The sequence below is a fragment of the Streptomyces sp. NRRL F-5135 genome, from assembly GCF_000719775.1.
Lineage (GTDB): Bacteria > Actinomycetota > Actinomycetes > Streptomycetales > Streptomycetaceae > Streptomyces > Streptomyces hebeiensis.
In genome coordinates this window covers 1-57671 of record NZ_JOHR01000026.1, presented here as the reverse complement: position 1 = coordinate 57671, position 57671 = coordinate 1, and the positions used below count along the sequence as shown (strand labels likewise).

Here is a 57671-nt window from a genome sequence, read left to right as displayed (position 1 = left end):
CGTGGACGCGCATACGCGGCACGCGTGACATACATGACACGCGTGATGTACGTGACACGAGTACGTCGCATGGCGGCGGGCCCGGCCAGAGCGGCGGCGGCAGCGGCGGAACCTCCGACGACTCGGCCCGTCCCGGCACGGCTCGTACCGGTACGGCCCGCGTCGGCTCCGTCGGGGCGACGGCCGGACCGGCCGGTGCGACGAAGGCGGGGGGCTGACCGTGGGCGTGCTGGGTGAGGCCTGGACGTGGCTGTCGACCGGGGCCCACTGGACGGGCGACGGCGGGGTCTGGCACCGGCTCGGGGAGCACGCGTTCGTCAGCGGGGTCGCTCTCGCGCTGGCCTGTGCCGTGGCGCTGCCCGTGGGCCTGGGCCTCGGCCACCTCGGCAAGGGCGGCGCGCTGGCCGTCAACATCTCCAACGTGGGCCGGGCGGTCCCCGTGTTCGCCGTGCTCGCGCTGTTCATGGTCTCGCCGCTGCGCAACGCGGGCTCGGTGCCCACGGTCATCGCGCTGGTGCTCTTCGCCGTACCGCCCCTGCTGACCAACGCGTACGTGGGGATGCGGGAGGTGGACAGGGCGGTGGTGGAGGCCGCCCGGGGCATGGGCATGTCCGGCGGCCAGCTGTTCCTGCGCGTCGAACTGCCCCTCGCGTACCCGTTGGTCATGACCGGCCTGCGTTCGGCCTCCGTCCAGGTGGTGGCCACGGCCACGATCGCGGCGATGGCGGGGCAGGGCGGACTCGGCCGGATCATCACGGCCGGCTTCAACACGTACAACACTCCGCAGGTGGTCGCCGGCGCCCTGCTGGTGGCGCTGCTGGCGCTCCTGGTCGAAGGCGCGCTGGTGCTGCTGGACCGGCTGATCGATGGGAAAAGGTGATCCTCTTGAACGAGACCTCGCGACTCGCGACGCACACGACCTCAAGGCCCGCCAGGGCCGGCGAGGCATTCCACGCCCTCAAGGCGTCCGGGCCCGCGCGCCTCGCGGGGGCGGTCCTCGCGGCGGTGGCCCTGACCGGGTCCCTGGCCGCGTGCGGCGGCGACAGCCTGGAGCAGGGCAAGGACGGCGGCTCCGAGGCGGGCTCGGGATCCGCGGACGGGAAGAAGGGCTCGCTGGTCGTCGGGGCCGCCGCCTTCACCGAGTCCAAGGTGCTGGCGGAGCTGTACGCGCAGGTCCTGGGCGACGCCGGCTACGGCACCTCGGTCACCACCGTGGAGAACCGCGAGCTGTACGAACCCTCCCTGGAGAAGGGGGAGATCGACGTGGTGCCCGAATACGCCGCGACGCTCACGGAATTCCTCAATGCCAAGGTGAACGGGGCCAAGGCGGCGGAGACCAAGCCGCTGGCGTCCAGCGACGCGGCGGCGACCGTCGCGGAGTTGAAGAAGCTCGCCGAGCCGCGGGGGCTGAAGGTGCTGCCGCCCGGCAAGGCCGTCGACCAGAACGCATTCGCGGTCTCCAAGGAATTCGCGGAGAAGAACGACCTCAAGTCCCTTTCCGATCTTGGTAAGTCGAAGATCAAGGTCAAGATCGCGGCGGGCGACGAGTGCGAGGTGCGGCCGTTCTGCGCCCCGGGACTGAAGAAGACGTACGGCATCGACGTGGCGGGCATCGACCCGAAGGGCGTCGGCACCCCGCAGGCCAAGCAGGCGGTCAAGGACGGAGTGGACCAGCTGGTCCTGACCACCACCACGGACGGCACGCTCGACTCCTACGGCCTGGTGGTGCTGGAGGACGACAAGAAGCTCCAGAACGCGGACAACGTCCTCCCGGTCGTCCATGCCAAGGACGCCGGTTCCGACCCGGCGATAGCCACGGCCCTCGGGAAGCTCACGGACACTCTGACCACGGAAGATCTCGCCGCGTTGAACCTGAGGGTCGATGCCGAGCGGGCCAAACCGCAGGACGTCGCCAAGGAATACCTCGAGTCGAAGGGACTGGTCGGGAAGTAGTCCGGACTCCGGGCGGCCGGTAAGGCCCCCAAGGGCGAATAGGCGAGGTGGTGCCGCACCGCGAAGGCGGGGCGCGGGAGCGTATGGCGACGTGTATGGCAACGCGTATGACGACGCGTAAGGCGACGCGTGTGACGAGCCGGGAAAGATTGTCCGACCGGGCCCCCAATCCGCGTCCGAGCACGGTAAATTTCAGGCCATGCCACGTGGACGCCACCGCCATTCGCCACCCCTCCACAAGCTTCTGCCGCCGTCGGCGGTCGCCGGAGCCGCGGTTCTCTGCGCCGCCGGCGCCTGGTTCCTCTCGGAGCCCGTGGTCCTGCGCGGTCTGGTCGCGGCGACGGCCGTCGCCGCCGTCACCGGCGCCGTGCTGATGAGGAGCTGGGACCGGAGCGCCGGCCGCCGGGTCGCCGAACTGACGCGCGCGCGGGACAGCGACCAGTGGAAGACCGACGAGCGCGTGGCCGAGCTGGAGGCCGACGTCGAGGAGGCGCGCGAGCTGCGCGTGAAGCTGGAGGCCAAGCTGCGCTCCAAGCGCGTCGAACTGGCCGGGCTGCGCGGGGAGCACGCCGCGCTGCTGCGCCGGTACGCGACGGCGGAGACCGAACGCGCCTCGGCGCTGGAAGGCCGGCGCCGGCTGGCGCTGGAGGCGGCCGCCGAGCCCAAGGCCCTGCTGGCCGGCGCGGGGGGCACGCCCACGGCGGCGGTGTACGTCAGCGCCGCGCGGGCGCTGGACGAGCTCTCGCGCAACGGCGCGGCACAGCAGGCCAGACGGACCGTGGAGGCCGCCCGGCAGCGCGACCTCGCCGAGCGGGCGGCCGAGGCGGACGAACCGCAGGGGAAGCACGCGGCGGGTGCCGGGGGCGAGCAGCACAGCCGTCCGGCGCCCGCCCTCCCCACTCCCCGGGTGCCCGCCGCGTCCGCGATCGTCCCGTACTCCGCGACCCGCCCCGTCCGCCGCCCTGAGGGCGGTTTCGACTTCTTCGGCACGCAGGGCGCGCCGGCCGCGCGGGGCACCGGCGGTGACGAGGACACGCCGACGGGGCAGGCCCCGGACCCGGGCCCCGCTCCGGCCGTCGACGCGGACATGCCGGAGGGTACGGAGGCCATGGACGCGGCGGAGGCGGCGGACGCGGCGGACACGAGGGATGCCGCCGACGTGAAGGACGCCGCGGGAACCCCGGACGGCACGGACGCGCGGGCCGCCACGGACGCGCCGGACGAGGGCGGGGCCCGGACGCCGGCGGGTGCGAGCGCCGAACGGGAGAGCCTGGAGAGCGTCGAGCGCGAGGACCTCGCGGATGTCGTGGGCGAGGAGGTGCTCGCCGAGCGCCGCAAGAGCGAGGGGCGGGCCGTCGGCAAGGTCATCGATCTGACCGCGCACGACGAGACCGAGCAGTTCCCCCTGGGCGGACTGCGCGACAGGATCAGCTCCTGAGCGACGGCCGGTCACCAGCCGCCGGCCGACGGCTCGTGGAAGACCCGTGGAAGAACGGAGGAACGGAAGGAAGGGCGGAAGGGGGACAGGACCTACTTGGGGACAGGACCTACTTGTCGATGTCGCCGACCACGAAGAACAGCGAGCCCAGGATCGCGACCATGTCGGCGACCTGTGTCCCGGGCAGCAGCTCCGTCAGCGCCTGGATGTTGTTGAACGAGGCGGAGCGCAGCTTGAGCCGGTACGGCGTCTTCTCGCCCTTCGACACCAGGTAGTAGCCGTTGATGCCCAACGGGTTCTCGGTCCAGGCGTATGTGTGTCCCTCCGGCGCCTTGAGCACCTTCGGCAGCCGCTGGTTGACCGGCCCGGGCGGCAGCTCCGTGAGCCGGTCCAGACAGGCGTCGGCCAGGGCCAGCGCGTTGTGCGTCTGCTCCAGCAGGCATTCGAACCGCGCCAGGCAGTCGCCCTCCTCGCGCGTGACCACGGTGAGCGTGTCGCCCAGTTCGCCGTACGCGAGGTACGGCTCGTCGCGCCGCAGGTCGAAGTCCACGCCCGAGGCGCGCGCGATCGGCCCGGACACCCCGTACGCGTGCACCGTCCGAGGTGCCAGCACGCCGACGCCCCGGGTCCGGCCCCGGAAGATCTCGTTGCCGAGCACCAGCCGGTCGAACACGTCCATCCGCGAGCGGACCTGAGCGACCGCCCGCCGGGCCCGGTCGGTCCAGCCCGCAGGCAGATCCTCCTTGAGGCCGCCGACCCGGTTGAACATGTAGTGCATCCGGCCGCCGGAGACCTCCTCCATCACGTTCTGGAGCTCCTCGCGCTCCCGGAACGCGTAGAAGACCGGTGTGATACCGCCCAGTTCGAGGGGGTACGAGCCGAGGAACATCAGATGGTTGAGGACCCGGTTCAGCTCGGCGAGCAGCGTCCTGGCCCAGACGGCGCGCTCCGGCACCTCCATGCCGAGCATCCGCTCGACGGCCATCACCACACCCAGCTCGTTGGAGAACGCGGACAGCCAGTCGTGGCGGTTGGCGAGCATCACGATCTGCCGGTAGTCCCGGGCCTCGAAGAGCTTCTCGGCGCCCCGGTGCATATAGCCGACGACCGGCTCCGCCTCCCGGATCACCTCGCCGTCGAGCACGAGCCGCAGCCGGAGCACACCGTGGGTGGAAGGGTGCTGCGGGCCGATGTTGAGCACCATGTCGGTGCTCTCCGCGGCACCGCCGATGCCGACCGTCGTGCGGGTGGTCTCCGTCATGCCCCCAGTCTCTCAGAGGAGCCCGAGGCCATGGAGCGGTCCGCGGCCTGGGAGAGACCGGACGCTGCGGAGCGGTCCGAGGCGCCGGTCCCGGCCGGCCCTCCCGGGCCTGTGAGCGCCTCCGGCACCTCGATCCCCACCGGCTGTACGAGCCAGCCGAAGTCGCCGAGTCCGCCGCGCGCCGTCAGCTCCGCCGCCTGGCCGGCCGCCGCCAGCGCGCGTACGTACCCCGCCGGGTCGGTGGCCGCCAGCGCCAACGGGGGCCGCTCACCGCGCACACCCAGACCGTGCAGAGCCGCGCGCTGCCCGAGCAGCCGCCCGCCCGGCAGCGCGCAGGAGTCCAGCGCGACATGGGCGGTGAGATCACACGACCCGTCCGGCACGGGCGGCACCTCCCGGCCGCGCCGGAACCCGGTCAGAGTGGCGAACGGCGGCCTGGCCTCCCGTGCGTGCGCGTAGTCGACGGCGACCGCCAGCCCGCGTTCCAGTGTGCCCACGGCGTCCGCCCACGCCTCGTCCCTGGACCGGCCGATCTCCGCCCGGGTGCCGGGCCCGGCCGCCGGCCACCAGCGGGCGAGCCAGTCGGCGTCGGGCCCCTCGACCGGCTCGCCGGGCTCCTCGGTGCCGTCCGGCCGGACGAGGACGTACCGTACGACCCCGTCGGGGCCGGTCTCGGCGATGTCGAGGGGCACGTTGTCCAGCCACTCGTTGGCGAAGAGCAGCCCGCGTACCCCGGCCGGAGGGTGCGCACACCACTCGATGCGGGGGTCCAGGCCCGGGGGACGGGGGGCGCGCTCGACGGCGTACGGCCGGACCGTCAGCCCGTCCAGGCAGTCCCCTGCCGCCGCGAGGATCCCGGTCAGCAGCTCGCCGCGGCCCGCGCCGATGTCGACGACCGCGACCTCGTCCGTGTCCAGCCGGCGGGCGGTGGCAGCCAGCAGCCGGGCGACGGCGGTGGCGAAGAGGGGGGAGGCGTGCACGGAGGTACGGAAGTGACCGGCCGGGCCTTCGGGCCGCAGGTAGAAGCCCCCGGGACCGTACAGGGCCCGCTCCATGGCCGTACTCCACGGAACGGCCGTGCCGTCGTGGCTCGCACCGGGCCGTCGACTGTGGCCACCGCCGTCGTATCGGCCGGTGCGCCGACCGGGGCTTCCGCCGCGGTTTCCGGCGGGGGCGCTGCCGTGGCTTCCGCCGCGCCCCGGCCCGGGGCCGCCGCTATGCGCGGAGCCGTCGTCGTGCCCGGAGCCGTCGCCGTGCCCGGCGTCGTCCCCTTGCCCGGGGCCGTTCCGCTTTCCGCTGGGCCGGGGCGTCTCGTCCGTCACGTCGTCCACCACACGCCAAGTGTCCACCCTGGGGAGTAGGCTTCCGCCGTCCGGATCGACCCTCCGGTTGACCCGCCGGCCTTTTCCGCTTCCCTACTCTGGGTTACGTGCAGCGCTTCTACGACTTCCTCCGCCGTCACCCGACGGGCGTCGACAGCTTCTGGGCTGTGATGCTCTTCGGGTTCTCGATGCTGTGGACGGTCCAGGCGTTCTCCGGCGCCGCCTCCCGGCTGGTGGCCATCGGCCTTGTCGCGTTGCTGAGCCTGACCGTCGCGCTGCGCCGCCGCTGGCCCGAGCAGACGCTGCTGCTCGTCGCGGCGCTGGGCGTCGCGCAGCTGCTCCTGGACGTGCCCCTCAACCCGGCCGACTTCGCGATGCTCGTGGTGATCTACACCGTGCGGGCGGAGGGCGCGGCCCGGTGGGCCTCGCGGTTCGCGCTCGTCGGCGGCATCCTCGCCACCCCGCTCTCGCAGCTGCGCTGGCCCGTGAGGGGCGCCGGTGCGGCCGGGGCGGTCTTCTTCACCATCGTGCTGAGCGTGCCCTTCGTCCTGTCCTGGGTGCTGGGGGACTCGATGCGCCTGCGGCGCGCCTACTTCGACCAGCTGGAGGAGCGCGCCACCCGGCTGGAGAAGGAGCGCGAGGCCCAGGCGAAGGTGGCCGTCGCGGCCGAGCGGGCCAGGATCGCGCGCGAGCTGCACGACGTCGTCGCGCACAACGTCTCGGTGATGGTCGTCCAGGCGGACGGCGCGGCCTACGTCCTGGACGCGGCGCCCGACCAGGCGAAGGAGGCCCTGGAGACCATCTCCAGCACCGGCCGCCAGGCCCTCGCCGAGATGCGCCGGCTGCTGGGCGTGCTGCGGACCGGGGACGCCGAGGAGAGCGGGGAGTACGTGCCGCAGCCCGATGTCCAGCAGATCCAGGAGCTGGTCGAGAAGGTGCGCGAGGCCGGCCTCACGGTGGACTTCCGCGTCGAGGGGACCGCGCGGCAACTGCCCAGCGGGGTCGAGCTGACCGCGTACCGCATCGTCCAGGAGGCCCTCACCAACACCCGCAAACACGGCGGTCCGGAGGCCGGCGCGAGCGTGCGGCTGGTCTACTTCGACGACGGCCTCGGGCTGCTGATCGAGGACGACGGACGGGGCGCCGCGCACGAGCTGTACGAGGACGGCGGGGCCGACGGCCGAGGACACGGGCTGATCGGTATGCGCGAGCGGGTCGGTATGGTCGGCGGGACGCTGGACGCGGGGCCCCGGCCGGGCGGCGGCTTCCGGATCAGCGCGCTGCTGCCCCTGAAATCGGCGTGAGCCCCGAGCCCCGGTGTACCGAGCCTCGGCGTACCGAGGTGTACCGAGCCCCGGCGTACCGACGACCGACGGTCCGCCGACCGTACCGACCCGGCCGCCGCTCCCCGGCCACGAGGCCCGGGTCCCGGACCCCGGGTTCGGGAACCCGCCTCCCACTGGCCCCGCTTGACTGGACGAAGGAACCGTAGATGTCGATCCGTGTGATGCTCGTCGACGACCAGGTGCTCCTGCGCACCGGCTTCCGTATGGTGCTGGCCGCGCAGCCGGACATGGAGGTCGTCGCGGAGGCCGGGGACGGCGCCGAGGCGCTGGAGAGGCTCCGCACCACCGAGGTGGACGTCGTACTGATGGACGTACGGATGCCCAGGCTCGACGGTGTCGAGGCGACCCGGCGGATCTGTGCCCAGCCCGGGGCGCCGAAGGTGATCATCCTGACGACCTTCGACCTGGACGAGTACGCGTTTTCCGGGCTCAAGGCCGGGGCCGGCGGATTCATGCTGAAGGACGTGCCGCCGGGCGAGCTGCTGAACGCGATCCGCGCGGTGCACAGCGGGGACGCCGTCGTCGCGCCGTCCACGACCCGGCGGCTGCTGGACCGCTTCTCCCCGATGCTGCCGAGCAGCAGCGCCCAGCCGACGCATCCGGAGGTGGAGCGGCTGACGGCCCGGGAGCGCGAGGTGATGCTGCTGGTGGCGCAGGGGCTGTCGAACGGCGAGATAGCGGGGCGACTGGTGCTCTCCGAGGCGACCGTCAAGACGCACGTCGGCCGGATCCTCACCAAACTCGGCCTGCGCGACCGCGTGCAGGTGGTCGTCCTCGCGTACGAGACGGGGATGGTACGGGCCGGCGGCGGGGCGGTGAGCTGACCCGGTGCCGGGCCCGCCGCTGTGGGTCGCCGGTGCCGGGCCGCCGCTGCGGATCGACTTCGAGTGAACGAGTCCGGAGCGAACGAGCCCGGAGCGAACGGCCGACGACCGGGCGCGCCTCGCCGGTGCCGTGTCAGCGCAGCAGGCCCTCCAGGAAGTCGCTCCCCAGCCGGGAGACCGCCGTGACGTCCAGTTGGTGCAGCACGTAGCGGCCCCGGCGCTGGGTCGTCAGCAGGCCCGCCTTCTTCAGCACCGCCAGGTGGCGGGAGACCTCCGGTGCCGTGATGCCGTTCGCGTCCGCCAGTTCGCTCGTCGTGTACGGGGCGCGCGCGAGGTTGCGGCACAGGCGCATCCGCAGCGGGTGCGCGACCGCCTCCAGACGGCGTCCGACCACCTCGACCGGTGTGGACCCCGCCAACTCGGCCGTCGGCACCGGGTACTGCACGACCGGCTGCCAGCCCGGCGCGTGCAGCGCGTACAGATGCGGCCAGCCGAAGGCGGTGGGCAGGAACGTCAGGCCCGTGCCCGCCGCGCTCGTGCGCCCATGGCTCAGCTTGTCCACCACGATCCGACTGCGCGGGCCGTCCTCCTCCAGCGTCATCGCCGCGGACGCCGCCACGACCGCGTCCGCGAGGCCCTTGCGCCGCAACAGCTCCGTCTTGTGCCGGGCGTCCGCCGCCAGCTGGACCCGCACGCGCCGCCACGTCTCCCCGAAGAACGCGTCCTCGCAGTCCTCCAGCAGCCGCCGTATCCAGCGGCGGACGGCGGGCGGGTCGGCCAGCATCCGCCGGACGAACGCGGCCTGCCGCGGTCCCCGCGCCGTCGCCAGCTCCAGCGTCCGCTGCCGCGTGGCCGGATCGGAGAGCGGCGAGAGCACGCCCTCGTCGTAACTCTGGGCACAGGAGATCTCCAGCGCCGCCGTCACATATCTCTCCTCGTCCATCCGGTCGAGGTCGTCCAGCTCCTCCGCCAGCGTCTCCCGGGGCTCCGCCGGCAGCAGGATGTCGGAGCGCGTGGAGCGCCACAGGAAGTCCGCCTCGTGCAGCCGGTCGGCCAGCTCCGGCTTCAGCCCGGCGGACGTGGTCGTGAGCCAGCCGTGCAGCCGGGCGTGGTGGGCCGGCTCGGACAGCGCGTGCAGCGCCGCCCCCAGCTCGGCCAGCGGGGACGGGCAGAAGACGATCCGCTCCCGCGGCACTCCCGTGACATCGATCAGCACGCTCATGCGCCCATAGTGCCCGGCGCCACCGACAATCGCCCCGCCGATTGACGACACCGGTCACATGACGTACGCCGGGACGCCGCCCCTCAGCCGGCGGTCCGCGCCTCCTCCTTCTCGTTTCTCCGGTCCCGCTCCACCCGCTCCACGTACCGCACGAATTCCCCGGCCGCCGCCCTGACGTCCTCCGCCGTCCACTCCAGAGCCGGTTCCGTCACCGTCACCTCCGTGAAGGCGAGACCCTCCGGCGCCGGGAGCGGTGACGTCCAGACCCGGAACAGCGCCACCTTCGTCTCCTCGGCCTGCCGCACCGCCGCCTCGTTCAGCACCTCCGGGGTGTACGGCAGCCACACCTGGAACTGGTGCGTGTGCGGCGGCTCCGGGTGCACGCGGAACCACGGCGTGCCCGAGGCCGCGAGCCCCGCCGCGAGTTCCGCCGCGACCATCCGCGCGTGCGCCACGTACGCGGGCAGCCGGGGCAGCTTCCGCTCCAGCCCCGCCAGCGCGGACAGGGCCGCCGGGTACTGCTGGAAGACCTGGCCCCCGTACCGGTGGCGCCAGGCCCGCGCCTCCTCCACCAGTTCCCGGGGACCGGCGAGCGCCGCCCCGGACAGGCCGTTCAGCGATTTGTAGAAGGACACGTACACGCTGTCCGCGAGCCCCGCGATCTCGGCGAGCGGGCGCCCGAAGTGCGAGGCGCACTCCCAAAGGCGCGCGCCGTCGAAGTGCACCACCGCATCCCGCTCGCGCGCCGCCTCCACCACCGCGACCAGCTCGTCCCAGGTCGGCAGCACGAAGCCCGCGTCCCGCAGCGGCAGTTCCAGCATCAGCGTGCCGAAGGGCTCCGCCAGGTCCTGGACCTCCTCGGCGGTCGGCAGCCGGGGTCCGTTCGTGGCATGGACCGTGCGCAGCCCGCTGACGGCGGTCAAGGCGTCTCCCTCATGCACCTCCGGGTGCGCCAGCGGGTGCAGCGCCACGGTCCGCTCGCCCGTACGCCCCGCCCAGCAGCGCAGCGCCACCTGCTGGGCCATCGTCCCGGTGGGGAAGAAGGCGGCGGCGGGGAAACCGAGCAGTGCGGCCACCCGCCGTTCCAGTTCCGCGACGACCCCGTCGCCGTAGAGGTCGGTCCGCTCCTCCAGGTCGTACACGGCTCCCGCGTCCGTCGCCAGGGCGGCCAGCCGCTCGCCCAGCCGCTGGTCCATCGCGGGCCGCGTCAGCACCCGCTCGCAGGCGCGCCACGCGGCCAGCCGCCGGTGCCGGCGCCGGTCCTCGGACGAGAGCCGCGCGCCACCCTCGTGACCGCGCTCGTCGCCCGGCTCGTCTCGGTGTTCCTCACCGCGTTCGTCGCCGCGTTCCCTGCCCTGCCCGTCGCCGCGTTCCGTGCCGTGGACACCGCCACGTTTCCTGCCGTGCCCGTCGCCGTGCCCGCCGCCGTGGACGCCGTCGTGCTCGTCGCCGCAGTCGTGCGCGGGCTCCTGGCCGGTCCCGGTCGCGTGGTTCCCGTCGCGCTCGCTCATCCGCTCCATTCGGCGATGCTCTCGCGCGACGCGTATCGCGGTCATGTCATATTCCCGGCTCCGCGCACCGGCCGGCCGGAGAGCCCGCTCCCGTAGCATGTCGGTGTACGTACGTCCGGTACCCCTCGCGGACTGGAACGGAAGGCTGTCGCCGCGTGAATCCCTCAGCACCACCACCCCATGACCCCCGGGACCGGCCCGCCCGGCTCACGGTCGGTGTCGTCGGCGCGGGCCGGGTGGGCCCCGCCCTCGCCGCCTCCCTCCGGCTGGCCGGGCACCGCCCCGTCGCCGTGTCCGGCGTCTCGGACGCCTCCGTACGGCGGGCGGCCGCGCTGCTCCCCGACGTCCCGCTGGTCACCCCGGCCGACGTCCTGGACCGGGCCGAGCTGGTCCTCCTCACCGTGCCCGACGACGCGCTCCCCGGGCTCGTCGAGGGGCTCGCCGAGACCGGGGCCGTACGGCCGGGGCAGCTGATCGTCCACACTTCGGGGCGGTACGGGACGCGGGTCCTCGACCCCGCCCTGCGCGCCGGGGCGCTGCCGCTCGCCCTGCACCCCGTGATGACCTTCACCGGCACCTCGGTGGACGTCCAGCGGCTGGCCGGCTGCTCCTTCGGCGTCACCGCGCCCGAGGAACTGCGGCTGGCCGCCGAGGCCCTGGTCATCGAGATGGGCGGCGAGCCCGAGTGGATCGCCGAGGAGACCCGCCCGCTGTACCACGCGGCCCTCGCCCTGGGCGCCAACCACCTGGTCACGCTGGTGGCCCAGGCGATGGAACTGCTCGGCAAGGCCGGGGTCACCGCCCCCGACCGGATGCTCGGCCCGCTGCTGGGCGCCGCGCTGGACAACGCCCTGCGCTCAGGCGACGCCGCCCTCACCGGCCCGGTCGCGCGCGGTGACGCGGGTACGGTCGCGGCCCACGTCGCCGAGTTGCGCGAGCACGCGCCGGGGGCCGTCGCCGGCTACCTGGCGATGGCCCGTACGACCGCCGACCGGGCGCTCGCCCACGGCATGCTCAAGGCCGAACTGGCGGAGGACCTCCTCGACGTCCTCGCGGACGGCGAGCGGCGCGGAGACCCCGGTGCCCCCGGCCCCCGCCCCGGAGGCGGCCCCCGCCCCGGTGGCGGCAGCGGTGACGGTGGCCCGGGAGGCGTGCGATGAGCTTCGGATTCGCCCCCACGCGCGCGGACCTCGACCGTCTGCTGGCGGCCCGCGCCGCACTCGGTGACGGAGGCGCGGCCGGTGACGGCGCCACCGCCGACAGCGACGCACCCGCAGGCGGCGGCGCCACCGGCCCCGTCGCCGTCGTCATGACCATGGGCGCGCTGCACGAAGGGCACGCGAGCCTCGTACGGGCCGCCCGCGCCCGGGTCGGCGCGCACGGATTCGTCGTGGTCACGGTGTTCGTCAACCCGCTCCAGTTCGGGGCCGGAGAAGACCTCGACCGCTACCCCCGCACCCTCGACGCGGACCTGAAGACCGCCCGGGAAGCGGGCGCGGACGCCGTCTTCGCGCCGTCCGTGGACGAGGTCTATCCCGGCGGCTCGCCCCAGGTCACCATCTCCGCGGGCCCGCTGGGCGAGCGGCTCGAAGGAGTGTCGCGCCCCGGGCACTTCGACGGCATGCTCACCGTCGTCGCCAAGCTGCTGCACCTGAGCCGGGCCGATGTCGCCTTCTTCGGCCAGAAGGACGCCCAGCAGCTCGCGCTGGTCCGCCGGATGGTCCGCGATCTGAACTTCCCGGTCGAGATCGTCGGCGTACCGACGACCCGGGAGGACGACGGTCTCGCGCTCTCCAGCCGCAACCGCTACCTGTCGCCGCCGGAGCGCCGTACGGCCCTCGCCCTGTCCCGGGCGCTGTTCGCCGCGCGGGACCGGCTCGGCGCCCAGCACGCGCTGCGCGCCCGCGCCGCCTCCGCGCCCGCGGTCGCGTCCAGGCGTGCCGCCGCGCTCTCCGCCCTCGGGGAGTCCCGGCTGGCGGCCGACGTGCACGCGGTGGCGGCGAGCCGGGAACCGGTGGGTCCGTGCGGGGCCGATGCCGTACGGGAGGCCGCCCGGGCCGTCCTGGCGGAGGCGGCCGGCGCCAACCCGCCGCTCGGCCTCGAATACCTGGCTCTCGTCGACCCCACCGACTTCACCGAGGTCCCCGACGGCTACACGGGCGACGCGATCCTCGCCGTCGCCGCACGCGTCGGTGGCACTCGCCTGATCGACAACATCCCGCTGACGTTCGGAGCCTCCCAGTGACCGGAACGGCAGGAGCGGTGCCTCAGCCCACCGGCGGCGACAGCGGCCGTACGCACGACAGCAGTGGTCTCACGACCGGCGACAGCAGTGGCCGTACGACCGGCGGCAGCGGTCGCACCGCCGGCGACAGCGGCCGGATACGGCTGGCGGCGCCCACGCCCGGCTGGTCCATCGAGGCGGACGTCGTCGTGGTCGGCTCCGGCGTCGCCGGTCTCACCGCCGCCCTGCGCTGCACCGCCGCCGGCCTGCGGACGGTCGTCGTCACCAAGGCCCGCCTCGACGACGGTTCCACCCGCTGGGCCCAGGGCGGCATAGCGGCGGCCCTCGGGGAGGGCGACACGCCCGCGCAGCACCAGGAGGACACCCTGGTCGCGGGCGCCGGACTGTGCGACGAGGAGGCGGTACGCCTGCTCGTCACGGAGGGTCCGGCGGCCGTCCGGCGGCTGATCGCCAGCGGCGCCCGGTTCGACACCTCCGCCGCCGGTGAACTCCAGCTGACCCGCGAGGGCGGCCACCACCGCCGCCGTATCGCCCACGCGGGAGGCGACGCGACCGGCGCCGAGATCTCCCGCGCGCTGGTCGCGGCGGTCCGCGAGGCGGCGCTCCGGACGATCGAGAACGCGCTGGTCCTGGACCTCCTCACGGACGACCGCGGCCGTACCCGCGGCGTCACCCTGCACGTCATGGGCGAGGGGCAGCACGACGGCGTCGGCGCCGTCCACGCCCCCGCCGTCGTCCTCGCCACCGGGGGCATGGGCCAGGTCTTCTCCGCGACCACGAACCCGGCGGTCTCCACGGGCGACGGGGTGGCGCTGGCGCTGCGCGCGGGGGCGGAGGTCTCGGACCTGGAATTCGTCCAGTTCCATCCGACGGTGCTGTTCCTGGGAGCCGGGGCGGAGGGCCAGCAGCCGCTGGTCTCGGAGGCGGTACGGGGCGAGGGCGCCCACCTCGTGGACGCCGACGGCGTCCGGTTCATGGCCGGACAGCACGAACTCGCGGAACTGGCGCCTCGGGACGTCGTCGCCAAGGCGATCATGCGCCGGATGCGCGAGCGGGGCGCCGAGCACATGTACCTGGACGCGCGGCACTTCGGCGCACGCATGTGGGAGAGCCGCTTCCCGACGATCCTGGCCGCCTGCCGCGCCCACGGCATCGATCCGGTGACGCAGCCCATACCCGTGGCCCCGGCCGCCCACTACGCGTCCGGCGGTGTCCGTACGGATCTGAGCGGCCGGACCACCGTGCCGGGGCTCTACGCGTGCGGCGAGGTGGCCTGCACGGGCGTGCACGGCGCGAACCGGCTTGCCTCGAACTCCCTCCTGGAGGGGCTGGTCTTCGCCGAGCGCATCGCGACGGACATCGCCGACGCGGACGTCGCGCGCGGGGAAGAACGCGGGGAAGAAGAGGAAGAAGCGGCGCCACCGGAGGTGCGGCAAGACGGACCGACCCCGGTTCCGGTCGCGCCGAGCACCCCGGCCACGTCGAGCACCACCCCGGTCACACCGGTCACACCGGTCACGCCGAGCACTCCGATCACCTCGCCCCCGGCGCTCGAACTGCCGCTGATCCCGCCCGACGCCCGCGCCCGCATCCAGCGGATCATGTCGCGTGGCGCGGGCGTCCTGCGCTCGGCCCACAGTCTCCGGGAGGCGGCTCAGGCGCTGGCGGCCGTCCAGGCGGCCGCCGACGAGGCCGCGCGGGGCGAGGCGGCCCACGAAAGCACCAGAGGCAAGCCCGCCGTTCCCGGCGTCGACTCGTGGGAGACCACCAACCTTCTCTGTGTCGCGCGGGTGCTGGTCGCCGCCGCGGCGGAGCGTACGGAGACCCGTGGCTGCCACTGGCGCGAGGACCGGCCCGAGCGTGACGACGCCGACTGGCAGCGTCATCTCGTCGTCCGTCTGGCGCCGGGTACGGAGGTTGGGCAGCCCGCCGAGCCGGACGCCGGCCCCGGTCCCGGGCTCCGTCCCGCGCTCCGGCGCACGCGTACGGCCGCGTTCCCGCCCGTGCGCCCCGCCTTCGTCCCCGCCCTCCCCTTCGTCCCCGTAACCCCCCGCCCCGACGCCCCCAGGGAGCCGTAACCGTGAGCACGCCCGAAGACATCCCGCACGCGGAGCGCGTGGACGTACCGCTGATCCAGATCGGCGCCGCCGCCCCCGCCGCGGCCACGGGCGGCTGCGGCGACGGCTGTGGCTGCTCCGGCGGCGGGGAGGACGGCGAACTGGCGGGCCTCGGCCTGGAGTGCGGGCTCGACGACGCGCTCGCCCGGCTGCTCGTTGAAGGGGGACTGGACCCCGTCGTGGTCGAGGACATCGCGCACGTGGCCCTCCAGGAGGACCTGGCTGGTGACGTGGACGTCACAACCGTCGCGACCGTCCCCGAGGACGCCGTGGCGACCGGCGACTTCACGGCGCGGGAGAGCGGTACGGTCGCGGGCCTGCACATCGCCGAGGCCGTCGTGTCCCTCGTCTGCACCGAGGACTTCGAGGTCGAGCGCCACGTACGGGACGGCGACCGCGTCGAGGCAGGTCAGAAGCTGCTGAGCGTCACGGCCCGCACCCGCGACCTGCTCACGGCCGAGCGCAGCGCCCTCAACCTGCTCTGCCGGCTGTCCGGCATCGCGACCGCCACCCGCGCCTGGGCCGACGCCCTCGACGGCACGGGCGCGAAGGTCCGGGACACCCGCAAGACCACGCCGGGACTGCGCGCCCTGGAGAAGTACGCGGTGCGCTGCGGCGGCGGTGTGAACCACCGGATGTCGCTCTCCGACGCCGCCCTGGTCAAGGACAACCACGTGGTGGCGGCGGGCGGGATCGCCGAGGCGTTCAAGGCCGTACGCGACCGGTTCCCCGACGTGCCGATCGAGGTCGAGGCCGACACTCTCGGCCAGGTGCGCGAGGTGCTCGACGCGGGCGCCGACCTGATACTGCTGGACAACTTCACCCCGGCCGAGACGGCTCGGGCCGTGGCGCTGGTGGCGGGCCGCGCGACCCTGGAGTCGTCCGGCCGGCTCAGCCTCGCGAACGCGCGCGCGTACGCCGAGACGGGCGTCGACTACCTCGCGGTGGGCGCGCTGACGCACTCGTCCCCGATCCTGGACATCGGCCTGGACCTGCGCGAGGTCGACGCCTGATGCTGCTCACGATCGACGTCGGCAACACCCACACCGTGCTCGGTCTGTTCGACGGCGAGGACATCGTCGAACACTGGCGGATCTCCACCGACGCCCGCCGTACGGCCGACGAGCTCGCCGTGCTCCTCCAGGGGCTGATGGGCATGCACCCACTGCTCGGCGAGGAGCTGGGCGACGGCATCGGGGGCATCGCCATCTGCTCCACGGTCCCGACCGTCCTGCACGAACTGCGCGAGGTCACCCGCCGCTACTACGGCGACGTACCGGCCGTCCTCGTGGAACCCGGCATCAAGACCGGGGTGCCGATCCTGGTCGACAACCCCAAGGAGGTCGGCGCGGACCGCATCATCAACTCGGTCGCCGCGGTCGACCTGTACGGCGGGCCCGCGATCGTCGTGGACTTCGGTACGGCGACGACCTTCGACGCGGTGAGCGCGCGGGGGGAGTACGCGGGCGGCGTGATCGCCCCGGGCATCGAGATCTCGGTCGACGCGCTCGGCGTCAAGGGCGCCCAGCTCCGCAAGATCGAACTGGCCCGGCCGCGGAGCGTCATCGGCAAGAACACGGTCGAGGCGATGCAGTCGGGCATCCTGTACGGCTTCGCCGGCCAGGTCGACGGCGTGGTGACGCGCATGGCCCGCGAGCTGGCGGCCGACCCGGAGGACGTGACGGTGATCGCGACGGGGGGCCTGGCGCCGATGGTGCTGGGCGAGTCGTCGGTGATCGACGAGCACGAGCCGTGGCTGACGCTGATCGGTCTGCGGCTGGTGTACGAGCGGAACGTCTCCCGCGCGTAGCGCCTCCCGGCGAGGGGCCGTGGACCGCGGGAGCGCCCGCGCGCCCGCGCCCTGGGCCGGCGGCCAGGGCGGCCCCCGGACGCCGGTTCCGTCCCCGGCATCGGGACAGGTCCGGGGCCACCCCCGCCGGGACGGCAGTCGGCTCCGGGCGTCGGGCCTTCCGTGCGTCGGGTGGCGCCGGGCGACGGTGCCCCGCCGCCCCCGTCGGCCCGGGGCCGGCTGGTTCTCTCCCGCGTGCCGGAAAGGCCAGAGGCCCGGAGCAGGCTGCCGTCCCGCACGGGCCGCCGGGGCACGGTCCCGCCTCGCGCGAGGCCCGCCCGGCCGCCGCAGGCGAAACGCGCGGACTTATCCGTTAAGACCCTTTCGTTCCCTTGCCGCGTAATCTCGCCGCATGCCCACCCCTCACGGTTCCCTCGGCGGCATCACGTTCGGTGCCGATGAGTTGCGGGTGCTCCGCCGCGCCCTCGACGTCGCCCTTCACCCCGCCCCGCTCCCGAGCGAGGACGTGCGGGCCTGCCTGCGGCTGGCCGCGTCCGTGGACGAGGCGGTGCGGGAGGCCGGGCGGCTCAGGGCGTTTTTGGTGGCCGACCTCGCCCGCTACCGCCACGCGCTCCCCGGGTCGGTCGCGGGTTACCTGGAGTTGCTCGGGGACGCCCTGGACGCCGGTCACGTTCCGCTCCCCGACGATCTGGCCGCGCTGCGGGCCCTCGGGGGCAACGCCACGGCCGCGGCCCTCCTCGAACGCTGCATGAGGCTACGGGCGACCGGGCGCCGTCCCCCCGCGCCCCGCACCCGGCTGCTCGCCCTGCCCGGCGGGCGCGCCGACGCGGACGACGCTCCGCGCCAGCCGAGGCCGCGTGAGCCGGCCAAGCCGCAGAAGCCGGGGAAGCCGGGAAAGCCGTCCGAGCCGGGGAAGCCGTCCGAGCCGGGGAAGCCGTCCGAGCCGGGAAAGCCGTCCGAGCCGGAGAAACCGGCCGAGCCGCGGAAGCCGGGAAGGCCCGAGGCGCCTCCGCCGGGCGAACCGGGAGAGCCGAGCAGGCCACGCGAGCCGGGCAAGCCGGGCGAGCCGGAAAAGCCGTCACCTCCGCGCCCCGCCGCCCCCTCCCGGCCGATGCCCAAGCCGTCCGAGGTCTTCCCGCCCAAACGCCGCCCCGCGCCCCCGCGGGACCGGCTCGCCGACCGCTGTGCCGGCCCGGCCCGGGTGGCGGGCCGGGCCGGACGAGCCCCGGCCGCCTCGCTACTCTGGATCCCATGGACTACGTATCCGCGCTCCTGCCCCCCGTCGTGATGGCCGCCTTCTTCATCGGCCTCGTCAGGACGATCGTCAAGAGCCAGGGCGGCTCCAACAAGACCAAGGAAGACGCCGCGGTCGACGCCGCGTTCGCCCGCGCGGAGGCGGCCCGGAACGGCACCCCGGAGACCCCCCGCGCCTGACCCGCCCTCCGCCGGTCCGCCGGCCCCGTACGCCGCGCGCCCGTACCCGCGCGGCCGCTGGTCGCGGGTTACCCGCGGTGCGTGCGACGGGCCGGGCGATCCCGTAACGGGACGAATGGCACAACAGGACGCACGACGCCTTCTCGTCGCGCGTCCTTTTTGTTCCGTAAATAACCAGCCATCCAGTCATCTCCTACTATGGTGGGACTGTGCCCCGTCAATTGGGAGACCTGGAAGACGCCGTCATGACACGCGTCTGGCAATGGAACCGCCCGGTCACCGTCCGGGAAGTCCTCGAAGACCTTCAGAAGGAACGGTCCATCGCCTACACCACCGTCATGACGGTAATGGACAATCTCCATCAGAAGGGCTGGGTGCGCCGGGAAGTCGAGGGCCGCGCCTATCGATATACGGCGGTCTCCACCCGCGCCGCCTACGCGGCGGCACTCATGAACGAGGCGTGGTCGAAGAGCGACAACCCGGCGGCGGCTCTCGTCGCCTTCTTCGGCATGATGTCGCCGGAGCAGCGCGGCTCGCTCGCGGACGCCGTCCGTATCGTCCGCGCCGACCGCCCGGAAGGCGGTCCGGAAGGCGGGCCGGAACGCGGACGGGAAGGTGGCGCGGAAGCCCGTACGGAAGGCAGTACGGAAGGCAGTACGGAAAGTGACCGTACGGAAGATCTCCGTACGCAAGAGCCGCCGCCGCGAGATGTCGTTCGGGATGCCGTGCGCGATGCCGCCCGAGATGTCACCGAGGGCGCCGACGTCCCGCCGGAGGCGGGGCGATAGCGTCCAGTCATGTCCTCGAGCCCGTCCTCTCCCAATGCCGCGCGTAATGCCCTCACGATCAGGCGGGCCAGGACCCGGGATGTGCCCGCGGTCCGCCGTCTTGTGGACCCGTACGTACGGCGGGGCATCCTGCTCGACAAAGCGCCGGTGACTCTTTACGAGGACATCCAGGAGTTCTGGGTGGCGGAACGCGACGAGGACGCCCACGTCATCGGCTGTGGGGCCTTGCACGTGATGTGGGAAGACCTCGCCGAAGTGCGCACACTCGCCGTGGATCCCGTGGCCAGGGGCACCGGCGCCGGGCACGAACTCCTGGACAAGATGTTGGAGACGGCCCGCTGGCTGGGAGTGCGGCGCGTATTCTGCCTCACCTTCGAAGTGGAGTTCTTCACCAAGCACGGCTTCGTGGAGATCGGCGAGACTCCGGTCGACCGGGATGTCTACCGAGAGCTGCTGCGTTCCTATGACGAGGGTGTTGCGGAGTTCCTCGGTCTCGAACGGGTGAAGCCGAACACCTTGGGCAACAGCCGGATGCTTCTGCATCTGTGATCGCCGGAACCCACCGGAACCCGTCGGGAACCCTATGTCCGAATCGCGTACGTTTCCCGTCTCGGTGCCCGACTGAACCTCTGCCGGGGGTTTGTGTTTTCAGGAGAAAAGCGGTTTCCTTTCCGCGTACTGCATTTTCGATGAAAGGAAATCCGGTGGCACAGAAGGTTCAGGTCCTTCTTGTCGATGACCTCGACGGTGGCGAGGCGGACGAGACGGTGACGTTCGCGCTGGACGGCAAGACGTACGAGATTGACCTCACCACCGCCAATGCGGACAAGCTGCGCGGGCTCCTCGACCCGTACACGAAGGGCGGCCGGCGGACCGGTGGCCGTGCTTCCGGTGGCCGTGGCAAGGGCCGCGTCGCCACGGGCGGGAACAAGGACACCGCGGAAATCCGCAAGTGGGCGAAGGAGAACGGCTACAGCGTCAACGACCGTGGCCGCGTTCCCGCCGAGATCCGTGAGGCCTACGAGAAGGCCAACGGCTGAGTATTCGTACGCGGCGTATTTCCACGCAGCAGCCGGGCCCGGTGGCACTCGGTGGCCGCCGCGTCCAGGAGTCGTACGAGATCGGGGGCGTGACCACTCCTGCCCCCGTCGCCGGTGACGCTGCCGTGCCCGAACGGGGCGAGCGCGGGCAGCTCCGGCACCACCTCACGTCCAGGGCCGGGGGGCCGCAGCCACACGGCGCCCCCCGGACCGGCGACTCGCGGCCAATGGGGCGGTGCGGGGGCCGCCGTGCGGCCGTCCGTGCCCAGAGCGGTCAGCCCGAGGGCCAGGCCGCCCCACTCCAGCCAGTCCAGCAGCCCCGGCAGCTCCTCGGCGCTTCCAGGGGCCACCAGAAAGCCCATGCGCCTGCCGTGGAGCATCACGGGGCCGACGGCCGGGCCCATGCGTCGCAGGACGGCCGCGCCCGCGTCCGAGGGCATCTCCAGCACGTCGAAGCGGAACCCCGTCAGCAGCATGGCGGGCGGTCCGGGCACTGTCGGCCAGCCGAACTCGTTCTCGTACCAGAGCGCACGACCGTCTTCCCCCGGCGGATCGATCGGCGCGACGCGCGGCACGGGCCCCGGCGGCGCCGGCTGCGGCGGCCGGTTCTCGCGCGGCGGGACCGGGGCGCGGCGCGGGGAGGTCGGGCAGGGCGGCGGACCCGTGCGGGACGGCGGGACGGTGAAGGCCATGCACGGAGCAACTTCCCCGCGCCCCTCATGGTTACGTCGCGTTCCCCATCGGACGCGCAGCGTTGGAGATCCGGGGCGTACGAGCGTATTCGGGAACGCAAGGATGTTCGCCCGTAGCGGAGGGAACCGGGGCGTGCCGCATGGAGTGTCCGTGCTTGCGGGTAAGACATTCCTAGTGGGAAGGGGCGACACGCGGTGTCGGAGGGCTTCACGTTCGCCATCGGCGTACTGATGGTGCGGGTATCTGTCTGGCCTGCGGGAACATCGTCTCGCACCATCGGGTTGAAGCTGTTGTCCGGCGTTCGGGGCTGGAAGCCTGGGACGGGTAGTCGGCAGTTGGAATGAGCGGTCCCCGCTTGCGGGACTAAGCTGCGGAAGGACAGGGAGGGGACCGACCCCTTTACTGCCTGACCGCTCTGAGGAGCGATTAACGATGTTCGAGAGGTTCACCGACCGCGCGCGGCGGGTTGTCGTCCTGGCTCAGGAAGAAGCCCGGATGCTCAACCACAACTACATCGGCACCGAGCACATCCTCCTGGGCCTGATCCACGAGGGTGAGGGTGTCGCCGCTAAGGCCCTGGAGAGCCTCGGGATTTCGCTCGAGGCGGTCCGCCAGCAGGTGGAGGAGATCATCGGCCAGGGGCAGCAGGCCCCGTCCGGTCACATCCCCTTCACTCCCCGTGCCAAGAAGGTCCTGGAGCTGTCGCTCCGCGAGGCCCTTCAGCTGGGCCACAACTACATCGGCACGGAGCACATCCTGCTCGGCCTGATCCGCGAGGGCGAGGGCGTCGCCGCCCAGGTCCTCGTGAAGCTGGGCGCCGATCTCAACCGGGTGCGGCAGCAGGTGATCCAGCTGCTCTCCGGATACCAGGGCAAGGAGGCCGCCACCGCCGGCGGTCCTGCCGAGGGCACGCCCTCCACGTCCCTGGTCCTCGACCAGTTCGGCCGGAACCTCACCCAGGCCGCCCGCGAATCCAAGCTCGACCCGGTCATCGGGCGCGAGAAGGAGATCGAGCGGGTCATGCAGGTGCTGTCCCGCCGTACGAAGAACAACCCGGTCCTCATCGGCGAGCCCGGCGTCGGCAAGACGGCGGTCGTCGAGGGCCTGGCGCAGGCCATCGTCAAGGGCGAGGTGCCCGAGACCCTCAAGGACAAGCACCTCTACACCCTGGACCTCGGCGCGCTCGTCGCCGGCTCCCGCTACCGCGGTGACTTCGAGGAGCGCCTGAAGAAGGTCCTCAAGGAGATCCGCACCCGCGGCGACATCATCCTGTTCATCGACGAGCTCCACACCCTGGTGGGTGCGGGCGCCGCCGAGGGCGCGATCGACGCCGCCAGCATCCTCAAGCCGATGCTGGCCCGCGGCGAGCTCCAGACGATCGGCGCGACCACGCTGGACGAGTACCGCAAGCACCTGGAGAAGGACGCGGCCCTCGAGCGCCGGTTCCAGCCGATCCAGGTCGCGGAGCCGTCGCTGCCGCACACGATCGAGATCCTCAAGGGGCTGCGCGACCGCTACGAGGCGCACCACCGCGTGTCCATCACGGACGAGGCGCTGGTGCAGGCCGCCACGCTCGCCGACCGCTACATCTCGGACCGCTTCCTGCCGGACAAGGCGATCGACCTGATCGACGAGGCCGGCTCCCGGATGCGCATCCGCCGGATGACGGCGCCGCCGGACCTCCGCGAGTTCGACGAGAAGATCGCGGGCGTCCGCCGCGACAAGGAGTCGGCGATCGACTCCCAGGACTTCGAGAAGGCGGCCTCCCTCCGCGACAAGGAGAAGCAGCTGCTGGCGGCGAAGGCCAAGCGGGAGAAGGAGTGGAAGGCCGGCGACATGGACGTCGTCGCCGAGGTCGACGGCGAGCTGATCGCCGAGGTCCTGGCGGCCTCCACCGGCATCCCGGTCTTCAAGCTCACCGAGGAGGAGTCGAGCCGCCTGCTGCGCATGGAGGACGAGCTCCACAAGCGCGTCATCGGCCAGAAGGACGCCATCAAGGCGCTCTCCCAGGCGATCCGGCGTACGCGAGCGGGTCTGAAGGACCCCAAGCGGCCCGGTGGTTCGTTCATCTTCGCCGGCCCGTCCGGTGTCGGTAAGACCGAACTCTCCAAGACGCTCGCCGAATTCCTCTTCGGCGACGAGGACGCGCTGATCGCCCTCGACATGTCGGAGTTCAGCGAGAAGCACACGGTTTCCCGCCTCTTCGGTTCGCCCCCCGGTTACGTGGGTTACGAAGAGGGTGGCCAGCTCACCGAGAAGGTGCGCCGGAAGCCGTTCTCCGTCGTCCTCTTCGACGAGGTCGAGAAGGCCCACCCCGATATCTTCAATTCCCTTCTCCAGATCCTGGAGGACGGTCGCCTGACCGACTCCCAGGGCCGGGTCGTGGACTTCAAGAACACGGTCATCATCATGACGACCAACCTGGGGACCCGGGACATCTCGAAGGGCTTCAACCTGGGCTTCGCGGCACAGGGCGACACGAAGACCAACTACGAGCGGATGAAGAACAAGGTCAACGAAGAGCTGAAGCAGCACTTCCGGCCCGAGTTCCTCAACCGTGTCGACGACACGGTCGTCTTCCACCAGCTCAGCCAGGAAGACATCATCCAGATCGTCGACCTCATGGTCGCCAAGGTGGACGAGCGGCTGAAGGACCGGGACATGGGCATCGAGCTCAGCCCGGCCGCCAAGTCGCTCCTGGCCCAGAAGGGCTACGACCCGGTCCTGGGCGCCCGGCCGCTGCGCCGGACGATCCAGCGCGAGATCGAGGACGTCCTCTCGGAGAAGATCCTCTTCGGCGAGCTGCGCCCCGGCCACATCGTGGTCGTGGACACCGAGGGCGAGGGCGAGGCGAAGAAGTTCACCTTCCGGGGTGAGGAGAAGTCGCCGCTGCCGGACGTCCCGCCGATCGAGCAGGCGGCGGGTGGCGGCCCGAACCTGACGAAGGACGTCTGAGACGTCAGACGCGCGTGAAGGCGTGAAGGGGCTGCCCCGGACCGTTTCCCATCATGGGAAACGGTCCGGGGCAGCCCCCTTTTGTCGCGTGGCGGTCAGTCGTGGACGGTCAGGCGGTCACCGAGGAGTTCGGCGCCGACCAGCGTGTGAGGGATGTCCTCATGCACGGACGAAATGGTGACCTTGAGATCGGTCAGGCCGACCAGCGGAGTCAGGTCCAGCGCGGGGGTGGAGTCCGTGGCCGGGGCCAGGGTCAGGTCGAGGTGGCGGAGCGAGGGCCAGTCCCCGATGGTGGAAAGATCGAGTGGACGGACCATCATGATGTCCAGCTGCCGGACACGTGCATGCGGCGATGGGAGCTGTGCGCCCGGAGACTCCGCGTAGTAGTTGAGCGACAGCATCCTGAGTTTCGGCATCTCCCGCACCGGCGCGAGGTCCGACCGCCGGAAAGAGCTCTCGTCCAGGAACAGGTGCTCGACCGACGAACTGGCGAGGCCGGAGAGATCCGACACCATGGGGCAGCTGAAGAGACTGAACTCCGTCAGCCCTGTGAGCTCCGGGAGGAACGACACGTCCCGGAGGGCATCGTTGCCGCTGAGATGCAGCTGCCCGCAGCGGACATCACGCAGGTGATCGAGGAGTTCGTCGCCGGTGATGTCGCCCACGACCTCGAGGCCCCCCATGGGGTGCAGCGTGGCGAGTTCCCGCAGCTGTTCCAGGTCGCTCACCATCAGCACCTCATTGGCCAGGGGCAGGCCGGCCAGCACCTGACGGGCGTACTCCCCCGCCGGGAACCGGTACCAGTTCCGGCAGAGAAGAGTGCGGACCGCACGGCCGCCGTGCCGTGCGTACCGAGCGGCGGCGGGAACGGCCTCGGAGCCACCGATCAGGGAGATGAGCCGGACGGTGCGCTCCGCTTCCTCCTTCGTGAGCGCGTCCGGATCGGGCAGCAGCGGCAGCAGATAGGCAGCCAGCGAACCCAACACCTCCAGGTCCGACTCCGGCCGCGGCGGCAGCAGCGTCCGTACCCGGGTGGCTATCCGCTCCCCGACCGTCTCGTCCACGACGACGGCGTCCAGGAAGCAGCGGGCGGCGAGGACATGCACCGACTCGCGCACGGCAGGATCGTCCGTCGCGTCCCCGGCTTCGATCAACCCCTCGATCAGCTGCCGGACCTCGTTCGGCCGGCAGTGGCCGACGGCCAGCAGGACGGTGTCGTGCCACTGCTCGTTGTGGGCGTTCCTGAGCAGCTCCGGCAGGCTGCCGCCCTCCACCAACGCCCGTGCGGCCAGGTAGTCCTGAAAGGTCCGGTGGATGAACTGGACGACATCGCCGACGCGTTCCTGCAGCAGCCCGCTGCGGTTCAGCAGATAGGTGAGCACGGCCGACGCCGGCCCTTGGGCCTTGACATGCGGCAGCCGGCGCATCGCCCCCTCGATCTGCCGCTCCGCGTCCTCGTGCGACAGCTGGGACTGTCCGCCTCGGACCAGCCAGACCGCGATGGCCTGCAACAGCTCCTGGTGTTCGTCGAAGCCCATGGTGATGCCCTCGGGAACGCCGATGTTGCGCTGGGCGTCCCGGCTGCCGAGGAGCATCGCGAGCGTGGCCCGGTAGAGGTCCCAGCGGGTGTCGGGCAGCAGGCCGCCCCGGCGGCGGTGCAGGGCGCAGATGACCGCGCAGAGCAGCGGCGTCCGGGCGAGGGTGCGCAGGGCCGTGTTCCGCTCGAACTGCGCCCGGAGTTCGCCCTCCAGGTGCTCCAGGTGCGCCTGCTCGGACGCGGCGCGTTCCCTGTCGGCGTACGCGTCGCATTCGATCCGGGCGGCCGTGTGCCAGGCGGTGACGAACTTCTGGATGTCCTCGTCCCGCATCGGGAGCAGGGTCAGGTCCTCGAAGCGTTCCGAGCGCAGCCAGTCGGTCTCCACGGCGAGCGGGCGCACGGTGGCGAGGCAGCGGGTGCGGGGATAGAGGTTCAGCAGCTCCGTCAGCCAGGTACGTGTGTTGTCGCGTTCGGACGCCGGGACCTCGTCCACGCCGTCCACCAGGAGCAGGGCCCGTCCCGACTCCAGCACACGCACCGCCCAGCCGGGCGGCGCGTCGTCCGTCAGCAGGCCCGCCACGGCCGGGAGCCTGCCGGGCGTGGGCAGGCCGGAGCCCCGGGCCTGCACGGTGCGCAAGGGAACGACGAAGGGGACCAGGCCGTTCAGCTCCGCCAGTTCGGGGCTCAGGGTCCCGCAGACCGCGTGCGAGGCGAGCCACCACACCAGCGTGGTCTTGCCCGCGCCGGCCTCGCCCCGGAGGACCGCGCGGGGGCGGTCCGCCAGCAGGTCGTGGATACGGCGGGGCTGGGAACTGTGAGCGTGGGCGTCGAAGGGGCCTCGCGTCTCCCGGTTCTGCTGGTCGGCTTCCAGGCTCAGATACGCGGTGTCGAGGTCCCAGGTCGCCTCGCCGGTGCTCAGCTCGTCGATGCCGAAGATCCGTGTCTTCTGATACCGGGCCTTGAGGGCTCTCGCGTACCGCTCCTCGAAGAGGTGGTCCTGGGGGTGGCGGTCGGTGACCCGTTCGAAGCGGGCCGACAGCCTGGTGAATCGCCGGATCGCGGTCTCGGGCACCGGCACGCCTTCGAGGCGCAGGTGGCCGCGCCCGCGCGGTACCTCGGTGACGACGCCCAGCAACACCTCCCCCGCGAACACGGGGGCGCCGGAGAGCCCCTGCAACGGGGACGTGCCGTCGTGGCGCTCGGCCGCCGCCGGCTGGTCGAGCGTGCAGACCAGGGCGCCGCGCACGGAACCGGCCGAGGGCAGCACGGTGGCCGGGTACTGGTCGAGGTCCAGGGCGCCGTCGTCCCCGTACCGCTGGATCCGGGGGAAACCTACGATCTCGCAGTGCGGCAGGGGGCCGGTGGTGGCGACCTCACCCAGGCGGATCTCCGGGAGCGCGACGGCCGGCTGTCTCCGGAGGCAGGGACGTTCCGATATCAGCAGCGCCAGGTCGAGATGGTCGTCCGACCAGCGCACATCGGCCGGGACCCGGTCGGCCAGCCGCGGATGGGCGACTGTCGGACGGTTCTCCTTCCCGATGACATGGGCGCAGGTCAGGATGGTGAACGCATCGAGTAACACCCCTGTCCCCTGGGCGTCCCCGAAAACCGCGACGACCCGTTCCACGCTCACCGCGCACCGCCCGCCGCGTCCGTCCCGCCCGTGCGGCCGCCGAATCCCGCCGTACTCCCGTGGTCCGGGTTGCCGACCTTCCAGGGCGCGCCGGTGCGGGCGTCGCGCGGCGTGAGGGTGAAGGCGACCTTGTGCGTACGGCCGGTGGCGCGGGTGCCGTCCGCGCCCGCCTCCACGACCCAGGCCTTGACCTTGGTGCCGCCCTTGACCTCCTTGCGCAGCTCCAGGGTGAACTCCATCTGGATGTCGCCGACCTCGAAGGACAGCGGTCGGTCCGTGGCGCGCGTGGCGGCGTCGAGGAGCTGGTCGCGTACGGACTGGATGGCGTCCGCCAGTTCGATGCCGTCGAAGTCGTGGTCGTCGTTGGCCATCATTCCCCCTGGTCGAGTCCCCCTGGCCGAACCGGTCGGGCCCGCTGTCGCGGACCGCGCCGGGCCGGACGTACAGACCGGACGTACAGATACGGCACGAAGCGTATGGCGCCGCGCTCCCCGGTTCCACGCGGGACCTTGGTCCCGAATCGGACGGCATTTCTGCCCACCGGTCGTGACAAGGCGCACAGCGATTTCCGGGCCTACTAGTCGGAATAGTCATACGGTCTGGCAATCGCCGGGACTTTCGGCCGTATCGGTGGCGGCTCTTTCCGTGACGGTGCGTTCCCCGGGTCGGTGACGCAGGTCTCACTTCCCCTCCCGTACGGTCCTACATGCCTTTAAAACCGGACATAATCATCGCATTTGCCAACCCTTTAATTGGAAGGGAGTGGGTCGTCAAGAGGCGGATCGTCGTCTGTGTTGTTACGACGGGTTGTCGTAGATAGGTGGTTTTGGGGCGAGATGGAGTCCGGGTTACCAAGGTGTGGCAAGCCCGGTATGTCTGCCGGGTCCATTCATGCCCGGAGGTTTCCTGTATGTCGCTGCGCAACCAGTCCCGTCTGTTCCGTCCGTCCGCCCTGCGTACCCGCGCCGGCGTCGTCGCCGCCGGACTCGGCGTGACGGTGGCGTGCGGGGCCGGGGCCGCGTTCGCCGCGACCGGCGGCGGGCCCGCGGCCGCCGCCTCGTCCGTCTCGACCGCGACCTCGACGGCCGCCGCCGTCCACCAGCAGGCCGCCGTACAGGCCAAGGCCGCCGAGAAGGCCCACCAGGCCGAGGTGAAGCAGGTGAAGACCAAGGCCGCCGAGGCGAAGGCCGCGGCGAAGAAGGCCGCCTCCTGGACCGACCCGGTCAAGAAGTACGCGCTGAGCGCGAGCTTCGGCCGCGGCGGCAACATGTGGGCGCACAAGCACTCCGGCCAGGACTTCGCCGTGCCGGTCGGCACCCCGGTCCACGCCGCCCACCAGGGCACCGTCGTCAAGGCCGGCCCGAACGGCGCAGGTGACGGCCCCGCGTACGGCAACGCGATCGTGATCAAGCACAAGGACGGCACGTACTCGCAGTACGCGCACCTGTCCCAGATAGACGTGTCCGTCGGCCAGCAGGTGAAGACGGACCAGAAGATCGCCCTGTCCGGCAACACCGGCAACTCCAGCGGCCCGCACCTGCACTTCGAGATCCGTACGACCCCGAACTACGGCTCGGCCGTCGACCCGGTGCCGTTCCTGCGGTCCGTCGGTGTGAACCTCTGATCCGCGTCGGGGAATGACTCGCGTCGACGAATGACCGGCGTCGACGTGTGACCGACGGCGCCGCGTGGCCGCGGCGCCGTCGCGAAGCGCCCCGGTACCCCCGGGGTGCTTCGTGTCACGCCGTACGGCTCGGTGTGTGCGCCTGGGTGATCAGATCGGTGGAGACCTCGAGGATGGCCGCGCGCTTTTCCTCGGGGTCTCCCTCGACGTCCTTGAGGGCCAGCATCCCCGCGTGCATCGTGAACAGCGCGCTGAAGCAGCGCACCCGGTCGGGCATGTCCGCGTCGGGATCCATGACCAGGTCCATCAGCTTCATCATGCGCTTCTTGAACAAGTCGCCGATGCTCAGCTCGCGCACCGTCGCCTGGTTCTCCTGCATGAAGCGGAAGAGCGGCGCCGCGCCCGCCAGTGCCACGCCGTAGCGGCGCAGGATCTCCTTCTTGGTCTCCAGGGTGCTCGGCTGCGCCGCGCCCCACTCGACCAGTTCGTCCACCGGCCGGCTCAGGTCCTCGAAGAGGCTGATCAGGATGTCTTCCTTGGTCTTGAAGTGGTAGTAGAGCGCCGCCTTCGTGACATCCAGCCGTTCCGCGATCTCCCGCAGCGAGGTCTTCTCGTAGCCCTGCTCGGCGAAGAGCTCCAGGGCGACGTCCTGGATGCGCTGGCGGGTGTTGCCCCGCCGTGGGTGCTGCGTGCTGCTGCCCATGTGCTCTCCCGAGAAAGAACTTACTTGACGACCGGCTAGGAGTGGGTCTACCTTCCCCAGTGTAGTGAACTTGCCGGGCGGCAAGTAAGTTCCCGGGTGCTCGACACAGGGGTGCTCGGCACCTCGACACCTCGATACGGGGAACGCAATGGGGAGTGCAGGGGAGTGGGGAAGTTGAGTACGACCGACAAGGCTCCGACGGCGGGGGCGCGGGGCGCGACCGGCGAGCGGAAGGGCGGCACCCTGGCGGAGCCGGACGGCTCCGGCGCGCAGCCGCGCAGCGTGCGCGTGGTCCTGCTCGCGCTGATGATCTCGATGCTGCTGGCCATGCTGGACAACATGATCATCGGCACGGCGATGCCGACGATCGTCGGCGAGCTGGGCGGCCTCGCGCACCTGTCCTGGGTGGTGACCGCGTACACCCTGGCGACCGCCGCCGCCACGCCCATCTGGGGCAAGCTCGGCGACATATACGGGCGCAAGGGCGTCTTCCTCACGTCGATCGTCATCTTCCTGATCGGCTCGGCGCTCAGCGGCATGGCGCAGGACATGGGCCAGCTCATCGGCTTCCGTGCCGTACAGGGCCTGGGCGCCGGCGGTCTGATGGTCGGCGTCATGGCGATCATCGGCGACCTGATCCCGCCCCGGGAGCGCGGCAAGTACCAGGGCATGATGGCCGGTGTCATGGCCCTCGCCATGATCGGCGGCCCGCTGGTCGGCGGCACCATCACCGATCACCTCGGCTGGCGCTGGAGCTTCTACATCAACCTGCCGCTGGGCGCGGTGGCGCTGATCATGATCTCGACCGTCCTGCACCTGCCGGCCAGGGACCGGACGGTCCGGGCCAAGGTCGACTACCTGGGCGCCGCCCTGCTGACCGTCGGCATCACCTCGATCGTGCTCGTCACCACCTGGGGCGGTACGGAGTACGACTGGACCTCCTCGGTGATCATGGAGCTGATCGCGCTCGGGGTCGTGGCGCTCATCGGCTTCGTCATCGTCCAGACCAAGGCCGCCGAGCCGATCATGCCGCTGCACATCTTCCGCAACCGCAACTTCTCGCTGATGTCGGTGATCGGCTTCCTGACCGGCTTCGTGATGTTCGGCGCGGTGCTGTTCCTGCCGCTGTACCAGCAGTCCGTCCAGGGCGCCTCGGCCACCAACTCCGGCCTGCTGCTCCTGCCCATGCTGCTGTCGATGATGGCCGTCTCGCTGGTCGCGGGCCGCATCACCACCAACAGCGGCAAGTACAAGGTCTTCCCCATCGTCGGCGGCGGACTGATGGTCGTCGGCCTGTTCCTGCTCGCGCAGATGGACACCGGCACCTCGCGGCTGACCTCCGGGCTCTACATGGCCGTGCTCGGCGCCGGCATGGGCTTCCTGATGCAGATCACCATGCTCGTCGCGCAGAACAGCGTCGAGATGAAGGACATGGGCGTCGGATCCTCCACCACCACCCTCTTCCGTACGCTCGGCGGCTCCTTCGGCGCCGCGGTGATGGGCGCGCTCTTCACCAGCCGGGTGCAGGACGAGATGGCGGCGCGGGGCGGCGGCGCGGCGACCCAGCAGACCTCGCAGCTGGACGCGGCGAGCCTGGCGAAGCTGCCGGAGGCGGCCCGGGAGGCGTACCAGTACGCCGTGTCGTCCGGTACGCACGCGGCCTTCACCCTGGGCGCCTCGATCGCGGTGATCGGCTTCGTCGCGGCGTGGTTCGTCAAGGAGGTACCGCTGCGGGGCGCCGGCCCGGAGAAGCCGGAGGACGCCGCCGTGGCGGACGACAAGATCGCGCAGTCGGCCTGAGCCCGGCCAGGGCGACGGGGCACGCGACACGGCGGACCGGGGACGGGGGGACGGCGCCCGGCTTGAAGCCGGCGCCGGCCCGGCCGCCTCCCCTCCCCCGGGCCCGCGAAGATCGGCCGGACAGCACACCTAGGGCCCCTGACGCGCGGAATGCCGCGCGCCAGGGGCCCTCGCCGTCCGCGGTACGAGCAGAAGCCCGCCCGGGGCCCGGACAGGGGCGTCCGGCCATGGCGCGCCCGGCGGCTCACCCGGGTGGGGCCCTACGCCGGGTCCGCGAGCTTGAGTACCGGGAAGCTGCCCGTCGTCGTCGGGGCGTGTTCCGGCAGCCAGAGCACGGCGATCGCGCCGCCCCCGCCCGCCCGCTCCGGCACCCCCGTCGGGGCGGCGTTGCGGAAGGTCAGCCGCGCGCCCAGCACCCGGGCCTGGCCCGCCGCGATCGTCAGACCGAGGCCGTGGCCGTGGCCCGCGCGGTCGGTCGAGCCCGTACGGAACCGGCTCGGGCCCTCGCGCAGCAGCGCCTCGGGGAAGCCGGGCCCGTGGTCCCGTACGCGCACGACCCGGCCCTCGACGGTGACCTCGACCGGTGCCGAGCCGTGCTTGGCCGCGTTCGTCAGCAGATTGCCCAGGATGCGCTCCAGGCGGCGCGGATCCGTGCAGACCCACGAGTCGTGGACCACCTTGACCTCGACCGCCGGGTCCAGCACGGCCACGCGCCGCGCCACGAACTCACCGAGCGCGAGCTCCTGGAGCTCGGCACGCTCCGAGGCGCCGTCCAGCCTGGCCACCTCCAGGACGTCCTCCACCAGCGTCCGCAACGCCTGCGCCCGGTCCCGTACCAGTTCCGAGGGGCGGCCGGGCGGCAGCAGTTCGGCCGCCGTGAGCAGCCCCGTGACCGGGGTGCGCAGCTCGTGCGCGATGTCGGCGGTGACCCGGCGCTCGGCCTCGATCCGCTCGTTCAGCGCGTCGGTCAGCGCGTCCACCGCGCGGGCCAGCTCGTCCGTCTCGTCCCGGACGACTCCGCCGATGGCCTCCCCGACCCGTACCTCCGTGTTCCCCTGGGCCACCCGGACCGCCGCGGCGGCCGCCCTGCGCAGCCGGCGCGAGAGCTGCCCGCCCACCAGGACCCCGAGCGCGCAGCCGCCGAAGACCACCGAGACCGAGCCGATGAGCAGGGAGCGGTCCAGGTCCTTCATGATCGTCGTGCTGCGGTCGGCGAACTTGCTGTGCAGCGAGAGCACCGAGCCGTTGCCCATCGGGACCGCCGCCCACACGTCCGGCACCCCGCCGTCGTCGGCCTCCTGGACGTAGGTCGCGCGCCGTCCCTGCTGCGCCTTCGCCCGCAGCTCGGGCGGCAGCGCCGGGTCATTGATCTTGGTGCCGAACTTGGCCTCCTTGGTGGAGTCGTACATCCGCTGCGCGAACAGCAACCGTTCCAGCTGCACCTCGCGCGCGTTGTCCAGCATCGAGACCCGGGCCGAGTTGTGCACCACGAGGCTCAGCGCCACGGCGACCAGCGCGCCGACGGCCGCGATCGCGATACTGATCTTCCACCGGACGCCGGTGCTCAGAGCGCGCCGTTTCATACCACTGTCACACCTTGTCCCACCCGGCTCGTCGCCCCCACGGACGCGTCACCGCGCCCGCGCCGTCCGCGCCCAGCGCGCCCGCGCGCCCGCGTCAAGCCTTGAGTTTGTAACCGAAGCCGCGGACCGTGTCGATCCGGTCCTGCCCGATCTTGGCGCGCAGCCGCTGGACATGGACGTCCACCACCCGGGTGTCCCCGCCCCAGCCGTAGTCCCAGACGCGTTCCAGCAGCCGGTCACGGGAGAGCACGGTCCCGGGCGCCGACGAGAACTCCAGCAGCAGCCGCATCTCCGTCGGAGTCAGCGCCACCGGCGCGCCCTTGCGGCGCACCTCCATCCCCTCCGTGTCGACCTCCAGGTCGCCGAAGGACAGCACGCCCCCGGCGGAGCCACCGGTTCCGTCGGACTCACCGGGCTCCCGGCCCGCGTGTCCGAAGCGGCGCAGTACGGCCCTGATGCGGGCCACCAGGACCGCCCCGTCGAAGGGTTTGGTCACGTAGTCGTCCGCGCCGGCCTCCAGCCCGAGCACCACGTCGATGGAGTCCGCGCGCGCCGAGAGCATGATCACGGGCACGGTCGACTCATCGCGGATGCGGCGGCACAGGCTCACCCCGTCCATGCCCGGCAGCATCACGTCCAGGAGCGCGATGTCCGGCCGGTCGGCGCGGAAGGACTCCAGGCCCGACAGCCCGTCCGGCATGGCCGTGACCGTGAATCCCACCCGTTCCAGCGCGAGCTGTGTCGCCTCCCGGATGACGTCGTCGTCCTCGACGAAGAGGACATGCGTCTCTGCCATGCCCCGGCTCACTCCGTTCAGTCGTCGTGCGTGTCGGTCGTCGTGTGTATCGGTCGTCGGTCCGCCGCCGCTCGCGGTCAGCGGTCAGCCGTCAGTCGTCAGCTATCAGTCGTCAGGCGCCGGAACCGGCGACGCGGGCACGGCGGGTACAGCGGGTACTTCCATGCCCCCCTTGCCCACCGCCTTGCTGTAGCTGTTGCGCACCCGGAAGCGCTCGTTGAACGCGCTGCCCGCCCAGCTGTAGGTGATGACCTCCTCGCCCGAGGGATACGACACGGAGTCGTCCCCGGCGTAGATCTGCTGCGTGACGACCAGTTCCCCGCGGTCGATGGTGGCGTAGACGGCGGGCTCCTCGGCCGCGAACACGTTCTCGTAGCCCCCGCCCGCGTCGCCGTCCTTCGCGCGGTACACATACGTCGCGATCCCGACGGAGTCCTCGCACGTCATCACGTTGATCACCACATCCGCGGCGGCCGAGCCGGTGAGGTTCCCGTACGAGGTGTCCAGCGGGTACGCGTCCCCCGCGCACGGCTTGAGGTCGGCCTTGATCCGCGCGTTGACCTTGGGGTCCTTGCGCAGGAGGGACACGGGCTCGACGGTCCTGGCCGGGGCGGACGCGCTCGTCGTGGGGGTGGGCGCACCCTGGACCGCCGGTACGTGCACGGCCGCGCCCTCGTCCCTCGTACCCGTACCACCGGTCGAGCAGCCGGACAGCAGGAGGCCGGCCGCGAGCACGCCGAACGCGGCGAGCCCGGTCATGCCCCGGTCGCCCGCCGCGTACGGTCCACCCCCCGGCCGGTCCGGTCGTCCCGGCCGTACGAGAGCTCTCAGGCCGCGCACCTCTCCCGCCCCACTTCCTCGCGTACGGCTTCCGCGCGTACCGCGTCCCCTCGTACGGAATCCCCGCACACCGCGCGGCGCACCCGCGGACCCCGGGCGGGGACGCCCCGGACCGCCGGGCCCTTCCCGGCCACCCGGCCGCCCTCGGCCACCCGGCCGTCCCGGACCGCCGGGCCGCTCCGGTCCGGCCGGTCCTCCCGGACCGTCCGGCCGTCCCGCTCCCGGTTCTCCAGCTCCTGCCGGAGCCGGGCCAGCGCGCGGTGCAGCGTGCTCTTGACCGTACCCGCCGACATGCCGAGCGCGGCAGCGGTCTCCTCCGTACTCATCTGCTCCCAGTGTCGCAGCACGACGACACTGCGTTGCTTCGGCGCCAGCACTCCGAGGACGTCCATCAGCAGCGCCCGGTCCGCGCGCTGCTCGGTGCCGTCCTCGACGCGCGCGTCGGGCAGCTCCTCGGTGGGGACCTCCTCCAGCCGGCGGGCCCGCCACCACTCAGTACGCGTGTTGATCATGACGCGGCGCAGATAGGCGTCGGCCAGGGACTTGTCCTCGATGCCGTCCCAGCGGCCGAACGTACGGGCCAGGGCGGTCTGCAACAGGTCCTGGGCGTCGACCGGGTCGGGCACCAGCCGCCGTGCGCTGCGCAGCAGGGCCTCCTGCCGGGTACGTACGTACTCCTCGAAACCGAGCACCTCGCCCTGCGCCATGCCAACCGCCTCCGACCCCATGACCTGCGTACCTTCGCGCCTTCGCGTCTTCGCGTCGCGTTACGGCACCGAAATTACGGAGCGCTTGTCACGGGGTTGTCGGGGACAGCCGTCGGTGGACGCACGGCTGTCCATCGGTTGTGTAACGGCCATGAACAGTCGTTACTGCGAGTAAGGACACAGGGGAGAGGACGGTGCCCGGCAGGGCGGGGGCGGCGCCTCGCGGGGAGCCGTCAGCCCTGTGGCAGCCGGTAGAGGCCGTTGTCCAGGGGCTCGACCAGACCGTCGGCGACCAGGCCGTCCAGCGCCCTGGCCCGCTGCACGGGCTCGTTCCACACGGTGTCCAGGACCGCCTGCGCGACCGGGCCCGGCGCGTCGCGCAGGACGGCGAGGAGGCGGCCCCGCACCTGGCGGTCCGTACCCGCGTAGGTCTGGCCGCGCCGCGCCGGACCCTCGTGCGCGGGCTTGCCGGCCAGCCGCCAGGCGCACCGGGTGGCGATCGGGCAGCGTGCGCACCCCTCGTTCTTGGCCGTGCACACCAGGGCGCCCAGTTCCATGGAGGACGCGGCCCAGCGGGCCGCCGTACCGGGGTCCTCGGGCAGCAGCGCGCGGGCGAGCTTGCGCTCGGCGGCCGTCGTCGCGTTCGGCGGGTACTGGACACCGGTCACGGCGCGGGCGAACACCCGGCGGACGTTGGTGTCCAGCACGGCGTGGCGCTGTCCGTACGCGAACGAGGCCACCGCCGCCGCCGTGTACTCGCCGATCCCGGGCAGCGAGAGCAGCTGCGCGTGCTCGCGGGGTACGTCACCGTCGTACCGCTCCGTTATCGCCTGGGCCGCGCCGTGCAGCCGCAGCGCGCGGCGCGGGTAGCCGAGCCGTCCCCACGCGCGGACCGCCTCGCCCGGCGCCTCGGCGGCCAGGTCGGCGGGGCGGGGCCAGCGGGCGAGCCACTGTTCGTACACCGGGAGCACCCGGCTGACGGGGGTCTGCTGGAGCATGAACTCACTGACCATCACACCCCAGGCGCCCGCCTCTGGGCGGCGCCAGGGAAGGTCGCGCGCGTTGGTCTCGAACCACGCGATGACGGGGGTGTGCAGCGCGGCCGGGTCGCCGGCCGTCACCGTCGCCCCGCCGGAGGCCGGGAGCGCGGAGGCCGGGAGCGCGGAGGCCGGGGCCCTGCGGTCCGGGACGCTCTCGGCCGGCGGGGCACCGGCGGGGGCCGGGGGTGCGGGGGCCGCGGCCGCGGTGGCCGGGGCCGTGTGCGGCGGAGTCGTATGGGGCGGCGTGGGGGGCGAGTGCGGGGAAGTAGCAGTCATGGCACTTCCGATCCTGGCACGGGAGGGCGCGAGTACGGTGCAGCGGGCGGGCATACGCCGGAGGTTGTCGCCGGGGCGCGTGCGATCGCACCCTGACGGACGTACGCCCGCGTGCGCGGCACCGTTTCGCAGCGCTCGTGCGGTCGCGCGCCGTCAGGCTCCGGTGCGGGCGCGCGCCCGCGCGCGTCGGTGTCCGCCGCCCGCTCCCTCTCCCGGGCCGGCCAGGAACAGCGCGAGCCCCGACCGGCTGGTGCGCATCGCCTCCACGAGCCCCTGGACGGGCCGTACGGCCGCCAGCATCACCAGCGTCGCCACCACGCCGCCCAGCACCAGGCCGACCGCCACGTCATGCGGGTAGTGGACGCCGACGAAGACCCGGGAGAACGCCATCAGCACCGCCATCGGCACGGTGAGCCAGGCCAGCAGCGGCCGGCAGATCACGAGGGCGATCGCGGCGGCCGCACCGATCGTGGAGTGGTTGCTCGGGAAGGACCAGTCGCCCACCGGCGGGCAGGTGACCAGCGGAGCCGCGGCTCCGGCGACCGCCCTGCACGGTCTGTCCTCGGTCAGGAAGGACTTGGTGAGCTCGCTGCACGCGTAGGCGATGGCGGTGGCGAGCGGGGCGAGGAGGGCCAGGGCGACGGCCCGTGAGCCCTTGGTGCGGTCCGACCACCAGACCGTTATGAAGAGCAGACCGAACAACAGCAGTCCGGCCTCCGTCCAGAGCTCGGCCAGGTGCTGGAACCACGTGGGGGTGGTATGGGCGAAGTCGAGGATGTCGCGATACAGATCGCTGGTTGCGCTGCTGTTCATGAGGAGAACGTACAGAGTTCGCCGGGGGTTCCCCGACCAGGAGGCCCGTGACGGGCGCCCGACGAAAGCGGATGGCGTGGGTCATCCGGGGACGAGCCGAACACCACGCCGTGGAACGATGATCCTCAAAAGTTGCCGGGCCGGACGGTATATGGGGCGGGAGTTGGAGCCGATCTCTCGTAGAGTTCTTGTCGTGGGATCTCTGCGCAATCCGGTCGGGCCGCTTCCCTCCACCATCTACTGGCGACGGAGGGCTGTCGCGGCGACGCTGGTCGTGCTGCTCGCGCTGCTCGTCGTATGGGTCGTCACCTCCGCCGGGGGCGGCGGAGGGAAGGGCAAGGACGCGTCCGACGGCGCGAATCCCGCGGCCTCCATCACGCCCGGACCGCCCGGCTCGGGTCCCGCCATCAGCGAACAGCCCGGTGGCGGCGGAGATTCGGAAGGCTCCGGCGGATCCGGCGACGACGGTGGCGACGGCTCGTCCGGCGGCTCCGGCGGCTCGGGCGGCTCCGGTTCGGACACCGGGAGCGGCGACGGGAAGAACGGTGGCGCCGAGGGCGGCGACACCGCCGGTACGGGCGGCTCCGGTTCGGGTTCCGCGGGCTCCGGCGGCTCGGCGTCCGGCGGCGGTGCCGGGAGCGGCGCCGGCGGTGGTACGGGCGGCGGGGGCACCCCGGGCCGCCAGGTGCCGGCCGACTCCGCTCTCCCCAACTGCCCGTCAGGCGCGATCAGTCTGCGCCTCCTCACCAGCAAGGTGGCCTACGGGCCGGACGAGAAGCCGGGGTTCCGGCTGGCCGTCACCAACTCCTCCGGCACGACCTGCAAGACGGACCTCGGCCCGAAGGCCGTCGTCCTGACGATCACCGACGCGGACGACGAGCAGGTGTGGTCGTCCGAGGACTGTGCGAAGGACGGCCGGCTGCTGTTCGAGGTGCCGGCGGGGGCGACCGTTACGCGGACCGTGGAATGGGACCGCAAGCAGAGCCGTCCCGAGTGCGCGACCCCGCCCGCCGCACCGGTCGGTGCCGGCACGTACCTGGTCGAGGCCAAGGCGCCGGGCGTGTCCGTGGAGCAGGGCCGGCAGTCGATCCGCCTGGAGAAGGACTGACGGCCGACGGCCGTACCGTACTGACGCTCCCGGGCGGTCGGACCCACCCGCTCCAGGGTGGTCAGACGTACCGCTCCAGGATGGACGACTCCGCCAGCCGCGACAGGCCCTCGCGCACACTGCGCGCCCGCGCCTCGCCCACCCCGTCCACCGTCTGGAGGTCGTCCACACTCGCCGCCAGCAGCTTCTGCAGGCCCCCGAAGTGCTCCACCAGCCGCTCGATGATGGCGCCCGGCAGCCGCGGCACCTTGGCCAGCAGCCGGTAACCGCGCGGCGAGACCGCCGAGTCCAGCGTCTCCGGGGCCCCGCTGTATCCCAGCGCGCGGGCCACGATGGGCAGTTCGAGCAGCTCCGGGTGGCTCAGCGAGTCGAGCTCGGCCAGCGCCTCATCGACCGTACGGGACCGCTTCGCGGTCGGCTCCGGCACGTAGTCCCGCGCGACCAGGTCCCGCTCCGGGGCCACGCCCGCGATCAGCTCGTCCAGTTGGAGGGAGAGCAGCCGGCCGTCGGTGCCCAGCTCCACCACGTACTCGGCGATCTCCGTGGCGATCCGGCGCACCATCTCCAGGCGCTGTGCCACCGCCGTCACGTCCCGGACCGTCACCAGGTCCTCGATCTCCAGCGCGGAGAGCGTGCCCGCGACCTCGTCCAGGCGCAGCTTGTAGCGCTCCAGGGTCGCCAGCGCCTGGTTGGCGCGGGAGAGGATCGCGGCCGACTCCTCCAGCACCCGGCGCTCGCCGTTCACGTACAGCGCGATCAGGCGCATCGACTGCGACACGGAGACGACGGGGAAGCCGCACTGCTTGGACACCCGGTCCGCGGTGCGGTGGCGCGTGCCCGTCTCCTCCGTGGGGATGGAGGACTCCGGGACCAGCTGGACACCGGCCCGCAGAATCTTGGTGATGTCTTTGTCCAGGATCAGCGCGCCGTCCAGCTTGCACAGCTCGCGCAGCCGGGTCGCGGTGAACTCCACGTCCAGTACGAAGCCGCCGGTGCACATCGCCTCGACGGACTTGTCCATGCCGAGGACGATGAGACCGCCGGTGTTCCCCCGCAGGATCCGCTCCAGGCCGTCACGCAGGGCCGTACCCGGCGCCACCGCGCTCAAGGAGGCGCGCATCAGCGCTTCGTTGCCGGAGCCCGGGCCGGACTTTCCGGGTGCTGATGCCCGGTCGTTGGCTGCCACTGCACTCCTCCGGCTCGTACGGATGGGCGAGACCAGGGCAAAGTCTACCGGCGCACGCCGTCCTCCCGTGGGGCGTCCGCACGACCCCGGCGCGGCAGGACCCTCAGAGCATCGCCCATGTCGGCGACTTCCGTGACCTTCATACCGGCCGGGACTTTGCCCGGGTCGGTCGGCACGAGGGCCTGGGTGAAGCCCAGCCGGTGCGCCTCGGCGAGCCTGCGCTGCACGCCCGTGACCCTTCTGACCTCGCCCGCGAGTCCCACCTCGCCGATCGCGACCAGATTCTTCGGCAGGGGGGTGTCACTGGCGGCGGAGGCCAGCGCGAGCGCCACCGCCAGGTCGGCGGCGGGCTCGGAGAGCTTCACACCGCCGACCGTCGCGCTGTAGATGTCGCGCTTGCCGAGCGCGCTGATGCGGCCGCGCTGCTCCAGCACGGCGAGCATCATCGAGACGCGTGAGGTCTCCAGACCGGAGGTCGTCCGCCGGGGGGAGGGGATCTGTGAATCGACGGTCAGCGCCTGCACCTCGGCCACCAGCGGACGCCGCCCTTCGAGCGTCACCGTCAGACAGGTGCCGGGCACCGGCTCGTCACGCCTGGTCAGGAAGAGCCCCGAGGGATCGGCGAGCCCGGTGATCCCCTCGTCGTGCAGCTCGAAGCAGCCGACCTCGTCGGTCGCGCCGAACCGGTTCTTGACGCCCCGGACGAGCCGCAGCCGGGCGTGCCGGTCGCCCTCGAAGGAGAGCACGACATCCACCAGGTGTTCGAGCAGGCGGGGGCCCGCGATCGCGCCGTCCTTGGTGACGTGGCCCACCAGCAGCGTGGCCATCCCGCGCTCCTTGGAGGCCCGGATGAGCGCGCCCGCGACCTCCCTGACCTGGGCCATCCCGCCCGGCGCGCCGTCGATCTCGGGAGAGGCGACGGTCTGTACGGAGTCCATGATCAGCAGCGACGGCTTGACCGCGTCGAGATGGCCGAGGACGGCGGAGAGGTCCGTCTCGGCCGCGAGGTAGAGGTGGTCGTGGATGGCGCCGATGCGGTCGGCGCGCAGCCGCACCTGGCTGGCGGACTCCTCGCCCGTCACGTACAGCGTGCGGTGCTCGTCGCTCGCCGCCTTCGCCGCGACGTCGAGCAGCAGCGTCGACTTGCCGACGCCCGGCTCGCCCGCGAGCAGCACCACCGCCCCGGGCACCAGACCGCCGCCGAGCACACGGTCCAGCTCGTCGACCCCGGTGGACCGGGCCGTGGCCGTGCGGACGTCGACCTGGGCGATGGGGAGCGCGGCGGCGGAGACCCGGCCGGCGGAGGTCGTCCGCACGGCGGGCGCGCCGTACTCCTCGACCGTGCCCCACGCGTGGCACTCGGGGCAGCGGCCGAGCCATTTGGCGGTCGTCCAGCCGCATTCGGTACAGCGGTAGGACGGCCGGTCCTTGGCGGATTTCGTACGGGCAGCCATGGCGTCACCGTATAGGGGGCCACTGACACCCGGGGCGCTCGCCCGCCCCGGCCGGTCCCGTCGGGTGCGGCGAGCCGCGTGGTGAGCCCCGTGGTGAGCCGAGTGGTGCGCCGGGGTGAACCGCGTGGTGACCGACTGGCGACTCATGTGGCGCATGCTGCCTTTACCACTCGGAGTGCTGCCAAAACCCCCCGGATCGCGGGATTTCTGTTCTCTTTCGGGGGATACATTCACCCGTAAGGAGTAAATATGCTCAAGCGGTGTGAAGGGTGCGGACCGGCCTGACTACCGTCGCCGGGTGATGAGCCGCAGCCCCGAGACCTCCCCGCACAACCCCGGCGCACACCGTGTCTTCTGTCGTGCGCCCCGACCGGCGGCAAAGCGCCCTCCGGCGCGGTACGAGCGATTCGAGCGGTACGAGCCGTATCTGGACGGCCTGTTCACCTACTGCCTCTCCGTACTCCGCGACCACGACGCGGCGACGGAGGTGCTCGGCGAGGTGCTGTCCGTCGCCGAACGGCAGCACGGGCGGTGCCCTTCGGGCGCGGGGGAACGCAAGGTGTGGCTGTACGCGCTCGCCCGGTGGGCGTGTCTGCGCCGGCTCACCCGACGGCGCGCGGGCCGTGGGGGCGTGAGCCGCGGGGGTACGAACCGTGGGGGCGCGCACGCGAGCGGCCGCACTCCGGAGCCCGCGGCGGGGGCGCCGGAGGCCGGGGCCGGGGCGCCGGAGGCCGGGGTCTCCCCGGAGACCGCCGAGCGCCGTCGCCGTGAACTCGCCCTGCTGGCCTGGCCCGAGGCGGCGGGTACGACCCCGGAGCAGCGCGAGGCGCTGGAGCTGGCGGTCCGTCACCGGCTGGGCCCCGGCGACATCGCGGCCGTGCTGTCGATGGAGCCGACGGCGGCGCGCGACCTGCTCGCCTCCGCCACCTGCGAGGTCGACCGGACGCGGGCCGTGCTCGCCGTGGCGGACACGGGCGACTGCCCGTCGGTCGAGCGGCTGACCGGTGGCCGGCGGGCGCTGCTCTCGTCCGCGCTCCGCCGTGAGCTGGTCCGCCACGTGGACGACTGCCCGCGCTGCCGCCGCGCCGCCGAACGCGCCGAAGCGGCGGGCCCCTGGCCGGGCTCCTACGTGGCGCAGGCGCACGAGGGCCCGGACCGGGACGTCAACGCCGCCCGGGACCTCGGCGTCGCCCGGGACGTCAACGCCGTCCGGGCCGTCGCGCGGAGCGCCGCGGCCACCGGACTCCCGCTGGTCCGGGCGGAGCGGACGGCCACGTACACCGCCATGGCGCACGTCCCCCGGGCCCGCTCGGCGGCGCCGCGGTTCGGGCGGAACGGGTTCCCCCTGGACCCCAAGGACCGGGCCGCCCGGCGGGAGAGGATCCGGGCCAGGGCGGTGACGACCACCGTCGTCGCGACCGTCGTCGCGGCTCCCGTGCTCGCCCTCTGGGCCGCCCACCGGGGCGCGCCCGTCCCGGGGGAGAGCCACGGAGGGCTCTCGGTCAGCGCCGCGTCCGGGGGGCCGCCCGTGCTCAGCGAGGGGCCGCCGCACGGGCGCTCCGAGCACTACGAGAACGCCGGCAACGCCGGCCATGTCCTGGACCGCCCCGGTTTCGGCCCCGGCCGGGCCCCGGAACTCTCGGTCGAGGTCGTCAACGACGGTACGCACCCGGCTCACCCGGCTCACCCGTCACGCTCGTCGCACCCGTCCTCCGGCCGGATCGCCACCGAGGCGTGGTCCACCGGGGACACCACCGTCATCACCCTCAAGGCCGCGGGTGGCGAACCCGTCTCCTGGACCGCCGGGACCACCGCGCCCTGGCTCGCGCTGAACCGCCACTACGGCACGCTCACGCCCGGCGACACCACCGCCGTCCGGGCCGCCGTGGACCACCGGCGGGAGCCCTCCGGCCCCTGGAGCGCGCGGATCGCGCTGTACCCGGCCGGTTCACTGGTGAAGATCTACGGCTACGGCAGCAAGCCCCCGGCCCTGGCCCGACCGCATCCATCGCACCCGGGCCACACCGGCCACCCGGGCCGTTCCGGTCGCCCGGATCCCGTCGAACCTCCCGGTCACGGGAGATGATCCGGTGACCGCGGTCTCCCGGCGCGTCCGGACGGGTCCGCCGGACCCGTCCGTACCGCCCGCCCGGGCCCGTACCGTGCGGCCCGCCCGCCGCGCGTCAGCCGCCCGCCGAAGGGCCCGCCGGAGGATCCGCCGGATGCGGCGCCACCAGCGGCAGCGTGCTCGCCAGCCGCTGTTCGCACAGCCCGACGAGCACGTCGTACGCCTCCTTGCCCATCAGCTCCGTCAGCTCGGGCCGGTACGTACGGAACACCGGCTCGCCAGCCCCGTGCGCCGAGGTCGCCGACGTGCACCACCAGTGCAGATCGTGGCCGCCCGGCCCCCAGCCCCGCCGGTCGTACTCCCCGATGGTGACCTGGAGGACACGCGTGTCGTCGGGCCGCTCGATCCAGTCGTACGAACGCCGCACCGGCAGCTGCCAGCAGACGTCCGGCTTCGTCTCCAGCGGCTCGCGCCCCTCGCGCAGCGCAAGGATGTGCAGCGCGCATCCCGCACCGCCGGCGAAACCCGGCCTGTTCTGGAAGATGCACGAGCCGTTCCAGCGACGCGTCTGACGCTCGCCGTCCTCCTCGTCGATCTGTGTCCAGCCCGTGGCCGTCCCCACGTCATGGAACTGCCAGAGCTCCGGCGTGAGCCGGGCGACGTGCCCCGCGACCCGCTCCTCGTCCTCCTCGTCCGAGAAGTGCGCGCCCAGCGTGCAGCAGCCGTCGTCGGCGCGGCCGGCCTGGATGCCCTGGCAGCCGCTGCCGAAGACGCAGCTCCAGCGCGAGGTGAGCCACGTCAGGTCGCAGCGGAAGACCTGTTCGTCGTCGGCGGGGTCAGGGAACTCGACCCAGGCGCGCGCGAAGTCGATCCCCTTCTCGTCGGACTCGTCCCATCCGCCGGGCGGACCGGACGTACTGGACGCGTCGGACGCACCGGGTGCGTCGGAAGCGTCGTCCAGCACGATGCCGATCACCACCTCCTCGGCCTTCCGGCGGCGGTCCTGCTTCTTGGGGTCCTTGGCTTTGTCCTGCTTCGCCTTTTTCGTCTTTGGCACGGGTCCCAGCGTATGCGTGTCACCGCAGTAGCGTTCGGTTCATGAGACTCGGAGTCCTCGACGTCGGTTCGAACACCGTCCACCTGCTCGCGGTCGACGCCCACCGCGGCGCCTGCCCGCTGCCCGCGCACTCGCACAAGGCGGAGCTCAGGCTCGCCGAGCTGCTGGACGAGAACGGCGCCATAGGACCCGACGGGGTCGACCGGCTGGTGTCCACGATCGCCGACGCCCTCCAGGCGGCGGAGGACAAGGGCTGCGAGGCGGTGCTGCCGTTCGCCACCTCCGCCGTACGGGAGGCCACCAACGCCGATCAGGTGCTCGGCCGGGTCAAGAGCGAGACCGGCGTCGACCTCGAAGTCCTCACCGGCGAGCAGGAGGCCCGGCTGACCTTCCTCGCCGCCCGCCGCTGGTTCGGCTGGTCCGCGGGGAAACTGCTGGTCGTGGACATCGGCGGCGGTTCGCTGGAGATCGCGTACGGCATCGACGAGGAGCCGGACGCGGCCGTGTCCCTGCCGCTGGGCGCGGGCCGGCTCACCGCGGGCTGGCTGCCCGGCGATCCGCCCGACCCGATAGACGTACGGGCGCTGCGCCGGCACGTGCGCGCCGAGATCGCCCGTACGGTCGGGGAGTTCGCGCGGTTCGGCTCCCCCGACCACGTCGTGGCGACGTCCAAGACCTTCCGGCAGCTGGCCCGCCTCACCGGTGCCGCCCGCTCCGCCGACGGCCCCTACGTACAGCGCGAACTGAGTCGTACATCACTGGAGGAGTGGGTGTCCAGGCTCGCCGCGATGCCCGCCGAGCGGCGCGCGGAGCTGCCCGGCGTATCGGCGGGACGATCGGCACAACTGCTGGCGGGAGCGCTGGTGGCGGAGGCGGCGATGGACCTCTTCGGCGTCGAGACGCTGGAGATCTGTCCCTGGGCGCTGCGCGAGGGGGTCATCCTCCGTCGTCTCGATCAACTCCCTACGAGCTAGCTGGGGCCCGTACGCTGTCCCCGTGGCAGAACCAGTGGTGCGCGTCCCGGCAGCGAAGGTCGCCCTGTCTACGGCCTCGGTCTATCCGGAGTCGACGGCGACGGCCTTCGAGATCGCCGCGCGCCTGGGGTACGACGGTGTCGAGGTCATGGTGTGGACCGATCCGGTCAGCCAGGACATCGAGGCGCTGCGCAGGCTCTCCGACTACCACCAGGTGCCGGTCCTCGCAGTTCACGCGCCCTGTCTGCTGATCACGCAGAGAGTCTGGTCGACGGATCCGTGGGTCAAGCTCCAGCGGGCCCGCGCGGCGGCCGAGAAGCTCGGTGCCTCGACGGTGGTGGTGCATCCGCCGTTCCGCTGGCAGCGCCAGTACGCGCGGGACTTCGTCAGCGGCATATGGCGGATGGCCGGCGAGACGGACGTGCGATTCGCGGTCGAGAACATGTACCCGTGGCGCTACCGGGACCGTGAGCTGCTCGCGTACGCCCCCGACTGGGACGTCACGAAGGACGACTACCGGCACTTCACCGTCGACCTCTCGCACACCGCGACCGCCCGCGCCGACGCCCTGGCCATGATCGACCGGATGGGGGACCGGCTGGGACACGTGCATCTCGCCGACGGCAGGGGCTCGGGCAAGGACGAGCACCTGGTGCCGGGGCGGGGCACGCAGCCGTGCGCGGAGCTGCTGGGGCGGCTCGCGGAGAGCGCGTTCGACGGGCATGTGGTGATCGAGGTCAACACGCGGCGGGCGATGTCGGCGGCGGAGCGCGAGGCGGACCTGGCGGAGGCGCTGGCGTTCGCGCGCCTGCACCTGGCGGCGTCGGCGGCCGGCGAGTCCGTCATGGCCGCCGCCGCGCCGGCCACCGCTTCGGCTGCCGGGACCACGGCCGCCGCCTCCTCGGCCGACGCGGCGACGACGGCTGATACGTCGGCGGCTGATACGGCGGGGGCGACGGCGGGCCGGGGTGCGGGCCGGGGCCGCGGCCGGGGCACCAGGGCCGCCCGCGCGGTGTCGGCGGCGTCGGGAGCCGCCCGTACCGCTCGCTCCCGTCTCCCGGGCCGGTCGGGCCTTCCTGGACCTGCGGGGCCTGCGGGGCCTGCGGGACCTGCGGGACCTGCTGGGCCTGCTGGGCCTTCGGGGGCTTCAGGCTCGGGCTCTTCGGGCTCTTCGGGCTCCTCCTCGGGCTCTTCCGGCTCCTCTACGGGATCCTCTTCGTCATCCGCCGGCTCTTCGCGATCTTCGAACCCTTCGCGTTCTTCGGGTTCGTCCGGCCGTTCAGGCTCCTCCGGGTCCTCCGGATCCACGAGGGGCTCCGGGGCCGCCGAATCCTCCGGTCCGTCCGGTCCGTCCGGCCCGGGCCTGTCGTGAACGGTACGGCTCCGCGCCGCCGGGGCCGCGGCCGTCCCTCCCGCGAGGACACCGGCACCGGCCCCAGCGCCCGGCAGCGCATCCTGGACGCGGCGCGCGCGGAATTCGCCGAACGCGGCTACGACAAGACATCCGTCCGGGGCATCGCCAAGGCCGCGGGCGTCGACGCGGCGCTCGTGCACCACTACTACGGCACGAAGGACGAGGTCTTCGCCGCCGCCATCGAGGTCTCCTTCGAACCGGCGCTGGTCCTGCCCGCCGTACTGGCCGGCGACCGCGAGGGCATCGGCGAGCGGCTCGCACGCACCTTCATCGGCGTCTGGGAGAACCCGGGCACGCGGGCCCCGCTGCTGGCGGTGATCCGCTCCGCGCTGACGCACGAGGCCGCGGCCGGGGTCCTGCGCACGTTCGTCCTGCGCAGGCTGCTGAGCCGGGTCGTGGAGGAGCTGGACGTACCGGATCCGACGTTCCGCGCCGAGCTGGCCGCTTCTCAGATGGTCGGGATCGCGATCCTGCGGTACGTGATCCGGGCGGAGCCGCTGGCCTCGGCGGACCCGGAGGAGATCATCGCGCAGGTGGCGCCGACGCTCCAGCGCTACCTGACCGGAACCGACCCGCACTCCGGCTCCGAGGCGGACGGCTGACGCCTGACGCCTGACGCCTGACGGCCAACGGTCGACGGCCGACGCTTGTGCGGCGGGCCGGGGCCGCGGGCGCCCGGGTCCGTGCCCAGAACCTGAACACATATCCCGTATGCCGGACGGCATGTCCAGATCTTGGATCCAGGGCGTACGCTCGAAGGAGTTTTGTTTCCGCTGAAGGAGCGAGCGACGATGCCCCAGCTGAGGTCCCGCACTGTCACCCACGGCCGCAACATGGCGGGCGCACGCGCCCTTATGCGTGCCTCGGGCGTAGCGAGCGAGGACATCGGCAAGCCGATCGTCGCCGTCGCCAACTCCTTCACGGAGTTCGTGCCCGGCCACACCCACCTCGCCCCGGTGGGCCGGATCGTCTCCGAGGCGATCAAGGCCGCGGGCGCCGTGCCGCGCGAGTTCAACACCATCGCCGTGGACGACGGCATCGCCATGGGCCACGGCGGCATGCTCTACTCCCTGCCGTCCCGCGACCTGATCGCCGACTCCGTCGAGTACATGGTCGAGGCACACTGCGCCGACGCGCTGATCTGCATCTCCAACTGCGACAAGATCACCCCCGGCATGCTGATGGCCGCGATGCGCCTCAACATCCCGACGGTCTTCGTCTCCGGCGGCCCCATGGAGGCCGGCCGCGCCACGCTCGTGGACGGTACGGTCCGCAAGCTCGACCTGATCAACGCGATCTCCGACGCCGTCAACGAGAGCGTCTCGGACGAGGACATCCTCCGTATCGAGGAGAACGCCTGTCCGACCTGCGGCTCCTGCTCCGGCATGTTCACCGCCAACTCGATGAACTGCCTGACCGAGGCCATGGGCCTCTCCCTGCCCGGCAACGGCTCGGTCCTCGCCACGCACACCGCCCGTCGCGCGCTGTACGAGAAGGCGGGCGCGACCGTCGTCGAGATCGCCAAGCGCTACTACGAGCAGGACGACGACACCGTCCTGCCGCGCAGCATCGGCAGCCGGGCCGCGTTCGACAACGCCATGGCCCTCGACATCGCCATGGGCGGCTCGACCAACACCATCCTCCACCTGCTCGCCGCCGCCCAGGAGGCCGAGCTGGACTACGACCTCGCGGACATCGACGCCGTCTCGCGCCGCGTCCCCTGCCTGGCGAAGGTCGCGCCGAACGTCGCTCCCGGCGGTACGTACTACATGGAGGACATTCACCGGGCGGGCGGCATCCCGGCCATCCTCGGCGAGCTGTACCGGGGCGGGCTGCTCAACGAGGACGTGCACACGATCCACTCGCCGAGCGTCAAGGACTGGCTGGAGACCTGGGACGTGCGGGGCGGCTCGCCGTCCGAGGAGGCCGTCGAGCTCTGGCACGCGGCCCCCGGCTGCAAGCGTTCCGCCGAGGCGTTCTCCCAGTCGGAGCGGTGGGACTCGCTCGACACCGACGCGGCGAACGGCTGTGTGCGCGACATCGCCCACGCCTACTCCGAGGACGGCGGCCTGGCGGTGCTCAAGGGCAACCTCGCCGTCGACGGCTGTGTGGTGAAGACGGCCGGCGTGGACGAGTCGATCTGGACCTTCGAGGGCCCGGCCGTCGTCTGCGAGTCGCAGGAGGAGGCCGTGGAGCGGATCCTGCTCAAGCAGGTGAAGGAGGGCGATGTCGTCGTCATCCGCTACGAGGGCCCGCGCGGCGGCCCGGGCATGCAGGAGATGCTCTACCCGACCTCGTACCTGAAGGGCCGCGGGCTGGGCAAGGCGTGCGCGCTGATCACCGACGGCCGTTTCTCGGGCGGCACGTCCGGTCTGTCGATCGGCCACGCCTCGCCGGAGGCGGCCTCGGGCGGCACGATCGCGCTGGTCAACGACGGTGACCGGATTCGGATCGACATCCCGAACCGCTCGATCGAGCTGCTCGTCCCGGAGGAGGAGCTGGCGGAGCGGCGCGCGGCGCTGAACGGCGTGTACGGGCCGGCCGACCGCGACCGGAAGGTGTCGGCGGCGCTGCGGGCGTACGCGGCGATGGCGACGAGCGCGGACAAGGGCGCGGTCAGGGACGTGTCGCGACTCGGCTGAGGCCGCGGACCGGGGCCGGGCGGGCGGCCGATCGGGGCCGCCGGCGCCGGGGCCGAGACCATGGGCTCCGGGCTTTCAAAAAGCCCCGAGGGCTCAATCCACGGCCGGCCGTGGGCCGCCGCCCCAACGCCCATGCCCACGGCCCACGGCCCGGTCGGCTCCCGCCTCACCAACGCACCAGATCACCGTCTCACCGGCAGCTCACCAGCGCGCCGGATCCCGGCCGGGAACGGCGAAGACGGAACCGTCGGGCGCGGTGGCGAAGACCCTGCCCGACGGGTCGGTGACCGGTGCGGGCAGGGTCCCCGAGAGGGTGTATTTCCCCTCGCTCATCCGGGGCTCTGTCTGCCCCACCAGCACCCCGCGTTCCGTGGACACGGCGAGCAGCCGCCCGTCGCCCCCGCTCAGGAAGAGGTGCCCACCGGCGACGGTCGGTCGCGAGGCCCGCGTGACGGACGTCTCCAGCCGCCAGCGCTCGGCGGCGCCCTGCCCGTCGTCGTCCTGCCTGGCACCTCCCGGTCCGTCCTCGGCCGGCCCGCCACCGTCCTCCATGCCGACGGCGAGGAGCGAGCCGGCGTAGCCGATGACGTACACCGTTCCGTCGTCGCCCACGGTGGCCTGGGCCTGGTCGACCGGTGCGGTCAGCGTGACCCGTCGTACGGTACGGCTCGCCGTGTCGACCCGTACGACGGCCTCGGTGATGCCGTCCGTGTCGTCCGCCAGCAGGAACAGGGCCCGGCCGGAGGATCCGGCCGGGCGCAGATTGCCGGCCGGCCGCTTCTCCCACAGCAGGGCGCCGTTCGCCGGGTCCACGGCGCTGACCTCGGTGGTCGAGCCGTCGGGCGCCGGCGTCACCGCGAACAGCGGCCCCTCCGGTGCGGCCGTCCACATCGCGCCGGGGCCACCGCGCCGCTCGGCCCACCGCTCCTCGCCCGTGGCACCGTCGAGAGCGCGCACCAGACCGTCGTACGTGAGGAGCAGCACCGTGTCGCCCGTGTGCTGAATCCCGGCGTACGAAGAGAGGCCGATCCCCCAGCGCCGCTCGCCCGAGGTGGGGTCGAGCGCCTCCAGCCGGGTGCCGCCGGAGGTGAGGACGTGCAGCAGCCCGCCGCAGAGGACCGGCGCGGCTGCCCCGTCGGCGTCGCTGGTGGTACGGCTGTCCCGTACGGACCAGTCGACGGCGCCGTCGGCCGGGTCGAGCCGGGCGGCGGTGAGGCCGGGGGCGGAGCAGTAGACGCCCGGATCCCCGTCCGAGCCACCATCGGAGTCACCGGAGCCGGTGACTCCGGTGGAGCAGACGGGCATGCGGTTCCCGCCCGTACCGGAGTGGAGGGTGGTGTGCCAGGGCCGGAACGCCCCCTCCGCACGGCCACGTGACGTGTCACGGGCGGCTGTGCCGTCGGAGCCGTCGCCCAGGACGCGCACCCCGACGAAGCCGGCCACGGCCAGGGTCGCGACCACGGCACCGGCGGCGACCAGGCGGCTCGTGCGGCGGGACAGGCGGAGGGCGGGACGGAGAGCGGGACGGGGACGAAGCGGAGACGGGCGGTCGGCCGAGGCGCCCCCACCGTTCCCGGCGGTTCCACCGTTCCCGGCGGTCCCACCACCTTCGGCGGCCCCACCAACCCTGGCGGCCCCACCACTTCCGGCGGTCCCACCACTTCCGGCGGCCCCACCGCCCGCAGTCGGCTCAACGTCCCCGTCGGTCCCGTGGCCTTCCGGCGCGCTGGGGTGCGTGGCCGGGGCCGGATCACCGGCCGTCGCCTCCTCCGGCCGGCGCTGCGCGGGCACGAGCGGGGTCGCGCCGCCCCGCGCCGCCCCCGTCCGGCCGGCCTCTTCGACGCCGGTCCTGTCCAGGGGAGCCGCCTCCGGTGCGTGCCCGTGCCCCGTGCGCAGCGCGGTCATCACCTCGTCCGGCGTCGGCCGGTCGGCGGGCTCCTTCGCCAGGCAGCGCGAGACCAGCGGCAGGAGCTGGTCGGGGACGCCCGCCAGATCCGGTTCGTCGTGCACGACCTGGTACGCCACGATGTACGGGCTGTCCGAGTCGAACGGTCCCCGCCCGGTCGCCGCGTGCACCAGCACGGCGCCCATCGCGAACACATCGGCGGCCGGTCCGACTTCACGCGGCCGCTGGAACTGCTCGGGTGCCATGAACGGCGGTGTGCCGATCAGCTTGCCCGTCTCCGTCCGCAGGTCACTGTCGGCGGGCCGGGAGATCCCGAAGTCGATGACCTTCGGGCCGTCCGCCGCCAACAGGACGTTGCCGGGCTTGAGATCGCGGTGCACGACGCCGGCGCGGTGGATGTCCCGCAGCCCCTCGGCCAGCCCGGCGCCGAGCCTGACCAACTCCCCGGTCCCCAGCGGGCCCGTGCGCCTCACCCGGTCGGAGAGGGTGGGGCCGTCGATGAACAGCGTGGCCATCCAGGGACGTTCGGCGTCCGGATCGGCATCCACGACAGGCGCGGTGAAGGCCCCGCTCACCCGCCGCGCGGCCGTGATCTCCTGCCGGAACCGGGCCCTGAACTCGGGGTCCGAGGCGTGGTTCGCGTGTACGACCTTGACGGCCAGCCGCAACCCCGAGTCGGACGTGGCCAGATGGACCACACCCATTCCGCCCGCGCCCAGGACGCCCTCGAGCGGGTAGCGGCCCGCGTAGTCCGGATGCTCCGCTTCCGGGGCCGACCCGGTGTTGCGCAGTGGTGGCATCGCCCACCCCCGTTTATTCGTGCGCGTTTTCGTGCGCGAGCGCGACGCACGGAGCCTAATCGATGGTGCGTGTCATCCAGCCATGGCTTGCTAGCCTGCGCGGCGCGGAGTGCGCACCTTCGATGGCGCACCTTCACTGGGGGAGGGGACCGTATGTCGGTCGAAGAAGTTGAGAGCGTGGCGGGGGACACGGCGGGGGACACGGCGGCCGAGGCGACGGAGATGGCCGAGGTCGCGGTGGCGGCCACGCGCTACCCCGTGGCCCCGGGCTACCGGCTGAACGTCAGGAGCGGTCCGGGCACGAACTACCGGCTCGTCAAGGTGTTGCCGTACGGGGCCACCGTCCCGATCAATTGCCAGAAGCCGGGGGAGCGGGTCTCGGGCCCGTACGGGACCACCGACATCTGGGACAACATCGCCAATGGGCAGTACGTCTCGGACGCGTACGTGCTGACGGGCAGCAACGGCTACGTGGCGGTGCGCTGCTCCTGATCTCTCGCGGCCCTCGCGGCCCTCGCGTCCGCCGTGTCCGCCGTGTCCACCGGTCCGGCCGTTCGGGCGGACAGACGAGGGTCGCGGGCACATATGGGGATAATCGCCGCATGAGCGATCATCTCGTGCAGCAAGGGAAGCCCGTGTCCGCGCCCGCCGTCGGTACCGGCGGTCGCGGACAGTACGGCCGAGGCGTTCATGGCACCCGGCCTCGCCAGGACGGCGAGGACCAGCGGGGCCGGCGCCGCGTCGGTGGCCCGGAGCCCGAGGGCCTCCGTTTCTTCGGTACGACCTGGGTCGGCCACGACCGTGGCTACGCGGTCCGGCGTGCCGGCGTCTCCGCGGGCGCGCTGGCCGCCACGGTCGCCGCCTGCCTCCTCCTCCGCTTCGCCTACGAGGGCCTGCGCAGCGCGGCGGTGGGGTTCTTCGTGCACGCGCTCGTCGTGGTGGTGTTCGCGGTGTGCGGCGCCATCGCCTTCCAGAGCACCTGGGACGGCTTCCGGCGCCGCCCGGCCGACCCGGTCCGCGAGGAGGCCCTGCGCGGCGTCAGGACGGTCGGCTTCATCGGCTCGCTGCTCGCGTACTTCCTCCGTTCCCTGACCGAGGCCCCCGGCGAGGGCCTGCGCCGCCGCGAATACGCGACCGCCCTGACCCGGCACGAACGCCGCCGGGGCCACCGCGCGGCGGCGACCGGGAGACCCGACGCCGAGCAGCACGGGCGCGTGTAGGGCACCGCACCCACCGCCTCCGGACCCGTTGCCGCCCTGCCGGCGAGCCAGGGGACCGCCGCCCGGGGGCCGACCGCCCCCGGGCCCGAGGCGGGCGCGACGGGGGGCGCGACGGGGGCGCGACGGATGCGGACGGGGGCACGTCCCTTGACGACGACGGTCACCCACGCCCATTATTCATCACATGATGAATTACTCCGAGGCTGCCGTCCGAGCCCGGGGCCTCACCGTGCGGCGTGCCGACCGAACGGTTCTGCGGGGACTCGACTTCGCCGTACCGCCCGGCCGGATCACCGGACTTCTCGGCCCCTCCGGTTGCGGCAAGTCGACCCTCATGCGGGCCGTCGTCGGCACCCAGGCCAAGGTCACCGGCACCCTCGACGTCCTCGGCCGGCCCGCGGGCCACGCCGCGCTGCGTGCCCGGATCGGCTATGTCACCCAGGCCCCCTCCGTCTACGACGACCTCACCGTCCGGCAGAACCTGGACTATTTCGCCGCCGTGCTCGACCCCGGTCGCGCTCGCCGCTCCGCCCGCCGCGACGCCGTCGTCCGCGCCATCGCCGACGTCGACCTCACTCCCCACGCCGACGCGCTCGCCGGGCGGCTCTCCGGCGGTCAGCGCAGCAGGGTCTCCCTCGCCGTCGCGCTGCTCGGCGCGCCCGAACTGCTGGTCCTGGACGAACCGACCGTCGGGCTCGACCCCGTACTCCGCCGCGACCTGTGGGAGCTCTTCCACCGCATCGCGGCCGAACGCGGCACGACGATCCTCGTCTCCTCCCATGTCATGGACGAGGCCGAACGGTGCCACCGGCTCCTCCTCATGCGCGAGGGCGAACTCCTCGCCGACGACACCCCGGACGCCCTCCGCGCCCGTACGCACACGGAAACCGTCGAAGCGGCCTTCCTCCACCTCGTCGACGAGGCCGCCGCCCTCCAGGGGAGCACCCGATGACCACCGGACCCACGCCCCCGGAACCCACCGGACCGACGCACACCGGCCGTACGGCCACCGACGGCACACCCGTGCCCGCCACCCGCGCACCGGCCACGGCCCAGGCGGATGCCCCGGCCGCTCCCGATCCCGCCGCCGCGCCCCCGCCCCCGAGCACGCCCCCCTCCCCGTTCACCGGCGCCCGCACCCTCGCCACGGCCACCCGCGTCCTGCGTCAGCTGCGCCACGACCCGCGCTCCATCGCGCTGATGATCCTCGTCCCCTGCGTGATGCTGTTCCTGCTGAGGTACGTGTTCGACGCGAACCCCCGGACCTTCGACTCCATCGGCGCCTCACTGCTCGGCATCTTCCCGCTGATCACGATGTTCCTGGTGACCTCGATCGCCACCCTGCGCGAACGCACCTCGGGCACCCTGGAACGCCTCCTCGCCATGCCGCTCGGCAAGGCCGACCTGATCGGCGGCTACGCCCTCGCGTTCGGCCTGATCGCCGTCGTCCAGTCCGCCCTCGCCACCGCTCTGGCGACCTGGGTCCTCGGCCTGGAGGTCATCGGATCGCCGTGGCTGCTCCTGCTGGTCGCGCTGCTCGACGCCCTGCTGGGGACGGCCCTCGGCCTGTTCGTCTCGGCCTTCGCCTCGTCCGAGTTCCAGGCGGTGCAGTTCATGCCGGCGGTGATCTTCCCGCAGCTGCTGCTGTGCGGCCTGTTCACGCCGCGTTCCGCCATGCACCCCGTCCTGGAGGCGGTCTCCGACGCCCTGCCCATGTCGTACGCCGTCGACGGGATGAACGAGGTCCTGCGCCACGCGGACGTCACCGGCGCCTTCGTCCGCGACGCGCTGGTCGTGGCGGGCTGCGCCGTCCTCGTCCTCGCCCTGGGCGCGGCGACGCTCCGCCGCCGTACGGCGTAGAAAGCGGCACCGCGGGGCGGGCGCCCCGCAGAGCGCGCCCGCCACCCGCGCGCCCGCGCGCCCGCCGCCCACGAGCACCCCGCCGTATCGCGTACCGCCCTGCGGACACCTCGGCCCGTCACCCGCCCCCGGTGCGAGGATGGGATACGGACGACAGCCGCCCGCCCCATCCCACCGACGAGGTGACCCCGAAATGCCCCAGACAGTCGCAGTCCTCGGCACCGGCAAGATCGGGGAGGCCCTGCTCAGTGGCATGATCCGCGCGGGCTGGCACTCCGCCGACCTGCTCGTCTCCACCCGCCGCGACGAACGCGCGGCGGAACTCCGCGACCGCTACGGCGTCGGGTCCGTCACCAACGCCGACGCCGCCAAGCGCGCCGACATCCTCATCCTCGCCGTCAAGCCGCAGGACATGGGCAGGCTCCTGGACGAGCTGGCCCCCCACGTCACCCCCGACCGCCTGGTCATCAGCGCCGCCGCCGGGATCACCACGGCCTTCATCGAGGGACGGCTCGCCACCGGCACCCCCGTCGTCCGCGTCATGCCCAACACGCCCGTCCTGGTCGACGAGGGCATGTCCGTCATCTCGGGCGGCAGCCACGCCCTCGCCGTCCACCTGGCCCACGCCGAGGAGATCTTCGGCGGCGTGGGCAAGACCCTGCGGGTCCCCGAGTCCCAGCAGGACGCCGCCACCGCGCTCTCCGGCTCCGGCCCCGCGTACTTCTACTTCCTGGTCGAGGCCATGACCGACGCGGGCATCCTGCTCGGACTGCCCCGCGCCCAGGCGCACGACCTGATCGTCCAGGCCGCCGTCGGCGCCGCCGTCATGCTGCGCGACAGCGGCGAGCACCCGGTGAAGCTGCGCGAGGCCGTGACCTCCCCGGCCGGCACGACCATCAGCGCCGTACGGGAGCTGGAGAACCACGGCGTACGAGCCGCCCTCATCGCCGCCATCGAAGCGGCCCGCGACCGCAGCCGCGCCCTGGCCACCGGCAACGGCTGACCGCGGCCGGCCGCCAGGTGCCCGGCCGGCCCGGACGGCCGTGTCAGCGGACGGGCGGCAACAGCCCGATGGCCGCGTACGCCGCGTCGACCACCGGCCGGGCCGTCGCCCGCGCCCGCTCGGCGCCTTCGCGCAGCACCGTGTCGACATGGCCCGGGTCGGCGGCCAGGGCCGCGTGGCGCTCGCGCAGCGGACGCAGCAGCTCGACGACGGCGTCCGCGGTGTCCTTCTTCAGCGCGCCGTATGAGTCGTACGGACCCGCCAGCTCCCGAGGATCCGCGGCCTCGCCGAGACCGGCCCGGTTCGGGCCCCCGCAGGCGGCGAGGATCTCCAGCAGGTTGGTCACGCCCGGTTTGGCCTCCCGGTCGTACACGACGTCCCGCCCGGTGTCGGTGACCGCCCGCATGATCTTCTTGCGCACCACATCGGCGTCGTCCAGCAGATGGACGGTCCCGGCGGACACACCGTGCGACTTCCCCATCTTCGACGTGGGGTCCTGGAGATCCATCACCCGCGCGGCCAGCGGCGGCCGGGTGGCCCTGGGCACGGTGAACGTGTCCCCGTACCGCCGGTTGAACCGTACGGCGAGGTCCCGGGTCAGCTCGACGTGCTGGGTCTGGTCCTCCCCGACGGGGACCTCGTGCGCGCCGTAGGCCAGGATGTCCGCGGCCATCAGCACGGGGTACGACAGCAGGGAGAACCGCACGCCGTCGCCGGCCGCCAGGGCCTGGGCGCTCTTCTCCTTGTACTGGATCATGCGCCGCAGCTCGCCGTCCGTCCCGGTGCACTCCAGCAGGTACGAGAGCCGCGTGTGCTCGTCCACATGGCTCTGCACGAATACGGTGCACAGCGCCGGATCGAGCCCCGCCGCCAGGAACAGCGTGGCGACCTGCCTGGTGAGCCGGCGCACCCGGGCCGGATCGTGTTCGACGGTCAGTGCGTGCAGGTCCACCACGCAGAACAGCGCGTCGGCCCGGTGCTGGTCCACCTCGACCCACTGCCGCACGGCGCCGAGATAGTTGCCCAGCGTCAGATGGCCGGTCGGCTTGACCCCACTGAAGATCCGCGTCCGCGTCATCACTGTCTCCTCACCCTGGTCCTTCTGGTCCTTCTGGTCCTTCCGGTCCGTGGACCGGCCGTTCGGACCCGCCGCCTCGAGCGGCCGGACTCCCGGGAGGGAGAAACAACAACGGCCGCCGAGGCGGCGGCCGTTGAACGCATACGTGTCGGTGGGCCGCCGTCAGGCGGCCCACCACAGAAGTGCGCACGTACGCGAAGTCATGGCACCCAGACTAGCGCCGGACGCCCCAAGTTGACAGGCAGGACATGCGCCCGTAATGTGCTCCGGGCTGTTCGACGTGAGCGCCGACCCCTGGTCGGTCCCCGAACAGCCATTCCGCAGGGCCAACACGAGAAGCAGCGACATCTGGTCGCTCTGTTTCGCGTGCGTCCTTCGCGAAATGAGGAATCCGCGTTCGAAGGGACGCAGCTCCACTCCGATTAGCTTCGGGGCCGGGCATTCCGCTAGAGTCTCACTCGCCGGAAGGGCCCCAGGGCCCGGAAGGAGCCCCCGCTGACTGGGAATCAGGCCCGAAAGGATCTGATAGAGTCGGAACCGCCGGAAAGGGAAACGCGAAAGCGGAGAACTGGAAAGCGAAACCCCGCTCC

General features: G+C 72.5%; 48 protein-coding genes and 1 pseudogene (1 of these 49 running past the window's edge). 30 read left to right on the top strand and 19 right to left on the bottom strand.

From position 1 onward, the window contains the following. From IG02_RS0132470 to IG02_RS0132455, 4 genes are all read left to right on the top strand, one after another. A protein-coding gene (locus IG02_RS0132470) for an ABC transporter permease (RefSeq protein ID WP_078855014.1) crosses the window boundary here: on the top strand, positions 1 to 218 show its 3' end. It extends 649 nt beyond the left edge of the window; 218 of the gene's 867 nt are visible here — the last part of the coding sequence; the start codon falls outside the window, past its left edge; its stop codon occupies positions 216 to 218. Positions 219 to 220: 2 nt separating this feature from the next. Continuing rightward, positions 221 to 880 (top strand): ABC transporter permease, encoded by a 660-nt coding sequence (locus IG02_RS0132465; RefSeq protein WP_030756157.1) that lies wholly within the window; start codon positions 221 to 223, stop codon positions 878 to 880. A gap of 125 nt (positions 881 to 1005) precedes the next feature. Continuing rightward, positions 1006 to 1953, top strand: coding sequence for an ABC transporter substrate-binding protein (locus IG02_RS0132460; protein ID WP_030756154.1), 948 nt, complete (start codon positions 1006 to 1008; stop codon positions 1951 to 1953). Positions 1954 to 2152: 199 nt separating this feature from the next. Beyond that, complete coding sequence (locus tag IG02_RS0132455) at positions 2153 to 3391, top strand: hypothetical protein (RefSeq protein WP_030756152.1); 1239 nt, start codon at positions 2153 to 2155, stop codon at positions 3389 to 3391. A gap of 109 nt (positions 3392 to 3500) precedes the next feature. Here the strand turns inward: IG02_RS0132455 and IG02_RS0132450 are convergent, their stop codons facing one another. Both IG02_RS0132450 and IG02_RS37190 read right to left on the bottom strand, forming a co-directional pair. After that, entirely contained in the window at positions 3501 to 4652 is a 1152-nt protein-coding gene (locus IG02_RS0132450) for an NADH-quinone oxidoreductase subunit D (protein WP_030756148.1), read from the bottom strand. Further along, positions 4649 to 5707 (bottom strand): SAM-dependent methyltransferase, encoded by a 1059-nt coding sequence (locus IG02_RS37190; protein ID WP_078855013.1) that lies wholly within the window; start codon positions 5705 to 5707, stop codon positions 4649 to 4651. The genes IG02_RS0132450 and IG02_RS37190 overlap by 4 nt, the downstream gene beginning before the upstream one ends. A 374-nt stretch (positions 5708 to 6081) precedes the next feature. Between IG02_RS37190 and IG02_RS0132440 the strand changes: the two genes are divergently transcribed. Next, positions 6082 to 7278 (top strand): sensor histidine kinase, encoded by a 1197-nt coding sequence (locus tag IG02_RS0132440; RefSeq protein WP_030756143.1) that lies wholly within the window; start codon positions 6082 to 6084, stop codon positions 7276 to 7278. Between the two features lie 188 nt (positions 7279 to 7466). Further along, positions 7467 to 8144 carry a response regulator gene (locus IG02_RS0132435; protein ID WP_030756140.1) on the top strand — a complete coding sequence of 226 codons (678 nt, stop codon included), beginning with the start codon at positions 7467 to 7469 and terminating at the stop codon, positions 8142 to 8144. A gap of 133 nt (positions 8145 to 8277) precedes the next feature. On the opposite strand, the gene IG02_RS0132430 is transcribed toward IG02_RS0132435, so the two are convergent. Beyond that, the gene (locus tag IG02_RS0132430) at positions 8278 to 9366 is read right to left on the bottom strand and encodes a DUF5937 family protein (protein WP_030756137.1); all 1089 of its coding nucleotides are present in this window, start codon (positions 9364 to 9366) and stop codon (positions 8278 to 8280) included. 83 nt (positions 9367 to 9449) lie between these two features. After that, positions 9450 to 10877, bottom strand: a complete 1428-nt coding sequence (locus IG02_RS0132425) for a threonine aldolase family protein (protein WP_078855017.1) — start codon at positions 10875 to 10877, stop codon at positions 9450 to 9452. Positions 10878 to 11032: 155 nt separating this feature from the next. On the opposite strand from IG02_RS0132425, the gene IG02_RS0132420 reads away from it, so the two are divergent. The 10 genes from IG02_RS0132420 (at position 11033) to IG02_RS0132375 (ending at position 20311) form a co-directional block, all read left to right on the top strand. Then, positions 11033 to 12037 (top strand): Rossmann-like and DUF2520 domain-containing protein, encoded by a 1005-nt coding sequence (locus tag IG02_RS0132420; RefSeq protein ID WP_051766030.1) that lies wholly within the window; start codon positions 11033 to 11035, stop codon positions 12035 to 12037. After that, entirely contained in the window at positions 12034 to 13122 is a 1089-nt protein-coding gene (panC, locus tag IG02_RS0132415) for a pantoate--beta-alanine ligase (RefSeq protein WP_199814129.1), read from the top strand. The genes IG02_RS0132420 and panC overlap by 4 nt, the downstream gene beginning before the upstream one ends. A gap of 137 nt (positions 13123 to 13259) precedes the next feature. Further along, positions 13260 to 15200: an L-aspartate oxidase gene (locus IG02_RS0132410; protein ID WP_030756125.1), complete on the top strand. Its 1941-nt coding sequence runs from the start codon at positions 13260 to 13262 to the stop codon at positions 15198 to 15200. A gap of 2 nt (positions 15201 to 15202) precedes the next feature. Then, complete coding sequence (nadC, locus tag IG02_RS0132405) at positions 15203 to 16252, top strand: carboxylating nicotinate-nucleotide diphosphorylase (RefSeq protein ID WP_030756122.1); 1050 nt, start codon at positions 15203 to 15205, stop codon at positions 16250 to 16252. After that, the gene (locus tag IG02_RS0132400; protein WP_030756119.1) at positions 16252 to 17049 is read left to right on the top strand and encodes a type III pantothenate kinase; all 798 of its coding nucleotides are present in this window, start codon (positions 16252 to 16254) and stop codon (positions 17047 to 17049) included. Before nadC ends, IG02_RS0132400 begins: the two co-directional genes overlap by 1 nt. A gap of 391 nt (positions 17050 to 17440) precedes the next feature. Continuing rightward, entirely contained in the window at positions 17441 to 18337 is an 897-nt protein-coding gene (locus tag IG02_RS43250; RefSeq protein WP_234314995.1) for a hypothetical protein, read from the top strand. Further along, positions 18301 to 18483, top strand: a complete 183-nt coding sequence (locus tag IG02_RS0132390; protein ID WP_030756113.1) for a hypothetical protein — start codon at positions 18301 to 18303, stop codon at positions 18481 to 18483. The genes IG02_RS43250 and IG02_RS0132390 overlap by 37 nt, the downstream gene beginning before the upstream one ends. 245 nt (positions 18484 to 18728) lie before the next feature. Further along, positions 18729 to 19271 carry a BlaI/MecI/CopY family transcriptional regulator gene (locus tag IG02_RS43245; RefSeq protein WP_234314994.1) on the top strand — a complete coding sequence of 181 codons (543 nt, stop codon included), beginning with the start codon at positions 18729 to 18731 and terminating at the stop codon, positions 19269 to 19271. 9 nt (positions 19272 to 19280) lie between these two features. Beyond that, on the top strand, positions 19281 to 19820 hold the full coding sequence (locus IG02_RS0132380) for an amino-acid N-acetyltransferase (RefSeq protein ID WP_078855011.1): 540 nt from the start codon (positions 19281 to 19283) through the stop codon (positions 19818 to 19820). A gap of 155 nt (positions 19821 to 19975) precedes the next feature. Continuing rightward, on the top strand, positions 19976 to 20311 hold the full coding sequence (locus IG02_RS0132375) for a histone-like nucleoid-structuring protein Lsr2 (protein WP_030756105.1): 336 nt from the start codon (positions 19976 to 19978) through the stop codon (positions 20309 to 20311). Here IG02_RS0132375 and IG02_RS0132370 read toward each other — a convergent pair. Next, a complete protein-coding gene (locus IG02_RS0132370) occupies positions 20290 to 21003 on the bottom strand; it encodes an SCO3374 family protein (RefSeq protein WP_234314993.1) in 714 nt (237 codons plus the stop codon). The two genes, IG02_RS0132375 and IG02_RS0132370, sit on opposite strands and share 22 nt — an antisense overlap. 433 nt (positions 21004 to 21436) lie before the next feature. Between IG02_RS0132370 and IG02_RS0132365 the strand changes: the two genes are divergently transcribed. Beyond that, positions 21437 to 23959 carry an ATP-dependent Clp protease ATP-binding subunit gene (locus IG02_RS0132365; protein ID WP_030756099.1) on the top strand — a complete coding sequence of 841 codons (2523 nt, stop codon included), beginning with the start codon at positions 21437 to 21439 and terminating at the stop codon, positions 23957 to 23959. Positions 23960 to 24054: 95 nt separating this feature from the next. On the opposite strand, the gene IG02_RS0132360 is transcribed toward IG02_RS0132365, so the two are convergent. Continuing rightward, complete coding sequence (locus IG02_RS0132360; RefSeq protein WP_037804948.1) at positions 24055 to 27129, bottom strand: NACHT domain-containing protein; 3075 nt, start codon at positions 27127 to 27129, stop codon at positions 24055 to 24057. Further along, positions 27126 to 27503 (bottom strand): trypco2 family protein, encoded by a 378-nt coding sequence (locus IG02_RS41170; RefSeq protein WP_037804945.1) that lies wholly within the window; start codon positions 27501 to 27503, stop codon positions 27126 to 27128. Before IG02_RS41170 ends, IG02_RS0132360 begins: the two co-directional genes overlap by 4 nt. A 536-nt stretch (positions 27504 to 28039) precedes the next feature. On the opposite strand from IG02_RS41170, the gene IG02_RS0132350 reads away from it, so the two are divergent. Beyond that, the gene (locus IG02_RS0132350) at positions 28040 to 28753 is read left to right on the top strand and encodes a M23 family metallopeptidase (protein WP_030756091.1); all 714 of its coding nucleotides are present in this window, start codon (positions 28040 to 28042) and stop codon (positions 28751 to 28753) included. A gap of 115 nt (positions 28754 to 28868) precedes the next feature. Here the strand turns inward: IG02_RS0132350 and IG02_RS0132345 are convergent, their stop codons facing one another. Further along, entirely contained in the window at positions 28869 to 29456 is a 588-nt protein-coding gene (locus IG02_RS0132345) for a TetR/AcrR family transcriptional regulator (RefSeq protein ID WP_030756089.1), read from the bottom strand. A gap of 243 nt (positions 29457 to 29699) precedes the next feature. Between IG02_RS0132345 and IG02_RS0132340 the strand changes: the two genes are divergently transcribed. Further along, a complete protein-coding gene (locus IG02_RS0132340; protein WP_030756086.1) occupies positions 29700 to 31256 on the top strand; it encodes an MDR family MFS transporter in 1557 nt (518 codons plus the stop codon). Between the two features lie 260 nt (positions 31257 to 31516). Here the strand turns inward: IG02_RS0132340 and cseC are convergent, their stop codons facing one another. The 6 genes from cseC to IG02_RS0132310 all read right to left on the bottom strand — a co-directional run bounded on the left by cseC (position 31517) and on the right by IG02_RS0132310 (position 37311). Continuing rightward, positions 31517 to 32839 carry a two-component system sensor histidine kinase CseC gene (gene cseC, locus IG02_RS0132335; RefSeq protein ID WP_030756083.1) on the bottom strand — a complete coding sequence of 441 codons (1323 nt, stop codon included), beginning with the start codon at positions 32837 to 32839 and terminating at the stop codon, positions 31517 to 31519. A 94-nt stretch (positions 32840 to 32933) separates the two neighbouring features. Beyond that, positions 32934 to 33635, bottom strand: coding sequence for a two-component system response regulator CseB (gene cseB / locus IG02_RS0132330; RefSeq protein ID WP_030756080.1), 702 nt, complete (start codon positions 33633 to 33635; stop codon positions 32934 to 32936). A gap of 105 nt (positions 33636 to 33740) precedes the next feature. Beyond that, positions 33741 to 34394: a hypothetical protein gene (locus IG02_RS0132325; RefSeq protein WP_037804956.1), complete on the bottom strand. Its 654-nt coding sequence runs from the start codon at positions 34392 to 34394 to the stop codon at positions 33741 to 33743. A gap of 68 nt (positions 34395 to 34462) precedes the next feature. Then, complete coding sequence (locus tag IG02_RS37175) at positions 34463 to 35182, bottom strand: SigE family RNA polymerase sigma factor (protein WP_037804939.1); 720 nt, start codon at positions 35180 to 35182, stop codon at positions 34463 to 34465. A gap of 233 nt (positions 35183 to 35415) precedes the next feature. Further along, a complete protein-coding gene (locus IG02_RS0132315; RefSeq protein WP_234314992.1) occupies positions 35416 to 36498 on the bottom strand; it encodes an A/G-specific adenine glycosylase in 1083 nt (360 codons plus the stop codon). Between the two features lie 153 nt (positions 36499 to 36651). Further along, positions 36652 to 37311 (bottom strand): phosphatase PAP2 family protein, encoded by a 660-nt coding sequence (locus tag IG02_RS0132310; RefSeq protein WP_037804936.1) that lies wholly within the window; start codon positions 37309 to 37311, stop codon positions 36652 to 36654. Between the two features lie 193 nt (positions 37312 to 37504). Here IG02_RS0132310 and IG02_RS0132305 point away from each other — a divergent pair, with 193 nt between their 5' ends. Then, positions 37505 to 38419: a hypothetical protein gene (locus IG02_RS0132305; protein WP_030756064.1), complete on the top strand. Its 915-nt coding sequence runs from the start codon at positions 37505 to 37507 to the stop codon at positions 38417 to 38419. A 61-nt stretch (positions 38420 to 38480) separates the two neighbouring features. Here IG02_RS0132305 and disA read toward each other — a convergent pair whose 3' ends face one another. Further along, the gene (gene disA / locus IG02_RS0132300; protein ID WP_030756061.1) at positions 38481 to 39605 is read right to left on the bottom strand and encodes a DNA integrity scanning diadenylate cyclase DisA; all 1125 of its coding nucleotides are present in this window, start codon (positions 39603 to 39605) and stop codon (positions 38481 to 38483) included. A 44-nt stretch (positions 39606 to 39649) separates the two neighbouring features. Further along, positions 39650 to 41059 (bottom strand): DNA repair protein RadA, encoded by a 1410-nt coding sequence (radA, locus tag IG02_RS0132295; RefSeq protein WP_030756058.1) that lies wholly within the window; start codon positions 41057 to 41059, stop codon positions 39650 to 39652. A gap of 301 nt (positions 41060 to 41360) precedes the next feature. On the opposite strand from radA, the gene IG02_RS42345 reads away from it, so the two are divergent. Next, complete coding sequence (locus tag IG02_RS42345) at positions 41361 to 43145, top strand: RNA polymerase sigma factor (RefSeq protein ID WP_234314997.1); 1785 nt, start codon at positions 41361 to 41363, stop codon at positions 43143 to 43145. Between the two features lie 97 nt (positions 43146 to 43242). Here the strand turns inward: IG02_RS42345 and IG02_RS0132285 are convergent, their stop codons facing one another. Then, on the bottom strand, positions 43243 to 44184 hold the full coding sequence (locus IG02_RS0132285) for a hypothetical protein (protein WP_030756053.1): 942 nt from the start codon (positions 44182 to 44184) through the stop codon (positions 43243 to 43245). 41 nt (positions 44185 to 44225) lie between these two features. Here IG02_RS0132285 and IG02_RS0132280 point away from each other — a divergent pair, with 41 nt between their 5' ends. The 4 genes and pseudogenes from IG02_RS0132280 to ilvD all read left to right on the top strand — a co-directional run bounded on the left by IG02_RS0132280 (position 44226) and on the right by ilvD (position 49214). Beyond that, the gene (locus tag IG02_RS0132280) at positions 44226 to 45158 is read left to right on the top strand and encodes a Ppx/GppA phosphatase family protein (protein ID WP_030756050.1); all 933 of its coding nucleotides are present in this window, start codon (positions 44226 to 44228) and stop codon (positions 45156 to 45158) included. Between the two features lie 22 nt (positions 45159 to 45180). Then, a pseudogene (locus IG02_RS0132275) lies at positions 45181 to 45984 on the top strand (sugar phosphate isomerase/epimerase family protein); the annotation flags it as partial. Positions 45985 to 46526: 542 nt separating this feature from the next. Further along, positions 46527 to 47174: a TetR family transcriptional regulator gene (locus IG02_RS0132270; RefSeq protein ID WP_030756044.1), complete on the top strand. Its 648-nt coding sequence runs from the start codon at positions 46527 to 46529 to the stop codon at positions 47172 to 47174. Between the two features lie 189 nt (positions 47175 to 47363). Beyond that, the gene (gene ilvD / locus IG02_RS0132265) at positions 47364 to 49214 is read left to right on the top strand and encodes a dihydroxy-acid dehydratase (RefSeq protein WP_030756041.1); all 1851 of its coding nucleotides are present in this window, start codon (positions 47364 to 47366) and stop codon (positions 49212 to 49214) included. A gap of 201 nt (positions 49215 to 49415) precedes the next feature. Here ilvD and IG02_RS0132260 read toward each other — a convergent pair whose 3' ends face one another. Then, positions 49416 to 51920, bottom strand: a complete 2505-nt coding sequence (locus tag IG02_RS0132260; protein ID WP_030756037.1) for a protein kinase domain-containing protein — start codon at positions 51918 to 51920, stop codon at positions 49416 to 49418. Between the two features lie 153 nt (positions 51921 to 52073). On the opposite strand from IG02_RS0132260, the gene IG02_RS0132255 reads away from it, so the two are divergent. The 5 genes from IG02_RS0132255 to proC all read left to right on the top strand — a co-directional run bounded on the left by IG02_RS0132255 (position 52074) and on the right by proC (position 56003). Beyond that, positions 52074 to 52412 carry a peptidase gene (locus IG02_RS0132255; protein ID WP_030756035.1) on the top strand — a complete coding sequence of 113 codons (339 nt, stop codon included), beginning with the start codon at positions 52074 to 52076 and terminating at the stop codon, positions 52410 to 52412. A 110-nt stretch (positions 52413 to 52522) separates the two neighbouring features. Beyond that, positions 52523 to 53140 (top strand): hypothetical protein, encoded by a 618-nt coding sequence (locus tag IG02_RS0132250; RefSeq protein WP_107055756.1) that lies wholly within the window; start codon positions 52523 to 52525, stop codon positions 53138 to 53140. Between the two features lie 184 nt (positions 53141 to 53324). Continuing rightward, on the top strand, positions 53325 to 54092 hold the full coding sequence (locus tag IG02_RS0132245) for an ABC transporter ATP-binding protein (protein ID WP_030756032.1): 768 nt from the start codon (positions 53325 to 53327) through the stop codon (positions 54090 to 54092). Then, on the top strand, positions 54089 to 55000 hold the full coding sequence (locus IG02_RS0132240) for an ABC transporter permease (RefSeq protein WP_078855008.1): 912 nt from the start codon (positions 54089 to 54091) through the stop codon (positions 54998 to 55000). Before IG02_RS0132245 ends, IG02_RS0132240 begins: the two co-directional genes overlap by 4 nt. 193 nt (positions 55001 to 55193) lie before the next feature. Continuing rightward, a complete protein-coding gene (gene proC, locus IG02_RS0132235) occupies positions 55194 to 56003 on the top strand; it encodes a pyrroline-5-carboxylate reductase (protein WP_030756028.1) in 810 nt (269 codons plus the stop codon). Positions 56004 to 56046: 43 nt separating this feature from the next. On the opposite strand, the gene trpS is transcribed toward proC, so the two are convergent. Next, on the bottom strand, positions 56047 to 57081 hold the full coding sequence (gene trpS / locus IG02_RS0132230) for a tryptophan--tRNA ligase (RefSeq protein WP_030756025.1): 1035 nt from the start codon (positions 57079 to 57081) through the stop codon (positions 56047 to 56049). Positions 57082 to 57671: the final 590 nt, after the last annotated feature.

Bases quoted from the DNA above. Each gene is read 5' to 3' on its own strand.
- IG02_RS0132455 (WP_030756152.1), top strand. From the start codon at position 2,153: ATGCCACGTGGACGCCACCGCCATTCGCCACCCCTCCACAAGCTTCTG.
- IG02_RS0132450 (WP_030756148.1), bottom strand. From the start codon at position 4,652: ATGACGGAGACCACCCGCACGACGGTCGGCATCGGCGGTGCCGCGGAG.
- IG02_RS37190 (WP_078855013.1), bottom strand. From the start codon at position 5,707: ATGGAGCGGGCCCTGTACGGTCCCGGGGGCTTCTACCTGCGGCCCGAA.
- IG02_RS0132435 (WP_030756140.1), top strand. From the start codon at position 7,467: ATGTCGATCCGTGTGATGCTCGTCGACGACCAGGTGCTCCTGCGCACC.
- IG02_RS0132430 (WP_030756137.1), bottom strand. From the start codon at position 9,366: ATGAGCGTGCTGATCGATGTCACGGGAGTGCCGCGGGAGCGGATCGTC.
- IG02_RS0132425 (WP_078855017.1), bottom strand. From the start codon at position 10,877: ATGAGCGAGCGCGACGGGAACCACGCGACCGGGACCGGCCAGGAGCCC.
- panC (WP_199814129.1), top strand. From the start codon at position 12,034: ATGAGCTTCGGATTCGCCCCCACGCGCGCGGACCTCGACCGTCTGCTG.
- IG02_RS0132400 (WP_030756119.1), top strand. From the start codon at position 16,252: ATGCTGCTCACGATCGACGTCGGCAACACCCACACCGTGCTCGGTCTG.
- IG02_RS43250 (WP_234314995.1), top strand. From the start codon at position 17,441: ATGCCCACCCCTCACGGTTCCCTCGGCGGCATCACGTTCGGTGCCGAT.
- IG02_RS0132390 (WP_030756113.1), top strand. From the start codon at position 18,301: ATGGACTACGTATCCGCGCTCCTGCCCCCCGTCGTGATGGCCGCCTTC.
- IG02_RS43245 (WP_234314994.1), top strand. From the start codon at position 18,729: ATGACACGCGTCTGGCAATGGAACCGCCCGGTCACCGTCCGGGAAGTC.
- IG02_RS0132380 (WP_078855011.1), top strand. From the start codon at position 19,281: ATGTCCTCGAGCCCGTCCTCTCCCAATGCCGCGCGTAATGCCCTCACG.
- IG02_RS0132370 (WP_234314993.1), bottom strand. From the start codon at position 21,003: ATGGCCTTCACCGTCCCGCCGTCCCGCACGGGTCCGCCGCCCTGCCCG.
- IG02_RS0132365 (WP_030756099.1), top strand. From the start codon at position 21,437: ATGTTCGAGAGGTTCACCGACCGCGCGCGGCGGGTTGTCGTCCTGGCT.
- IG02_RS41170 (WP_037804945.1), bottom strand. From the start codon at position 27,503: ATGATGGCCAACGACGACCACGACTTCGACGGCATCGAACTGGCGGAC.
- IG02_RS0132350 (WP_030756091.1), top strand. From the start codon at position 28,040: ATGTCGCTGCGCAACCAGTCCCGTCTGTTCCGTCCGTCCGCCCTGCGT.
- IG02_RS0132345 (WP_030756089.1), bottom strand. From the start codon at position 29,456: ATGGGCAGCAGCACGCAGCACCCACGGCGGGGCAACACCCGCCAGCGC.
- cseC (WP_030756083.1), bottom strand. From the start codon at position 32,839: ATGAAACGGCGCGCTCTGAGCACCGGCGTCCGGTGGAAGATCAGTATC.
- cseB (WP_030756080.1), bottom strand. From the start codon at position 33,635: ATGGCAGAGACGCATGTCCTCTTCGTCGAGGACGACGACGTCATCCGG.
- IG02_RS0132325 (WP_037804956.1), bottom strand. From the start codon at position 34,394: ATGACCGGGCTCGCCGCGTTCGGCGTGCTCGCGGCCGGCCTCCTGCTG.
- IG02_RS37175 (WP_037804939.1), bottom strand. From the start codon at position 35,182: ATGGCGCAGGGCGAGGTGCTCGGTTTCGAGGAGTACGTACGTACCCGG.
- IG02_RS0132315 (WP_234314992.1), bottom strand. From the start codon at position 36,498: ATGACTGCTACTTCCCCGCACTCGCCCCCCACGCCGCCCCATACGACT.
- IG02_RS0132310 (WP_037804936.1), bottom strand. From the start codon at position 37,311: ATGAACAGCAGCGCAACCAGCGATCTGTATCGCGACATCCTCGACTTC.
- radA (WP_030756058.1), bottom strand. From the start codon at position 41,059: ATGGCTGCCCGTACGAAATCCGCCAAGGACCGGCCGTCCTACCGCTGT.
- IG02_RS42345 (WP_234314997.1), top strand. From the start codon at position 41,361: ATGAGCCGCAGCCCCGAGACCTCCCCGCACAACCCCGGCGCACACCGT.
- IG02_RS0132280 (WP_030756050.1), top strand. From the start codon at position 44,226: ATGAGACTCGGAGTCCTCGACGTCGGTTCGAACACCGTCCACCTGCTC.
- ilvD (WP_030756041.1), top strand. From the start codon at position 47,364: ATGCCCCAGCTGAGGTCCCGCACTGTCACCCACGGCCGCAACATGGCG.
- IG02_RS0132260 (WP_030756037.1), bottom strand. From the start codon at position 51,920: ATGCCACCACTGCGCAACACCGGGTCGGCCCCGGAAGCGGAGCATCCG.
- IG02_RS0132255 (WP_030756035.1), top strand. From the start codon at position 52,074: ATGTCGGTCGAAGAAGTTGAGAGCGTGGCGGGGGACACGGCGGGGGAC.
- IG02_RS0132250 (WP_107055756.1), top strand. From the start codon at position 52,523: ATGAGCGATCATCTCGTGCAGCAAGGGAAGCCCGTGTCCGCGCCCGCC.
- IG02_RS0132245 (WP_030756032.1), top strand. From the start codon at position 53,325: ATGATGAATTACTCCGAGGCTGCCGTCCGAGCCCGGGGCCTCACCGTG.
- IG02_RS0132240 (WP_078855008.1), top strand. From the start codon at position 54,089: ATGACCACCGGACCCACGCCCCCGGAACCCACCGGACCGACGCACACC.
- proC (WP_030756028.1), top strand. From the start codon at position 55,194: ATGCCCCAGACAGTCGCAGTCCTCGGCACCGGCAAGATCGGGGAGGCC.
- trpS (WP_030756025.1), bottom strand. From the start codon at position 57,081: ATGACGCGGACGCGGATCTTCAGTGGGGTCAAGCCGACCGGCCATCTG.